The following is a 54,420-nucleotide window of genomic DNA, read 5'->3' on the forward strand; positions in this document are numbered from 1 at the left end:
CGTACGACTTCGGCAGCGGTGTGGCGCTGTACGGCGGCGTGCAGGGCGCCAACAAGAAGGACTTCTACGGCTTCGTGAACAAGGCGCGTGGCATCGTCACGCTCAGCAAGACGCTGTGAGGCTCGCCATCGAAGGTCCAACGGTCCCGAATTCGAGCCGAACGCGTCCCGGTTCCTAAGGCGACGCTCGGAGCTGGCAGATGGCGGCCATCAGCACGTGCGGCTGCACCGGCTTGCCAAGGTGGAAGTCGAAGCCTGCCTCCATCGCACGTTGGCGGTCCTGGGGGCGCGAAAACGCCGTCAGCGCGATGGCCAGGATCCGGGGCCGTTCGAAGGTGCTCGTCAACTCGCGCAAGGTGCGCATGAGTTCGTAGCCATCGCGACCCGGCAGGCCGATGTCGCTGATCAAGACCAGAGGCCATTGCTGCCGGGCGGCTTCGAGCGCCGCGTCGTAGTCGGCCGCCACGCGCACCTGCGCGCCGCCCTCCGTCAGCATCATGGCGAGCATCTCGCTGGCCTCGATGTGGTCCTCGACGATCAGCACGTCGGTCCCCGCGAGGGGGTGTCCGCCGTGCAGCGTGGCGTCGGCGAGCCTGCGTGCCGACAATGCGGCGGGGTCTGCGCGTGCATCGGAGGCGTCCAACGTGACCGTCAACGTCGCCCCGAGGTCGACACCAGGGCTCTGCGCGGTCGCGTCGCCCCCGTGGAGCTGCGCCAGATGCTTCACGATCGACAGCCCCAGCCCGAGGCCGCCGTGGACGCGGTTGTCCGGCGAATCGCTCTGGCTGAACCGGTCGAACAGGTGCTCGAGGAAGTCGGGCCGGATGCCCCGCCCGAAGTCCTGCACCGCGAGGGTGAGCACGTTGCCATCGCGTGCCAGCGACACGCGGATGACCCCGCCCTCTTTCGAGAACTTGATGGCGTTCGTCATCAGGTTCCAGACGATCTGCTGAAGGCGTGTCGGGTCCAGCCAGCTGGCCTGGCTCTGCACAGGAAGATCGAGCTCGGCGCTCAGCTGCTTGCGCTCGAGCGCGTCGCGCAGACCCTCGACGGACTCGCTCACGACCGCCGCTGCGTCGCACCACTGCTTGTCCAGCCGCAGCTTGCCGGAGCTGATGCGCGAGACGTCGAGGATGTCCGAGATGATGCGTGCCTGTGCGTGCACGCTGCGATCGATCGCCTCGAGCGCCCGCAGCGTCTCGGGCGCTTCGCTTCGCTTCTTGAGGATGTGGACCCAGCCGGAGATGGCGTTGAGCGGCGTGCGCAGCTCGTGCGAGAGCACGGCGACGAAGTCGTCCTTCGTCCGGCTGTGCCGCTCGGCGGTCGTCCTGGCAGCCTGTTCCCGCTCGAGCACATCCTGCCGGCGGCGATCGAGTTCCTGGCGCTCCGACACGTCGACCGCGATGCCGATCCGCAGCCCGGGCTCCAGGTGCGCCGAAATGCTCCATTGCAGGTACACCCAGCTGCCGTCGGAGCGCAGGAGCGGAAATTCGCCCTGCCATGCAGCGCCGGCCTCGAGGGCGCCGATCGTGCGTTCGCGGACGAAATCCGCCCATTCGGGCGGCGCCAGCTCGCTGATGGGCCGTTCGAGCAAGGCTTCGGCGGGCCGGCCCAGCATGGCCACCATGGCCGGATTGACGTCGGCGAAATGTCCGTTGGCATGGATCAATGCGATACCGCTCAGCGCCTGGCTGAAGACGGCGCGAAAGCGGGTGTCGCTGCGCCGCAGGCTGTCTTCGGCCATGCGCGCGCGGATCAGCGCCTGGAGCGTCGCCGTGAGGACCGCAGGTTCGACCGGATGCACCAGGTAGGCGTCGGCGCCCGCATTCAGGCCCGCCACCTTGTCGGCGTCCTGCACATAGGTCGCAGACAAATGGATGACGGGCAACAAGGCCGTCGCAATGTCCGCCCGCAACCGTCGGCAGACCTCGAAGCCGTCGATGTCCGGCAGATGGACGTCCAGGACCACCGCGGAGATGCTGCGTGTCGCCATGGCAACGGCGTCGATGCCGGTGGCCGCTTCCTGCGTGTGGAATCCCGCGGCGCGAACGAGGCGCGCCGTCGAGTAGCGTGTGGCCGGGTTGTCGTCGACCACCAGCACCGTGTGGCGCGCCCGGTCGATGGTGGTGTTGATGACCGCGCCGTCCGTCATGGTGTTCCCCCTGGCGGCGCAGATGCCACATGCAACGGCAGGATCACGGAGAACGTGGAACCCTGGCCCAGTTCGCTTTCGAGTTCGACGCGTCCGCCGAGGACTTCGGCCAGTTGCTTGCTCAGCGAGAGACCGAGCCCGGTGCCGCGCAGACGTTTCTGCACCGGCGAATCGACCTGCGAGAAGTCGTCGAACACCGCGGCGTGGTACTTGGGCTCGATCCCGATGCCGGTGTCGAGCACTGCGAAGCAGACCGTGTGGTCGTCCTGCCGGCGCGCCGACACGCGCACCTCGCCCTGCGTGGTGAACTTGAGCGCGTTCGAAATGAAGTTGCGCAATATTTGCGACAGTTTGCGGTCGTCGGTGTAGAGCTTCGGCAGGCCGACAGGCTCCTCGAACACGAGGGTCACGCCCGGATTGATCAGCACCGACTTGAACATGCCACGCAGCGCGGAGAAGAGGTCGACCATCTCGAACCATGCGGGCGAGATGTCGACGCGGCCCGCCTCGATCTTCGCCAGATCGAGCAGGTCGTCGACCATCTCTGCAAACTCGGTGGCGGTCGACTGGATGAAGTCCACCTGCCGGGCCTGCTCGCTCGTGAGCGGACCGTCGACCTCGTCGCTGAGCAGTCGCGCGATGCTGCGGATGGCGTTCACCGGCGTGCGGAACTCATGGCTCATGTACGCCAGGAAGCGGCTCTTGAGCTCGGTCGCGCGCTGCAGCTGTTCGGCCTGTGCGTCGAGCTCGGCATAGAGCGCCACCACACCGCGGTTGGTCTCCTCGAGCTCGGCGCGCAGCTCTTCGGTCTCGTGCCGGGCCGCGGCCAGCAACGCGCCGGCGGCATCTCCCGTGGCGGGCGCAGCGGGCTTCGACAAAGCTTCCGTCATGCCGCGGCCTCCTGCCGGACCACCACCACGGTGGCATCGTCGCGGCCGCGCGAGAAATTCCGGAAGAGGATGGCGGCCGCCAGCGTCGGATCGCGTTCCAGCACCGGGAGGATGCTGGCCGCGTCCCAGCGTGTGGCGAGTCCGTCGCTGTGGACGACCGCGACGCCGTGCTGCGGCATCTGCAGGCTGCTTTGCTCGGGCTTGCGAATCTGCACGCCGACCGTGCCGTGCTGCGTGACCATCGAGCGATCGAACACGCCCGAGACGATGCGCACGGCCACGTTGCCGGCGCCCGCGCACAGCGCGGTCTGCGCCTCGGCGTCGATGCGCAGGGCGCAGACGGCGGCTCCCCGCGTCGATTGAAGACGGGCGTGCGCGCGTTCGACCAGGCTGCGAAGCTCGCCGGCATGGCCGTCGACGAACACGTCGAGCGCGGCCTGCGAAGCCTCCGCCGCATGCACGCCGTGGCCCAGGCCATCGGCGACCCACACCGTCGCCCTGGCGCCGTCCCGCGACACGCCCCAGCCATCGCCGCAGACCGTCTCGCCCTTGATCGGGACGCAGATTGCACCGAAGACATGTGCCTCGGCGCCGTCGGCGGCGGGCGGCGTGGCTTCCGCGGCCGTGCGGGCGGCCCGGGGGACACGGGAAACCCGCGCAATGGAAACCGTGCCGTGCGGCACCGCCGAATGCACGTCGAAGCTCGTGGCCGTACGGCGAATGGCGCCCAGACCGGTGCCGGGCGAGCCGCTGCCGGTCGACACGCCGTCTGTCATGGCGCGAGCGACGTCCACGATGCCCGGGCCGTCGTCGATGCAGATCACCTCGATGTCGTCGCGGGCCGGACGGACGGCGATCAGCATCCGCCCGCCCGTGGCGTGCCGCACCAGATTCGTGCCAAGTTCGGTGACGATCAGCGCGAGCCGGCCCGTCGCCGTCTCGCTCCATCCCAACTCGGCGCAGAGAAGCGAGGCGTGCCGGCGCGCCTCGCCGATGCGGCTCGGCTCGTCGATCGGGAACGCGGTGTGCGTCCAGCCCCGCGTCACTTCCATCGGGTGATGCTCACGCGTGTCCCGAGCCCCGGCTCGGAGTGGATCTCGAAATCGTTGACCAGGCGCTTGCTGCCCGGCAGCCCGAGGCCCATGCCGCCGCCGCTGGTCCAGCCATCGGTCAGTGCCAGGTTCATGTCCTTGATGCCCGGGCCCTCGTCCTCGAAGTGCAACCGGAGCCCGCGCTTGCCGTTGCGCTCGAGGAACTCCCAGCGCATGCGGCCGCCGCCGCCGTGCACCAGCGTGTTGCGCGACAGTTCGCTCGCGGCGGTGATCATCTTGGTCTGGTCCACGAGCGAGAACTTCAACTGCACGCACAGCGCGCGCACCAGCTGTCGGCTCGCCACGATGTTCTGCTCCGATGCCAGAGGCAGCGTTCCCGAGGTCTCAGCGTCCAAGGGAAGCCTCCCGGCGCGAGCGCTCGAGAAGCTGGACGCCCCGTTCGACGTTCAATGCAGTGCGCACGCCTTCGAGCGACAGGCCGAGTTCGACCAGCGTGATGGCCACCGCCGGCTGCATGCCGACCACGACGGTCGTCGCCGAAAGGATGCGTGCGATGCCGGAGATGCTGGCCAGCATGCGCCCGACGAAGGAGTCGACGATCTCCAGCGCGGAGATGTCGATCAGCACGCCGCTGGCGCCGGTCTTCGCGATCTTGTCCGCAAGGTCTTCCTGCAGGGCCATCGCCGTCTGGTCCTGCATGTCGACCTGAATGGTGACCAGCAGCGTGCTACCCATGCGCAGAACTGGAATGCGTTCCATGCGGCTTCAGGCCTCGCGCGTGATGCGCCAGCCGCTCTTCTGCAGCGCCATCGACAGGGCGTCCGCCAAGGTGGCCTTGGTCGTGATGCCCTGCAGGTCGATGCCCAGGTGCACGATGGTCTGTGCGATCTGGGGCCGGATGCCGCTGATGATGCAGTCGGCCCCCATCAGGCGGATGGCGCTGACCGTCTTCAGCAGATGCTGCGCCACCAGCGTGTCAACGGTCGGTACACCGGTGATGTCGATGATGGCGAGCTCCGACTCGGTGTCCGCGATCGTCTGCAGCAGCGTCTCCATCACGATCTGCGTGCGGTTGCTGTCGAGTACCCCGATCATGGGGACGGCGAGCACGCCTTCCCAGAGTTTGATGACCGGCGTCGACAGCTCCAGCAGTTCCTCCTGCTGGCGCTTGATGATGTCTTCGCGTGCCTGCTGAAAGGTCGAGACCGTGTACTGCGCGACCTGGTCGATCAGCAGGGTCGTCGTCCAGATCGCAGCCATCAGCGCCGTGGGGTCCGCGGCCAACTGTTGCTGCAGTTCCGTGAAGAGGGGCTTCTTCAGCGCGAGGATGAACCGGCTGGTGTCGCCTGCCGATTGCCCGCGGGCCGCGCGCGAGGCCGACAGCGCCTCCAACGCATGGCGGAGCTCGCCCCACGCACTGTCCTGCAGCGACGTCGGGTCGGCCTGGGCCGTGAGGGCGTCGCCGAGGGCCTTGGCGATCTCCTTCGCTTCCACCGCCACCGAACGCCGGACCGCGGGTTCCTTGGCGCCGGTGTCGTCGATCCAGCGGTCGATGATGGTTCCTTCGCCGGCGCCGAGCGCTGAAAGGATGGCTGCGTATTCCCGATTCATGTGTGCCTGCGCGTCCTCGTTGGGATTGCCGAATGTGAAGAATAGTCAACTGATTCTAGGCAGTGCAGGCCAACACCGGACCGCTTTCTCAGCGCAACGCCGCAGCCAGCGCCGCGATCACCCCCGCCTTCGGCGAATCGCGCAGCCACGCCAGCCCCACCGGCGGCAGGTTCCACGGCAGCGGTCGCGGCATGACTTCGGCGGCGCCGGTGGCGGCCACGGCCTGCGCCACGTCGCGCGGCAGGATCGTCACGGCCCGCGGCAACTGATGCATGGCCGACGCGACCGTGCGCACCGCATAGGCCTCGAGCAGCGGCACGGGCACCGTGCGTCCGGCGGCCGCGAAAACGGTGTCGATCATCTGGCGGATCGGCGTGTCCGACGGCGGAAAGATCCAGTCCATGTCCGCGAGCAACGAGATATCGAGCGTGGCCTGGCGCGCGAGCCGCGGCGCGCTGGCGGTCGACACCACCACGCAAGCCTCCTGCCGGTACAGCAGTTCCTGCACCAGGTCGTCGTCCGTGCTGTCGTGCGAGAAGCGGCAGATGGCGCAGTCGAGCGTGCGCTGGCGCACCGCCAGCACGAGGTTGTGCGTGGTGTCCTCGTGCGCCAGCAACGCGATGCGCGGGCGCAGGCCGAAGAGGTGCTGCCAGGCGGCGTCGAGCGTCTGCGTGGCCGCGTACGGAATCACGCCGACGCGCAAGCGCCCCTGCAGCCCGGCACCGCTGACGGCGCGCAGCTCCTGCTGCAGCGCGTGGTTGTCCGCCACGGCGAGCTTGGCGCGCGCCAGCACCACCTCGCCGGCCACCGTCGGCTCCAGCCCGCGGCGGCTGCGGATGAAGAGCGGCGTCATGAAGATGTCCTCGATGTCGGCCAGCGCACGCGTCACGGTCGGCTGCGCGAGCGACAACTGCTCGGCCACCCGGGTGATGGAGCGGTGCCGGTCGACCGCCATCAGCAGCACGTAGTGCCGCATCTTCAGGCGGGTTTCCAGGCGCAGGGCGAGGGCGTCGGGGGCAAGGGGCGCGGGAGACATATGGTGTCCTGGAGCATAGCAATCGATGCATGCATCGATAGCAAACCATGTGCATTGGCCTATTTCATGCGACCAGAATCGGCGCATCCCTTCGATGCACCAGAACCATGAGCACCTTCACCACCCGCCCTGAAATCACCGGCACGCATGGCGTCGCCGCGGCCACGCACTGGCTCGCCGCGCAGACCGCCATGGGCGTGCTCGAGCGCGGCGGCAATGCCTTCGATGCGGCCGTGGCCGGCGGCTTCGTGCTGCAGGTGGTGGAGCCGCACCTCAACGGCGCGGGCGGCGAGGTGCCGATCCTGTTCTGGAGCGAGAAGGACCGGCGCATGCAGTCGGTCTGCGGCCAGGGCGCCGCGCCGGGCGAGGCGTCGGCCGCGGCGTTTCGTCGCCTGGGGCTCGAACAGGTGCCGGGCATCGGCCTGCTGCCGGCCACCGTGCCCGGTGCTTTCGGCGCGTGGCTGACGATGCTGCGCGACCACGGCAGCTGGTCGCTGGCCGACGTGCTGGCGCCGGCCATCGGCTATGCGCGCGACGGCTACCCGCTCATTCCGCGCGCGGTGCAGGCCATCGTCGCGGTGCAGTCGCTGTTCCGCGAGCACTGGACCTCGTCCGCCGAGGTCTGGCTGCCCGACGGCCAGGTGCCCCAGCCCGGCGCGCTGTTCTGCCAGCCGCGATTGGCCGCCACCTACGAACGCCTCCTGCGCACGGCCGACGACGAGGGCGACGGCACGCGCACCGGCACCATCGATGCCGCGCTGCGCTGCTGGTACCAGGGCTTCGTCGCCCGCGAGATCGACAGCTACTACCGCACGGCACAGGTGCGCGACACCACCGGCGAGCGGCATGCCGGCCTGCTGCGCTACGACGACATGGCGCAGTGGCAGCCGACCGTCGAGTCGCCGTTGACCGTCGACTTCGGCCGCTACACGCTGGCCAAGTGCGGCTTCTGGAGCCAGGGCCCGGCGTTCCTGCAGCAGATCGGCATGCTGCGCCACGCGGGCCTCGAGCAGCACTCGCCGCACACCGCAGGCTTCGTGCACCGCATCGCCGAAGCCGCCAAGCTGGCGCTGGCCGACCGCCTCGCCTGGTACGGCAGCGCACCGGGTGCGTCGCGCGAGGCGCAGATGGCGCTGCTGTCCGACGACTACCTGCGGCAGCGCTGGATGGCAGTGGGCGACAACGCATCGCAACGGCTGCAGCCTGGCGCACCGCTGGGCCAGGCACCGCGTCTGCCCGATCTCGACGTGGCGGCCCGCACGCTGCGCACGGCCGACACGCGCTTCGGCATCGGCGAGCCGACCTTCGCGGCGCTGCCGCCCGTTGCCGAATGGGCCGAGCGCGAAGTCTTCGTCGGCGATACCTGCCACATCGACGTGATCGACCGCCACGGCAACATGGTCGCGGCCACGCCCTCGGGCGGCTGGCTGTCGTCGAGCCCGGTGATCCCGGCGCTGGGCTTCGCGATCAACACGCGCCTGCAGATGACCTGGCTCGACGACGGCCTGCCCAACACCGTGACGCCCGGCGTGCCGCCCTGCACCACGCTGTCGCCTTCGCTCGCGCTGCGCGACGGCGAGCCCTACATGGTGTTCGGCACGCCCGGCGGCGACCAGCAGGACCAGTGGTCGCCCGCCTTCTTCCTGCGCCATGCGGTGCACGGCATGAACCTGCAGGAAGCCATCGACGCGCCGGCCTGGCATGTCGACCATTTCCCGGCGTCGTTCTGGCCGCGCGCCACCACGCTCAACCGGCTCACGGTCGAGTCGCGCTTCTCGCCCGAGGTGCTCGATGCGCTGCGCGCGCAGGGGCACGACGTGAAGGTGGGCGAGCCATGGTCCGAAAGCCGCCTGTCGGCCTGCACGCGCGAGCACGACGCACAGGGTCGCCTGCTGCTGCGCGCCGCGGCCAACCCGCGCGGCATGCAGGGCTACGCCGTCGGCCGCTAGCGCCCACCGTTTTCTTTTTCATTCAGGAGTTCACGCCATGCTTTCTCGCATCCGACGCAGCATCACGCTGCTTGCCCTTTGCGGCTTCGCCACCCTCGCCGCGGCCGAGTGGCCCGACAAGCCCATCACGCTGGTCGTGCCCTGGGCACCCGGCGGCTCGACCGACATCCTCGCGCGCTCGCTGGCCGAGCAGCTGACCAAGTCGCTGGGCCAGACGGTCATCGTCGACAACCGCGCCGGCGCCTCCGGCAACATCGGCTCGAACTTCGTGGCCAAGGCCAAGCCCGACGGCTACACGCTCTTGATCGGCTCGATGAGCACGCATGCGATGAACCCGGCCCTGATGCCCGCCATGCCCTTTCGCGGCGTCGAGGACTTCACGCCCATCGCGCAGATGGCCAACGTGATCAACACCATGGTCATCAACCCGGCGGTGCCGGTGACCACCGTGAAGGAGTTCATCGCCTACGCCAAGGCCAACCCCGGCAAGCTGGCCTATGCGTCCGCCGGCCCGGGCTCCACCAACCACCTGAGCGCGGTGCTGTTCGAGAAGGCCGCGGGCATCCAGATGCTGCACGTGCCCTACAAGGGCGGCGCGCCGGCCGTGGTCGACACGGTGTCGAACCAGACGCAGGTGCTGTTCTCGGCCGGCACGCAGACGCTGCCACACGTGAAGGCCGGCAAGCTGCGCCTGCTGGGCGTGACCGAAGCCAAGCGCTCGCCGCTGCTGCCCGACGCGCCCACCGTGGCCGAGACGCTGCCGGGCTTCGAGCTCGGCGTCTGGTACGGCGCCTTCGGCCCGGCCAACCTGCCCAAGGAGCTGGTGACCAAGCTCAACGACGAGATCAACAAGGCGCTGGCGCAACCCGAGGTGCGCGCGCGCATGGAATCGATGGGCGTCGAGATCGTCAAGGGCACGCCGCAGCAGTTCGCCGCCGTGCTGCGCAGCGACGCCGACCGCTACGGCAAGGTCATCCGCGAGCTCGGCATCAAGAATGAGTGACGTGCAGACCGGGGCGATGCTCTGCCTGCCGCTGGACGTCTGCCACACGCTCGCGCACGACCTGCCGCGCTCGCGCACGATGGACGCGGCCTTGCGTTGCATCGATGGCGTTCGCCGGCGCATGCTGGGTGACGGGCTACTGACGGTGAATGTCGATGCCTCGCCCGCGTACGACGAGAGCGACACCATCGACCTGCAGCGCGTGTGGACCTCCGATGCCGAGGCCTACCCGGTCGGCGGCCGCAAGCGCAAGACGCTGACGCCGTGGACGCGCCAGCTGTTGCGCCGTGCCCAGATGTTCGTGGGCGAAGGCGACGCTGCCTTGCGCGAAGTCTTCGACGACCACGCGCTCATCGCCGCGCTCGGCCTGCGTGCGGTCGTCAACGTGCCGCTGCTCGATGCGCAAGGCCGCTGCGCCGCCACCTTCAACCTGCTCGGCGTACGGCCGACCTGGCAACCGCAGGAGTTGGCGCTGGTGCAACTGCTGGCGCTGCTCGCCACACCCTGGGTGCTGGCCGACCGCGGCGCCTGATTCAGCCGCCTTCGCTCGTCTTCCAGCGCGCCATCAGCGTGTTCGACGGCAGCGTCTCGTCGATCAGCTTGTGCGCCTGCTCGGCCCCGGCCACCGGCAGGCCGGCCGGGTCGAGAACGCCGATCTGCACCAGCGCGCTGGCCTGGTCCCAGTAGATGTGCTCGTGGCACAGCTTGTCGCCACGGAAGCGCACCACGCCGAGCATCGGCAGCTCCACCTTGCGGCCGGTCGGCGCGATGCCGGGCAGCATCCAGTCGACCTCCGTCGTGTGCGTGAAGCGCATGATGAACTCGTCGACGATCTGGTTGGAGCCGACGGTGCGCGACAGCGGCCGCAGCCCCATGTCCGGCGGATTGCCGTGCACGAAGTGGTGCTTGTAGAAGCGGTAGAGCTGCTTGTAGCCTACGCCGCCGGTCATCGTCGGGATGTGGTTGACGTAGGGCTCGGCCACCATCGTCGCCATGGTGTCGTCGACGTTGCGCGTGCCGAACTCGTACTCGCAGTGCTTGTCCCACAGCGCGGACAGGTCGTAGTCGGGGCCAAGCTCTCGCTTGAGCGTGGCGATGGTGCGCTGCTGCGCCATCATCGAGGCCAGCTTGTCGAAGTGCATGCCGCCGATGCGCGCGAACGCGTGCTCGACGCCGGGGTAGGTGTAGATCTCGATGCGCTTGTTGGGTGCCAGCGCTTCGCTGATCGCCGCGCGCGCCGCGGCGTCGCAGTAGCCGTCGAGTTCGGCGAAGTGCAGCACCAGCCGGCCCTTGATCTTCGGCGCCTCGGCCAGCGCATGCTCGATGCCCATGCCGTAGTAGCCAACCGCCACCGCCACGTCGGTGCGGCAGGCCGCGAAGTACGCGAGCCGCCCGCCCAGGCAGAAACCCACCAGGCCCTGGCCGACCGACTTCTCCACCTCGGGCAGCGTGCGCAACAAGTTCAGCGTGGCCTGGATGTCGTCGATGCCCTTGTCCAGGTCGAAGCCCTGGAAGTAGCCGATGGCCTGCTCGAAATCGGCCGGCGTGTAGCCCAGCTCGATGCCCGGCTTCTGGCGCCAGAACAGGTCGGGCACGATCGCCACGTAGCCTTCCTCCGCGTAGAGGTCGGCGGTGGCGCGCATGTTGGCGTTCACGCCGAAGATTTCCTGCGCGATGACGATGCCGGGGCCATGGCCGCTGGCGGGCACGGCCACGTAGGCCGAGAAGCTGCCGCTGCCGTCCAGCGCCGGGACTGTGAGGGTTCTGCTCATGGGGTGCAACCTGCGCGGGGCAGGCCGGGGGAAGTTGCCGACCTGCGCATCACACCGCAAAAGCAGGCGCGCAGCTATCCGGAATCCGCAAGCGCGCGCCGGCCGGGCGCCCGCCCTCGCCGATAGCGGACAAAGCCGCCCGCCGGCGGCGGCTTCGGCACGGCTCTTGCTCGCCGCCCCGTGTGGATGCAGACTGCGAAGCATCCCCGCGCCGGGCCCCCGGCCGCAGGGCGCCACGCCCGATCCCCTGCGCATCCCCCGGCGCATCCAAGGAGCTTGAAGCACATGCCTCGGACCGAACCGACGTCGCCGTCTGGCCTTGCCCGCCCATGAGCCCCGCCGCACCTGCCATGGACCTGTCGCGGCTCTACCGCAACCGGGTCTTCGCGTCGAACCGCATCGACTCCTCGCGGGCCTACCTGCGCGATGCGCTGGTCGAGCACGACGTGCGCTGCGGCGCCGGCGCAGTCGACTCCGCGCTCTACAGCGCCGGCTCGCCGCGGCTGCAGATGTTCGTCCTGCGCTACGGGCCCGAGGTCGAGGTGCGCCCGCAGCCCTTCGACGGCTTCGCGCTGGTGCAGATGCCACTCAGCGGCAGCGCCGAGATCGAGAGCGACGGCCACCGCCTCTCGATCGCGCGTGGCCAGGTCGCGGTGATCGCACCGCGCCGCAGCGTGCGCCTGCGCTGGAGCCGTGATTGCGAGCAGTTGCTGCTGCGCATCCCGCTGACGCTGGTGCACGAGGCTGCGATGCGCAGCACCCAGGGCGCGGCCGCGACGGGCCTGCAGTCGGCGCTGCTGCTCGAAGGCGGCGCCTCGGCCCAGTGGTTCGGGCTGGTGCAGTCGCTGATGGAACTCGCCCTGCCGGCGGCCGCCGAGCAGCCGGCTGCCTGCCATCCGGCCTGGCTGGAGCATGTGGAGCGCAGCCTCGCGTATTTCCTCCTGACGCAGCAGCCGGACGGTGGCCGGCTCCCCACCGACGATGCCGCGCTGGGGTCGCACGTCGCCGCGTCGAGCGCCGACGCCGCGGCACCGCTCGCGCCGCCCCTGGCCGCCGCCGAGCACTACATGCAGAGCCGCCTGTGCGCACCGCTGTCGCTCGAAGACCTGGCACGCGCCGCCGGCGTCAGCCCGCGCACCCTGCACATGCACTGCAAGCGCCGCTTCGGCGTCGGCCCGATGGTGTGGTTGCGCCATGTGCGGCTCGAGGCCGCACGCCGCATGCTGGAAAGCGATGCCGACTGCCTGGTCACCGACGCCGCGATGGAGTTCGGCTTCGGCCACCTCGGCCGTTTCTCGGCCTACTACCGCGAGCGCTTCGGCGAGCTGCCGCGGCAGACGGCCAAGCGCTGACAGCGAAGGCCCTATTGCATCGGCCGATCGGTGTCGATCATCGACATCCGCTGGATGTGCGCGTCGTCCCAGAGGTCGCGCGGCTCGCGTCCCGCGATCTGCACGCTGCAGCCTGCCGAACTCAGGTCCAGCAACGTCGGGGTGGTCGGCGTTTCCTGCACGGTGGAGTAGAACGTCCGCACCAGCGGCGCGTAGATGCGCTCCTTGCGCTGCTCGACGACGACCGCCAGCATGCCGGAGCTCAGCCGGACCAGCGACCCCACGGGGTAGACGCCGACCAGCTTGATGAAGGCGGCCAGCAGGTCGCGGTCGAAGTGCCCCTTCCAGGCCGCCATGCGCACCAGCGCGTCGGCCGGGTCCCAGGCGCCCTTGTAGACGCGCACCGAGGTGACGGCGTCGAACACGTCGCAGATGGCCGCCATGCGGGCGTAGATCGAGATCTCCTCGTCGTCCAGGCCGTCGGGGTAGCCGCCGCCGCCGATCTTCTCGTGGTGATGCAGGCAGATGTCCAGTGCGATCGGCTCGTCGAAGCCGTTGTTCTGCATCATCTCCATGCCCAGCCGCGGGTGGCTCTTCATCGTCGCGAACTCCGCGTCGGTCAAGGCGCCCGGCTTGTTCAGGATGTCGACCGGCACCCGTGCCTTGCCCAGGTCGTGGAAGAGGCCGCCGATGGCCGCGTTCCGGCACTGGCCGTCGGTCATGCCGAGTTCGCGCGCGAAGGCGGCCATGAGCGCGCAGACCGCGACGCAGTGCATGTACGTGTACTCGTCGGCGGTCTTGAGCCGCGCCACGTTCAGCATGGCGCCGGGGTCGTGTTCGATGGTCGCGTAGATCTCGTCGACCACCTGGACCGCCTGCGCCACGTTGAGCGGGCGGTTGGCCTGCGCGTCGGCGAAGGCGCTCTTCATGGTGGTTGCGCCCAGGGCACGGGCGTTCGTGGCGGCTTCGTGGGCATCGATCGGCTGCGGTGCCCGCACCACCGGCGGCGCTTCGGTGACCTCGATCCACACCGAGATGTCGCCCCGGGCGCGCAGCGAGCGCAGCAACCGGCGGCCCAGCACGCGCGAGGTCGAACGCGCGTTCGGCACACCCGTCCAGATGCCATCGAGTCCCTTGAGGACCATGCCTTCTTCCAACTGCGTGGCCTTGATCTTCTTCAGCATGACGGTCTGTGCGCGTTCTCGAACCAAGCGCCGCGTGGTGGCAGGTGGGAAAATTTAACTATAGGACGAAAAGGTGTCCAAACCTGTTGGATGCGCACAGCGCACGTCAACCTTGGCACGTTCGCACGGCACGTTTTTGAGGGGCCGCCTGCGGCCTGTTGCCTTTCGCCTTACTACACTGACCCGATGCACCTTCCCCCCCCTCCACCGTCCGAGCGCGGCCCGTCGATCGTCCGCTTCGGCGACGCGTTGCGCAGCCGCAGCGTGGGCGATGTCGTGCGGGTCGGCGCCGTCGACGTGCCGATGCCCCCTGCGCGCCTGACGGCCGACTGGGAACGGGATGTGTCGCTTCGCCTGGGCCTGGAGCCCGGCGATGTCGAACCGCTGCCCTTGCCGCGGGCACGGGCGCGTTGGCCGGACTACCGGCAGTGCGTGCAGGCGATGGCCGACTGGACCCGCGCGCTCGGGCTGTCGGAGGTGCTGGCGTCCAGCGACGTGGCGCTGATGGCCTGCCGCGGCGCGAAGGTCCACCACGACGCCGCGCAGTACGGCGGCGCGGCCTTCTGCAATCTCTTCCTCAGCGAAGACAAGGGGCTGGACCTGCACTTCCCCCAGGCAGGCCTGCGCATTCCCCTGACCCGGGGCGTGGCGGTGGTCTTCGACACGGGGCAGCCGCACGCCGTCGTCCGGCGCGGCCGCGGCGGCTTCGACACGGCGGATTTCGCGGCGGACATGGATTGCACCCTGGTGTTCCTGAGCTGGGAATTGCCGATCGAGGACGCGCTTGTGGCGCGTGCGCTGGGCGTCGTCTTCGACCGCGATCCGCCCATCGCGCACGACTGAGCTTCAGCCCCGCCGGTACAGCCGCCCCAACGCGCTGGCCAGCGCCATCGACACGCGTCGGCGCGCCAACGTCATGGCCGAGAAGGGCCGCAGCGGGCCGCGCGCGAAACGGTAGAAGGCCTGGCTCGCGACCGATGGCGGCCGCCCGCGCAGCGCGCCCCGGAAATGCCGCCCCTGCCATGGCTTGGCGGTGCCGACCGCATGCGACAGGTGCCGCCCGCCGGGGGCGAAGTCCATCGCCTCGGGGCCTTGCGTGTGCAGCGGTGCCAGCGACAGGCTCAGCGCGAAGTTGAGCGCGTCTTCGTCGGTGGAGTGGAAGGGATGATCGGGCGCGCCGAGCTTGCGCTGGCGCAGTGCGCTGCCGGTCGCAGCCGCGACGCGCTCGCAGATGCGCTGCCAGTCGCCGAGGACATGGGCCAGCGCGCGCGGCACGCCCACGAAGCCGCTGTTGTAGTAGCGCTCCAGCGGGCGCTGCGGCTGTTCGCCGTGGGTGGCGAAGAACCGGTGCCACTGTTGCCGCTTGGGATGGTCCGAAGGCAGCGCGCCATCGACATCCTCGATCAGCGCGACCTCGCCATCCGCAAGCCAGGCCTCGATCTCCGGCCAGGCGCACTTCACCACCAGATCGGGGTCGAGGTAGACCACCGCATCGGCTTCCGGCGCGTGCCTGTGCAGCAGCGCGCGCATGAAGGCTGGCTTGTGGTAGTTCAGGCTCACCGGCGGGTCGAGGGCCACCGTTTGCAGCGCAAGCCGCGGCGTCACCTGCAGCCGTGCCCGACCGCGCTCGAAGCCGGCGCGGCCGGTCAGCCAGTCGGGCAGCGGCCCGCGGTGGCCGACCCACACCGTGCCTTCGTAGCCCGCAGCCGCCAGCGAATTCACCAGCACCGCCACGCCGTGGTGGTAGTGGCCTTCGAAGAGGGTGCAGACCGCAATTGCCATGGGTCCGATGATCGCGCATCCCTCGCGCCGCGTCGGGAATGCATGGGTCGAGCGTCTGTTCAGCGCCGCTCTCGATGATCCGTCTTTTGGATCAATCGATCTGAACTTTCGATTTTACGCATCGACGGGCCAGTCCTACATTGCGTGCCAAGAACGAGAGACATCACAACGACAGGAGACAAGCATGAAACAACGATCGAGCCCTCGGGCGCGCATCGTCGCCGCGTTCGCGGCGGCCTTCATTTCAGCCTGCGGCGGTGGCGGTGGCGGCGGATCATCTCCCCCACCACCGACACCGACACCGACACCGGCGCCGCCCAGCGCGTCGGCGCCGCAGTTGAAGCTGACCATCGGCACCACCACGGACTTTCCGGGCAGCTTCGGCAGCGTCGGCGCCTATGAGCAAGTCAGCGGCACCCTCAGCGGCGAGCTCGATCCGAAAGACCCGAAGAACGCCATCATCCAGGACCTCGAACTGGCGCCGGTGAATGCGCGCGGCATGGTCGAGTACAGCGCGGACTTCACGATGCTCAAGCCCAAGGACATGAGCAAGGCCAACGGCGTGCTGCGCTACGACGCGCCCAACCGCGGCAACATCCTGACGATGCCCAACCTCGCGGCCAACCCGAGCGATGCCGAGTTCTTCGAGCGCGGCTATGTCTGGATGTTCTCGGCCTGGCAGGGCGACGTGCCCAAGAGTTCGCCGCAGCGCCTCACGGTGACGGTGCCGGTGGCCCGGAACAAGGACGGTTCGTCGATCACCGGCCCCTATGCGACCGAGTTGCTGGTCAATGCGCCCACGCCATCGATCGCGCTGCCCGGCGGCGTCTTCAACGGCAGCATGATTCCCTACGCGCCGGCCGAGCTCGACAACACCCGGCCCGGCTACCTGCTGACCCAGCGGGTCAACGAAACCGACCCCCGCGTCGCCATCGCGCCGTCGGACTGGAAGTTCGCCGCCTGCGACGCCGCGGCCAACCCCTTCCCCGGCACCGCCGATCCGGCGCGCGTCTGCCTCAAGGGCGGCTTCCAGCCGAACCGGCTGTACGAACTGCAGTACGTCGCCAAGGACCCCAAGGTCATGGCGGTCGGCCTGGCCGCATTGCGCGACACCGTCAGCTTCTTCCGTTCCACGGCGGCGGATTCGGCCGGCTCGCCCAATCCGCTGGCCGGCAAGATCAAGGTCGCCATCGGCCAAGGCACCTCGCAGTCGGGCAACGCGATGAAGACCTTCCTGCACCTGGGCTTCAACCAGCGGCTCGACGGCGGCAAGGTCTTCGACGGCATGTACGCGCACGTCGCGGCCCGGCAGACCAACATCAACACGCGCTTCGCCGTGCCGGGTGGCGGCGGCGGCCTGCGCACCGACCATCGCGCCTTCGGCCAGACTGCGCCACGAGGGCTTGCGGCCGACTATGTCGATGCGGTGTCGGGGCGCAAGGGCGGCGTGATGAAGCGTTGCGAGGCGACCGCGACCTGTCCGAAGTTCTTCCTCGGCCTGTCGGGCACCGAGTTCTGGCAGTTGCAGGGTTCGCCGGTGCTCACCGATGCCTTCGGCTTCAGCGACCTCGCGCAGCCCGACAACGCGCGCGTCTACTACTACGGGAGTTCGCAGCATTCCACCGGCAGCGGCGGGCTCACGACCGGCATCGCCTTCAACCCGGCGTCGTCGGTCTACCCGACCGGCTCGATGGTCGACACCGCCGACACCTTCCGCGCCCTGTTCGTCGATCTCGAAGCGTGGGTGAGCCAGGGCGTGGCGCCGCCACCGAGCCAGGTGCCCCAGGTGGCCGACGGCACGCTCGTGCGGCCCAGCCAACTCGTCTTCCCGACCATCGCCGGACTCAGCTGGCCGCCGAGCGGCGGCACGCCGACCGCCGTCCCGGCCTTCAGCTACCTCGCCCGCTACAACGGCTTCCCGCTGCTCGACTACGGCCCGCAGTACCGGCCGGAGGACGAGTCGGGCGTGCCCACGCAGGTGCCGCCTTCCTATCTGGGCCGCGACTACGCCATCCTGGTGCCGCAGGTCGATCCGGTCACCGGCCTCACGAAGGCCGGCATCCGTGCGGTCGACGTCCAGGCGCCCCTGGGCACCAGCCTCGAGTTCAACTATGTGAGCACACCCGGCATCGTCGACCTGGTGAATCTCTCGGGCAGCTTCCTGCCGTTCCACAAGACCGAGTCGGCCCGCATCGCGGCGGGCGACACGCGGCCTTCGCTCGAATCGCTCTACACCAACCAGGCCGGCTACGTCGCGGCGGTCACGACGGCGGCCAACAGCCTGGTGTCGCAGCGCTTCCTGCTGCAGCGCGACGCGGACCGCCGGGTGCAACGGGCGCAGGCCAACCCGGTGCTTCCTTAGCGCGACGTCGCTTCGAACCACTCGCGCGGCGATCGTCCCTGGTCCGGCCCGAGGCAGGCGAAGCCGCCGTCCACCGGCAGGTCGGCGCCGGTGACCCAGGATGCGGCGCTCGAGCAGGCGAAGGCCACCACCGCGGCCACCTCCTCGCCGCGGCCGACGCGGCCGAGCGGATGCACCCGCGCGCCCACGGCATCGGCGCGCTCGAGCGACCCGTCGGCCATCGCCTGCAAGGCCGGTGACCAGGTCCAGGCCGGCGACACGCTGACGCAGCGGATGCCTTGCGGCGCCAGCGTCACCGCCAGGTTGCGGGTCAGCTGGAGCAGGCCGGCCTTCGACGCCGGATAGGTCGCGCGCGCGGCCGCGCCGAACTTGCCGCCCACACTGCCGAGATTGACGATCACGCCGCCGCGCGGCATCACGGCCGCGGCCTGCTGCGCGAAGATCGCGGCCGACACCAGGTTGACGTTGAGCGTGTGCAGCCACTGCGCACGCGTCGATGCGATGCCCGCGTCGTCGTACACGCAGGCGTTGTTCACCAGCAGGTCGAGTTGGCCGAAGTGCGCGAGCGTGGTCGCGATGCAACCGGCGATCTGCGCGTCGTCCTCGATGTCGGTGCCGACGTAGAGCGCCATGTCGCCGAGCGAAGCCGCCACAGCGCGTCCGGCGTCGTGGTCGATGCCGGCGATCACGACGCGCGCCCCCTGCGCGACCAGCCCGAGCGCCACGTCGCGCCCCAACCCTTGCGTGGCGCCGGTGACGACCGCGACCTTGCCGGCCAGCAGCGCGCTCATGCCGCCGCCTCCAGCGCGGCGAAGGCCGCGTGCACCGTCGTGACCGTCGCCACCAGCGCCATGCTCGCCAGCGATGCGTCGTGCACCGCGCGGTCGGCGGCGGCGCAGGCGTCGGCCGCCACGAACACGTCGAAGCCGCGGTCGGCCGCGTCGCGCACCGTACCCTCGACCACCGAATGCGTGGCCACGCCGGCGACCAGCAGCCGCTTCGCATCGACCAGGTGCAGCAGTTGCTCGACGGGCGTGCCGGCGAAGGCGCTGATGCGCGTGTGCGTGACGACGAATTCGCGCTCGCCCGGCTGCGGCGCGAGCGCTTCCAGAAACTCCGCGCCCCATTCGCCGTCGCGCACCGCGCCGAGTTCGACGGTGCGCCGGAAGATCGGTGTGTTGCGCGGGCAGTCCGCGTAGTCGGGCCGGAAAGCGATGCGCACATGCACGATCGGCCAGCCGCGTGCGCGGGCACCGGTCAGCAGCGTGGAGGCGGCGGCGATCACGGCGTAACGCACCCCGTCGCCCGCGGCCAGGCCGACGCGGATGCGCCCGTCGGGGTGCAGCGTCTCGTTCTGGTAGTGCAGCGCCAGCACCGCGGGCGTGAACGTGGGCGTGGATGTCACACGAACACCTCGAGGTTGCCGAACACGCTGTCGCAATTGACGAGGTTCACGCGCTTGAGCTGCAGGCGCAAGCCCCCGTCTTCGCCGCGCGCCAGCTTGTAGAAGACCTGGCCGGCCAGCACGCGCTGCTCGAGCCGGTATTCGACGTAGTGCAGCGTCGCGCACACGATGAGATGGCCCGCCGCATCGAGCCCGTCGAGCTGGAGGTTGCCGACCAGGCGGCTGCTGCGCGTCGGCGGTTGCTGTGACCAGTTGCGCGGGTGCAGCAGGCGGCGCACCCGGGTCTCGCGCAGCATGCGGTCTTCCCAGAACAGTGAGATCTGCGCGAAGGGGTCGGCCTGCGCATGGTGGCGCGGCATCCAGTAGCGGCCCTCGTCGGTCCACAGCGCGAGCCAGTCGTCGAAGCGGCGTTCGTCGAGCAGGCGCGACTCGCGGCCGATGAACTGCGCCGCCTCCAGTGCCAGCGCCGGGTCGGCCGGGGCCGGCGTCCGCGGTGTGGTCGAGACGTCGAAGGTGCGGTCAAGCAGCAGCATGCGCGGCCTCCGTGCCCAGCCTGTCGCCGAGCATGTACTGGCGCCACGCGGCGAACTGGTTGCGCATCGGCAGCTCGCTGGTGCCGTTGGTCGACACCGCGCCGTCGGGCAGCACGCGGTCGGTGCCGGCGTAGCGGTGCAGGCTCACCCATTCGCCGCCGCGCGTGTTGTTGCCCTGCTGGCAGCGGCGGTACAGCTCCACGTCGTCGGGCATCACGTTCGACGAGGGCGAGTTGATGAGGTTGGCATAGGTCAGCGCACGGTCGAACACCGCGTCGGGCGCGCCCTTGCAGCGGAACAGCTGGATCTCGATCAGCGTGCGGTCGACCGCCAGCGGGCGGATCACGCGGAACTGCTGGAACACGTTGTGCGGTGAGCCGCTGCCGTAGAGGATGGTGTTGTGGCGGTTCATGCCGAGCACTTCGTGGGCACGCTCCTCGCCCACCGCGTCGCTCAGGCACTCGAAGTGCGCCCGTGCCACCGGGTCGCGCGTGGCGGCGCCGGGGTCGAAGATGCCTTCCATGTAGCCGTGGCCGCCGTGGTAGGCCCGCAGCTCCAGCTTTTCCCAGAAGGTGTAGGGCTCGCCGTTGCCGTCCTGGATCAGCAGTTCGAAGGGCATCTCGCCGATCGCCGCCGCCTCGTCGCGTGCCGCGCGAAACGACGACTCGTGCGTCACGCGCGCATGCATCGTGTCGTGCAGGTTCTCGTAGAACACCTTCCAGTTCGACTCCTGCAGCACGCGGAACACGCCGCCGACCACCTCGACCTCGCCGATCGGCGAGCGGTCGCACAGGTTGTCGATGGAGCTCGCCACACCGCCGAGAAAGTCGCGAAGCCCTGGCCCTTCGGCGCTCTGGCTGGCGAAGACGAAGCCGCGGTAGCTGTCGACGCGCGCCACCGGCGCCATCGAGAACTGCGGGTTCGTCGGGTCGTAGGCCGTGCCCTCGAAGCCGTCGCGCATCGGCGCACTGAGGTGCGTGCCGTCGAGCTTGAAGGTCCACGCGTGGTACGGGCAGCGGAAGAACTTGCCGGCGCAGCCGTCGCCTTCGCTCACCAGCTTGGCGCCCTTGTGCGGGCAGCGGTTGTAGAGCACCTTCACCGCGCCGTCGGCGGCGCGCACCAGCACGACGTCCTGATCGCCCAGGCGGGTCGTGTGGTAGTCGCCGGTGTTCGGCACCTGGCTCTCGTGGCCGACGTAGATCCAGGCGCGGCCGTAGATGCGTTCCATCTCCAGCGCGAAGATGGCGGGGTCGGTGTAGACGCGCTTGTTCACGCTGTCGGGCCGCACCAGGGCGGCCAGCTCGTCATCGGCAATCATCGAATGGGGTCCTTGTCGGTCACGATGCAAGCCGCCAGTGTGGGCAGATCGACCGGCGCGAACTAGCCGCGATCGGCAAGGGCTTGTCCGGAATCGGCAAGGCAAGCCGGGCGCGCGGTGCGCTGCGTAAATCGGACAGCCCGCCGCCGCGCACTTGCCGTTTGCGGATAGCTGCGGACGTCGGTCGGCTCCTAGACTTTGCCGCACCCTTGCCCTCACCGCCCGATCCACTGGAGCCCCGCATGCCACGTCCCTCCCTGCACCGCCTCGCCCTGGCGGCCACCCTCGGCGGCGCCCTGCTCGCCGCCGCCACCGCGCAGGCGGCCGACGCGATCAAGATCGGCTTCCTCACGACGCTGTCGGGCCCCGGCGCAGTGATCGGCAACGAGGTGCGCGACGGCTTCAACCTCGGCATCAAGAACAGCGGCGACAAGCTCGGCGGCCTGCCGGTGCAGATGGAAATCATCGACGACCAGCAGAAGCCCGAGAGCGGGCTGCAGGCCGTCGACCGCTTCATCAAGCGCGACAAGGTCGACCTCGTGACCGGCGTCGTCTTCAGCAACGTGCTGCTGCCGCTGCTGCCCGGCATCCTGGCGAGCGACACCATCTACCTGAGCCCCAACACCGGCCCGAGCGACTACGCCGGCGCGAAGTGCAACCGCAACTTCTTCGCGGTGGCCTGGCACAACGAAGACATCCCGCAGGCCGTGGGCAAGTACGCGACAGACCGCAAGCTCGCGCGCGTGGCGCTCATCGCGCCCAACTACCCCGGCGGCCGCGAATCGCTGGCCGGCTTCAAGCGCCAGTACAAGGGCGAGATCGTCGAAGAGCTTTACACCAAGATGGGCCAGCTCGACTACGCGCCCGAACTCGCGACGATGCGCGCGGCCAAGCCCGACGCGGTGTTCTTCTTCCTGCCCGGCGGCATGGGCGTGAACTTCATCAAGCAGTTCGGCGCGTCGGGGTTGTCGAAGCAGGTCACGCTGCTGGCGCCCGGCTTCTCGGGCGACGAAGACACCATCGGCGCCATCGGCGAGCCGATCGTCGGGCTCTACAACGCGTCGCAGTGGGCGTCGGACCTGCCCAACCCCGCCAACCAGAAGTTCGTCGCCGACTTCCGCAAGGCCTACGGCCGCGCGCCCACGCTGTATGCGTCACAGGCCTACGACACCGCGATGCTGATCGACAGCGCCGTGCGCGCCGTCGGCGGCAAGGTGGAGGACAAGGACGCGCTGCGCAAGGCATTGCGCAAGGCCGACTTCGCATCGGTGCGCGGGCCGTTCAAGTTCAACACCAACCAGTTCCCGATTCACAACCTATACATGCGCGTCGTCGAGAAGGACGCGCAAGGCAAGTTCGCGAACAAGCTGGTCGGCACCACGATGACCGACCACGCCGACCCGTTCGTGGGCGAGTGCGCGATGAAGTGAGCGGCACGGCCTGCGCGCTGCGCGCAACGCCCGTGCGTCAGCCCTGCGCCGGCGCCAGCCCGCGCCGCAGCCGGCCGCTCGCCGTATCGACCGCCACCACCATCACGAACATCGCAAGGATGACCGTCGAGGCCTGCGCCTGCTGGAACAGCGAGAGGTGGAAGTACAGCATCTGTCCCAGGCCGCCGGCGCCGACGAAGCCCAGCACCGCGGCCATGCGGATGTTCATTTCCCAGCGGTAGAGCGTGTAGGCCAGCCACTGCGGTGCGACGCCCGGCAGCGTTCCGTAGGCGAAGGCCAGGGTGGCGCCGCTGCCGGCGTCGCGCAGCGCGCGCTCGGGCGCGGTGGGTGCGTTTTCCAGCGCCTCGCTGAAGAGCCGGCCGAACACGCCGCTGGTGTGCAGCGCCAGCGCCAGCACGCCGGCGAAGGGGCCAAGCCCGGCCGCCAACACCATCAGCGCGGCCCACACCAGCTCGGGCACGCTGCGCAGGCCGTTGAGCGCGAAGCGTGCCGCCTGCTTGGGGGCCGTGCCGAAGCGGCCCGACGCCGGCAGCGCCAGCACCGCACCGGCGAGCACCGCGAGCAGCGTGCCGAGCGCCGACACCGCCAGCGTCTGCAGCGCGCCCCACGCGGTCTTCGCGAGGAAGGCCGGCGAGAGGTCGGGTGGGAAGAACTCGGCGACGAAGCGGCCCATCGAGCGCAGCGACTCGCCGCTGAACAGGCCGCGCACATCGAGGGCCAGGTAGACGAAGCTGGCGGCCACGGCCAGCAGCACCAGCCCGAACACCACGAGGCCGCGCGCGCTCACGCCAGTACCTTGCGCAGCAGCGCGCTGATGGCGTCGGCCATCAGCACCAGCAGCAGGAAGACGATGAGGATGCTGCTGGCCTCGCCGCCGTTGAGCATCTTCATCGACTGGTCCATCAGCTGGCCCAGCCCGCCGGCGCCGACGAAGCCCATCACCACCGAGGCGCGCACCGCGCATTCCCAGCGGTAGACGGTGTACGACGCCAGCTCCTGCGCCGCGCCGGGCAGCAGGCCGTAGCCCAGCGCCGCCAGCCGGCCGCCGCCGGCTTCGAGCAGCGCGCGTGCCGGCCGGGTGTCGCCCGATTCGAGGATCTCCGCGTACACCTTGCCGAGCATGCCGCCGTAGGTGATGGCCAGCGCCAGCACGCCGGCCGCGGGCCCCAGGCCGAGCGCGCGCACCAGCACCAGCGCCCACACCACCTCGGGCACGCCGCGCAGCACGGTAAGGAGCCCGCGCGCCGCAGCGCGCAGCAGCTGCCCGCGCCAGCGTCCCGGCCCCGGGCCGATGCGCGACACCGAGAGCGACTGCGTCACGGCGAGCGCCAGCGGCACGGCGACGACGAAGGCCAGCGCGATGCCGGCCGTCGCCATCGCCAGCGTCTCGAGCGTGGCCTTCAGCAGCAGCGCGAGAAAGTCGGCGTCGACGGCCGGCGGCAGGAAGCCGGCGAGGAAGCCGCCCATCACCTTCAGGCTGTTGCCGTCGAACAGCGCCAGCGGCCGGAAGTCGGTGACGACCAGCACCGGCCACAGCAGCAGCAGCGCGACGATCAGGCCGCCCAGCCGGCCACGGGCCAACGGGTCGCGCAGCGGCGGCGGTGCGGCGGCGTGCATCGCGCGGGTCATCGGCTCACCGGCACATCAGCGCCGAGGCGTGGCTGTCGGGGTCGCCCACCGCCCTGGCCGTGGCGTCGTCGTGCGCATGCACCGGCACCACGCCGCCCTCGGCGGCATACAGCTCGCGCAGCATCTCGGTACTGACGTCGGCCGCGGCGGCGTCGAAGGCGACACGGCCTTCGCGCATGCCGACGATGCGGCCGAACCATTTCAGCGCCAGGTCGACGGCATGCAGCGAAGCGACCAGCGTGGCGCCGGTGGTCTCGCACTGCGCCACCAGCTCGCGCAGCGTGGCGTCGGCCAGCGTCGGGTCGAGCGCCGACACCGGCTCGTCGGCCAGGATGAGATCGGGCGCCTGGTACAGCACGCGCGCGATGCCCACGCGCTGCAGCTGCCCGCCGGAGAGCCGGTCGCAGCGGTCGAACACCCGGTCGCCCAGGCCGAGCCGTGCCAACGCGGCCTGCGCGCCGGTCGCGTCGGCCGGCCTCAGCAGCGACAGCAGCGCGCGCCGCGTCGACCACACGCCGAGCCGGCCGGCGAGCACCGCCGTCACCACCCGCAGCCGCGGCGGAATCGGCGGCGCTTGATGCACCAGCCCCACGCGCGCGCGCAGTGCCTTCAGCGCGCCGGCAGACAGCTGCCACGGCGCCTGCCCCAGCAGCTCGACCTGCCCGGCGCTGGGCCGCACCGAGGTGGCCGCGATGCGCAGCAGGCTGGTCTTGCCCGCGCCCGACGGCCCGATGACGGCCACGCGCTCGCCCTGCGCCACCTGCAGGCTGGCATCGGCAATGGCGGTGAAGCCGTTGGCATGGCGCAGGGCCACGCCGTGCAGCGAAAGCGTCACCCTCGGACTCCGATCGCGCGTTTGCTTACTTGATCAGCCCGGCCGACTTGCCGGCCGCTTCGATGCCGTCGTAGTTCGACGCCTTGGTCGGGATGAACTTCGACGCGCGCTGCAGCGCCAGGATGTCCTTGTGCGCCGGGTTGCTGGCGTCGAGCGCCAGGAAGGCGTCGGTCAGTTTCTTGGTCAGTGCCGCATCGAGGCCGGGGCGCACCGTCCAGTTGTAGTCGTAGTAGGTCGGCGTCGTCGCCAACACCCGCACCTTGAGCGCGTTCGGGTTCTTGGCTTCGACCAGCTTCTCCCACACCGAGGCGTTGAGCACGCCCGCGTCGGCACGGCCGGCCGCCACGAAGGCCACCGTGGCGTCGTGCGCGCCGGAATAGGCCACCGTCTTGAAGTCGCGCTCGGGCTCGATCTTGTCCTGCAGCAGGAAGTAGCGCGGCATCAGGCTGCCCGAGGTCGACGACGGCGCGCCGAAGGCGAAGGTGCCGCCCTTCAGGTCGGCCAGCGACTTGGCCTTGCTGTCGATCGGCACGATGAACTTGCTGGTGAACACCTCGTCCTCGGTGCGCTGGACGATCGGCAGCGCCTTGCCGTCGGTGCGCAGCTTGGCCTGCACGAAGGTGAAGCCGCCCAGCCAGGCCAGGTCGATCTTGTTGGTGGCCAGGCCTTCGACCACGGCGGCGTAGTCGGTCACGGGCGTGAACTGCACCGGCAGGCCGGTGGCCTGCGCGAGGTAGTCGCCCAGCGGTTTGAACTTGCGCTGCAGCTCGGTCGGCGCCTCGTCGGGAATGGCCGAGACGCGCAGCACGGTCGTTTGCGCCTGGGCCATGGAGCCCAGGCTGGCGGTGGCGAGAAGGGCGAGGGCGGATTGGAGGAAGAGGCGCTTCATGGGAATTTTCGGAAAGGGCGCGCGATGGCGCGGAACAGGCGATTGTCCTCGGTGCCGCGAATCGCAGGCATGGACGTTGCTTGGGTCGTACAACTACCGATTGTCGATTGTCCGACAATCGCTACGATCCGCCGACCCATGACCGACACATCGCCCATCCTCCAGATCCAGGCCCTGCACAAGCGCTTCGGCGACCACGCCGTACTGAAGGGCATCGACCTCGACGTGCAGCCGGGCGACCGCATCGCCATCATCGGGTCGAGCGGCTCGGGCAAGAGCACGCTGCTGCGCTGCCTCAACTTCATGGAAATGCCCTCGGCCGGCCGCGTGGTGCTCAAGGGCCGCGCCGTCGGCATGCCGCCGCGCGACGGCGGCGAGGTGCGCTACGGCCAGGCCGAGCTGAGCGAGGTGCGCAAGCAGGTCGGCATGGTGTTCCAGCAGTTCAACCTGTTCCCGCACATGACGGTGCTGCAGAACGTCATGGAGGGGCTGGTTACCGTCAAGGGCGTGTCGAAGAACGATGCACGTGAGCGCGCACTGCGTGAATTGACCAAGGTGGGCCTCGCCGAGAAAGCCGACGCCTACCCCGGCCACCTCTCGGGCGGGCAGCAGCAGCGCGTGGCCATCGCCCGCGCGCTGGCCATGGAGCCGGAGGTGCTGCTGTTCGACGAGCCCACGTCCTCGCTCGACCCGGAGCTGGTCGGCGAGGTGCTGTCGACCATCCTCGCGCTCGCCAAGGAAGGCCGGACCATGCTGCTGGTGACGCACGAACTGGGCTTCGCCTATCACTTCGCCACCAAGGTCGTCTTCCTCGCCGACGGCCAACTGCACGAGACCGGCACGCCCGACGAGGTGCTCAAGCACCCGAAGCAGGAACGCACGCAGCGCTTTCTCGAGCGCTTCACCGCCTTCCATTTCTGAACGAACCGACCACACGACCATGTCCGCCGACAGCGCCTCCTCCAAGATTTCCAAGACCAGTTCCCAGGCCTACACCCCCGACGACCGCAACGACGGCGTGCTCGTCTACGTCAACGGCAACTTCGTGCCGCGCCATCAGGCGACGGTGTCGGTGTTCGACGCGGGCTACGTCTGCGGCGACGGCGTGTGGGAAGGCGTGCGGCTGGTCGACGGCCGCATCGTGTCCTTCGACGCGCACATCGACCGCCTGTGGGAAGGCGCCAAGTCCATCTCGCTCGACATCGGCATGAGCAAGGACCAGATCAAGAAGGTCGTGACCGACACGTTCCTGCGCAACGGCATGCGCGACGGCGCGCACGCGCGGCTGATGGTCACCCGCGGCGTGAAGAAGACGCCCAACCAGGACCCGCGCTTCATCATCGGCAGCGCCACCATCGTGTGCGTGGCCGAGCACAAGGTCGTCACGCCCGAGGCCAAGCAGAAGGGGCTGAAGCTCTTCACCTCCACCTTCCGCTGCAGTGGGCCCGACGTGTTCGACCTGCGGCTCAACTCGCACAGCCGGCTCAACTTCATCCAGGCGCTGATCCAGGCGATCCAGGCCGGTGCCGACGAGGCGCTGATGCTCGACCCGCAGGGTTTCGTCGCCAGCTGCAACTCCACCAACTTCTTCATCGTGCGCAACGGCGCGCTGTGGACGTCGTCGGGGCGCTACTGCTTCAACGGCATCACGCGCGCCACCATTGCGCGGCTGGCGCGCGAAGCGGGCATCCCGGTGGTCGAAGGCGACTTCACGCTGGCCGAGGTGTACGCCGCCGACGAGGCCTTCGTCACCGGCACGCTGGCCGGCATCACGCCGGTGCAGTCGGTCGACGGCCGCGCGCTGGTGCCGGGCGGCCCGGTCACGCAGCGGCTCGATGCGCTCTACCGCGCCTACATCGCGAGCGCCACCGAAGCGCACGGCACGCTGCCGGCCGCCGCTTGATTTCCCTTTCTCCCCACGTCCATCACCCCACGTCCCTCAACCTGCCACCGGAAACACCATGAACGCCCACACCTCGTTCCTGCGCCGTGCCCTCACCGTCACGCTCGCCACCGCCCTCTCGCTCGGCAGCCTTGCCGTGTCCGCACAGACCCTGCAGAAGATCAAGTCGGCCGGCGAACTGCGCATCGGCGTCGCGCCGGGCGACCCGTGGTACTTCCGCGATCCGGCCGCCGACAAGTGGACCGGCCTGGGCGTGCTGCTCGGCGAGCAGGTCGCCAAGGAGATGGGCGTGAAGATGACGCCGGTCGAAACCACCTGGGGCAACAGCGTGGCCGCGTTGCAGTCGGGCCAGATCGACGCGATGTTCGTGCTCGACGCCACCGAGGAGCGCAAGAAGGCGCTCGACTTCCCGGCGAATCCGCTGCTCTGGTACGCACAGGGCGTGCTCACCAAGGACGGCCTGGTCGCCAAGAACTGGGCCGACCTCGACAAGCCTGAAGTGCGCATCGGCGTGGCGCTGGGCACCGCCACCGACCGCGACCTGACGGTGCGCCTGCCCAAGGCCAAGATCGAGCGCTTCACCAACACCGACGAAACCGTGGCCGCCTTCATGTCGGGCCGCGTCGACGCCATCGGCTTCTATCACCCGGCCCTGGTCATCGCGTACTCGAAGATCCGCAAGGGCAAGGTGGTGGTGCCGCAACCGGTCGTCGCGCTGCCGACCAGCGTGGGCATCCGCCGCGAGGCCGACACCGCCTTCCGCGACCAGCTCGACACCATCATCGGCAAGCTCTACACCTCGGGCCAGACGCAGGCGTTGTACGCGCAGTACCTCAAGACCAAGAACATCGACGCCGCCACCGTGCCCGGCGTGATGAAGGAAACGCTGGGCCAGTAAAGCGAATCGATCGGTAGAGCGATGAACTACGAGTGGGACTTCAGCGGCGTCTGGGCGCACCGCGACATGCTGCTGGCCGGCTTCGTCGGCACGATGAAGATCGCGGCCGTCGCCATCGCGGTGGGCGTGGTGGTCGGCATCGTGCTGGCCACGCTGCGGCTGTCGGGCAAGCGGTGGCTCGCGTTGCCGGCCTTGTGGTTCATCGAGTTCTATCGCAACACGCCGCCGCTGGTGCACTTCTTCTGGGCCTTCTATGCCCTGCCGGTGCTCATCGGCGTGAGCCTCGACCCGTACGTGGCGGCCGTCATCGCGCTGTCGACGCAGTCGGGCGCCTTCTTCGCCGAGGTGTTCCGCGGCGGCGTGGTGTCGGTCGAGCGCGGCCAGTGGGAAGGCGCCCGCGCCATCGGCATGAAGCCGCACCAGGCGCTGCGCCGCGTGGTGCTGCCGCAGGCCATGGCGCGCATGGTGCCACCCTTCATCGAACGGTCTTTCGAACTCATCAAGACCACCGCGCTGGCGTCGACGCTGGCCTATTCCGACCTGCTGTACCAGGCGATGCAGGTCAACTCCATCACCTTCCGCCCGCTCGAGGTCTACACCGTGGTCGCGGCCATCTTCTTCTGCACGCTGCTGGTGCTGAGCATCGGCGCCCGTGCGCTCGAACACCGGCTGGGCGTGTCGACCCGCCCGCAGGGAGCCTAAAGCCATGGACTTCACCTGGGACTTCTCGGCCATCCTGCAGAACTGGCGCGTGCTGCTGCGGGGCGTGGGCGTCACGGCCGGGCTGTGGGCGGTGGCGTTTCCGGCGGCAATGCTCGTCGGTGTGCTGATCGCACTCGGCGCGCGTTCCGGCAGCCGCTGGATCGGTGCGATGGCGCGCGGCTACATGGAGCTGTTCCGCAACATCCCCATCCTCATCCAGCTGGTGTGGTTCTTCTATGCGTTCCCCATCGTCACCGGCATCCAGCTGAGCCCGTATGTGGCGGCCCTGCTGGCGCTCACGCTCAATGCGTCGGCGTACTGCTCGGAGATCTTCCGCGGCGGCATCGCGTCGCTGCCCAAGGGCCAGTGGGAAGGCGCCCTCGCCATCGGCATGCAGCGCACGCAGGTGCTGCGCCGCGTGGTGCTGCCGCAAGTGCTCAAGCGCATGCTGCCGGCCTTTACCAACCGCGGCATCGAGCTGGCGAAGAACACCTCGGTCGCCTCGGTGATCGCCGTGCACGAGTTGATGTACCAAGGCCGCGCACTCAGCGCCGTGTCGTACCGGCCGCTTGAAATGCTCACCGCCGTGGCCGTGATTTACTTCGTGCTCATCTACCCCGGCGCCTGGGCTGCGGGCCGACTTGAAAAGCGATTGGCCCTGCGCAGCGCTTGAGCGCCCGAAGCGCTACAGAACGAGAACCTCACAGCGATGGCGACCCACACCCTTCTCCCCGACTTCGCGCCCGCGCCGTCTGCCACCCGCCGCGACTACGTCGCCCAGACGCTGCGCACTGCCATCCTCACCGGCAAGATCGCGCCCGGCACGCAGTTGGTCGAAAGCCACTTCGCCACCCAGTTCGGCGTGAGCCGCGGCCTGCTGCGCGAAGCCATCCGCGAGCTCATCGAAACCGGCCTGGTCGTGAACCGCCCCTACGCCGGCACCTACGTCGCCGACATCGACGAAGAGACGATGAGCGACGTGTACGAGGTGCGCCGCATCATGGAAAAGCAGGCCTTCATCCGCCTCTGGCCACAACGCGACGCCGCCTTCCGCACCGAGATGACCGCCCGCTACGAAGCCCTGGCCGAAGCCGCCGCCAACCGCGACCTCAACCGCGAAAGCGCCGCCGAAGCGCACTTCCACGGGCTGGTCTACGAGCGCTGCGGCAACCACCTGCTGCTCGACGTGTGGCAGCAGATGACCCAGAAGATCCAGCTCGGCTTCGCCGTGTGCCGGCTGACGCACACGCCCAAGCCGGACTATGCGGAGAACCACCAACTGTTCCTGAAGCTGGCGATCGGGGATGACCTGAACGCGATGCTGGAGGAGTTGGATGCGCATTTGCTGCGCGGGTTGTCGACGATAAGGGCGGCGTTGCGGAGGGCGGGGGCGACCAATGGCTTCTAGTTATGTGCCAGACGGCAGGGTTAGATTCATTTCTCCGGTCATGAAGTGCGCTTCCCAAGACAAGTGACGCCCGAGGTTTCAGCTGTGTAGGGGCCAGTTGAGCAATTTGTTAACAGCATTGCGGACTACCACTCCATGTTTGCCGCTCGATCAACCTGGCGGGTAAATTCATTGATGAAGGACTTCATATCGGCAGTGGACTGCATCGCATTTATGTATGTTCCGTCGACCGCATAAGTCAAGATGCTCGGAAGTCCGCTGGACAAATAGTGTTGCGCTGGCGCGTAGGGACCCGACCATAAAAACTGCAAGAACAACTCGACTTGGTCGATGGCAGTTCGTTCCTCAAACGGTGGACGTCCACTCAGGTTGAATTTTTGGTGCTGGTCGCTGGTAAGCAGCACGGGTACAGCGCCGGCCCCAGTATGAAATTTAAAGGCTTCGCCGCGCTTTCCAAAGGCGCCGTGGGCTACAAAATTTCGCACCTGAGCGCGAAGATCCAGGAGCGTGTCGTAGTGCAGCTTTGTTTGAGCTTCCTCAACATCTAGTGCCGCTTTGAACTTTCTCTTCCAGTCTGCTTCGGCGAGACGAGCAACGTCAGTACCAGTTTTCAGCCTACCCTGAAGAACTGCCAAGTGAATGAAGGCGTGCTCGGTCCAGCTAAAAAAAGCCTCGATTGCCGCTTGAGCGTTCCATTTGGCTTCCCTGCGTAAGGCCTGCGAAGGATAAAACACACTAGTGAACGTCACGTCGGCTCTTGGGCTGCTTTCTTCGATGACCTTCTCGTCCTGTCTTCGGTTCGCGTCTTCAAGGAGTTTTCGAAAAGAGTCCCGAAAGTAGACATAGCGATCAAAAAGTACTTCGCTCTTGTTCGCAACATTCAGGTCTGAGGTCAAAACAGCCTGCTCAGCTCTCCACTGGAAATAGGGTTCGGCTGCTACGACGGCGGTTTTTATCTGATCTGCGATGGCTATCGCGTCTTCTTCTGCTTGAGTGGTAGGTGTTCCGCTATTTCTAGCCCCTGGTTCAAGATTCGGGGCGAAAATTCCGAGGCCCATTTTTCGGTGTTCGATTCCAAACAGTCTTCCGCGGTAACGGATGGGGACGGTCCAGGCAGACTTCTCCCACTGCCCGAGGCTTGGATAGCTGAGCGCATCAACAAAAAGGAAATAGACGAGGTAGTAGGCTGGCAACTCGTAGCTAGCTCTAGTCCTCGAAGACAGAACCAAACCCATTCCTTCGGTTTTCGAACGCGGTTGGCCAGCTGGTTCAATATCGACCAGCGCTCGCTTGGCCGCGTCTAACGCACGGACAACCTGGGGCGGGAATTCTGAATCCAATGTGCTTAGTGCGAATACTTTTGGTAAAGATATTGCATCGTTGGGTTTGTGATGCGGAACGTTCGAGTCAAGCAGACGACAACGGTAGGCCCCCAAAACCCTGGCCGGTGGAAATTAGCGGCGTACCGGCCCGGGCTTGGCGTCCTTCTGTTGGCGCTCCGCTTGAGCGAGGGGTTAGCCGTCACTGGAGGTATTGACCGATTCTTCTGAGCCAGACTCGAACCTCTCCTGCCGGATCGGAAGCGTTTAGGCGATCAACAGTCATTCGATCGGTAGCTCCTCTATTGAGACGGCGCTTGGCCCTGCTGATCTTCTTTCCGCGCTTGTCCTCCTCAAGTGTTCCCCACGGGTTTGGTGAACCAGATGCCGCGTGAACGAGTTCTGCCACCAATGCAGGCACATCATCAAAGGGAAGAATGACAGCGGGCGCGCAACCAAACTCTTCGTGGATTGCGTCGCGGTGAATCAAGTTCTCCATCTCTCTGCATGAAGTGGTGAATGCGAATGCTCCGTCCCCTCGAGCATTCACAAGAGTCGCTGAAGCCTCGTACTTTGGTGGCAGAGGGGGCTGGTTGTCGCGGTCCATTATGTGAATTTCAGGAATCGCCAAGCCTTGAAGGCGATTCGTCCAGAGCTCAAGCGTAGAGCCGCCCATAGGAATGTAGACGAGCGTGCCCGACTGTTCTGCAACGTGAAGGTTAGGAATATCACCTTCCGTTGCCGAGAGTAATGCCGAGACTCTGCTCATAAACTCAATATCGTTTGGCCCTTCAACTCCAACAAAAACACGTACATTGTGATTGGGGAGAATTCCCAAAGTATCGCGTAGACGCACGGAGGCGGCCTCATCGTTCGGAGCGACTGCGCGGACTCGATCTTGCCCAACCTCTATGAAGCGAATTTGCGTTTGATCGATTTTTCGCGCAAGGAGCGGGTTGTGCGTTGTGAGTAAAACCTGGGTGGAGGGCGACTGAGAGAGATCGAGAAGTGCCTCTAGCAGCAGCAACTGATTGTTCGGATGCTGAGAGGTTTCGGGCTCCTCGATTGCAAGGATGACGTCGGGTGCGCCTCGGTCTCCAGCGAGCTGCTCGGCCTTGGCTCGGAAGAAGTTGATAAGGAATAGACGCCTGACGCCGCTTCCGCGCTTATTCAAAGGAACTTGGTCCTCTGCGGTTAGGGAAACTGAGAATACCTTCGACCAGTTAAGTGTTGAAAAGACCGGATTGAGCTCACTTGCAAGGGCGGGGTCCATCTCACGTATCTTCTCGATGGTTGCTCGGGTGACCGCTTCGACTTGCTGCCTGACGTGACTACCTATCGCATCAAGCTCCACTTGCTGACTTGCCAAGGCCTCCTTGATCGCGTACTTCAGCGGATCCTGAGCTTCAGCGTCTTGATCTGAGCTGGGCCTATCTGCACGAAAGAGTTGATACAGCGGCAGGGCGTTTTGCAAGGGTTTCCAAATCGAAGTCTTAACTTCGAGCTGAACCTCCGTCAAAGCGAGGCTAGCTACGGGGACAGAGTTCCAGATGGCATGACGGATGGCAGACTTGATCGCCTGGTTGACCCCGTCGAGGTTTACACCCAGGTCTTGCGCTCGTCTCCGCAACTGTGCAATGGTCAGTGAGAAGAGATCATTGAATTGGTCCGCAGACGGGTGCATTGCCTTCACAAAGACCTGTTCGCACTTCGGCGAGGCGCCAGAGAATCTTTTTGTTATCTCAAGCAAGCCATCGGCATTTAAAAGGTGCTCGTTCTGCGGAGAGATTGTTGCATCCGAATCGACGACCAAACGTGCCTGAACATCGCGAAAAACACAAGTGATCTCGATTGGGGATGCGTTCGCAACGCCAATTGATCGGTCCTCAGCATCAACCTTTTCCAGATTGAAGAAGGCTTCGAGTGCCTCGAGTACAGTTGACTTCCCTGCATCGTTTTTGGCGATGATGCAAGTTAGCTCATCGAAATTCATTGAAAATTCAGCGCGATAACAGCGGAAGTTCCGTATGCGGACCTGGGCAAGCTTCATGGTGGAGGACGCTGAGCGTGTTGTTTTTGATAGTTCATGGATGCAGCGTTTAGATCTCATGATCTGTGTTGCACACAGCAATAATTTCTTTTAGGGCGCCGCTAGATTTGACTTTGGCTTGGCGATGTCTTTGCAATTAGGAGTTTCTGCGTGGCTCGCGTAGCGGCGACATAGAGCAACCGCGCTTCCGCTTCCACCTCTTCCTGCTTGGCAGACGATTCGCTGAGCCCCATGACAGCCACGATCGGAAACTCCAACCCCTTGCTGACATGCATCGTCATTACCTTGATGCTGTCCTCCAACGGCTTGAAATCCCCCGACCCCTTGCGCATCTGATGCGGCAACTTGCGGCGCGTCAGCGCTCGGGCGCATTCCTCCATCCCCTCGTAGTGCCGACACAGCACCGCCATGTCGCCCCACGCATGCCCTTCCTGATGCGCCGCACTCAGCAACTCGGCAACCTTCGCGGCTTCTTCATGCAGCGTGGGCAGGTTGATCACCATCGGCTCCGGCCCTTCGCGGCCGCAGCTCACGGGTAGCAGCAGCGGAATGCCGTCGTCGCCCTGTTCGGAGTTCTCGGCCGTGAGCAGCCCGCCCGCGATCTGACTGGCCGTCTGCAGGATCTGCCGCGTGTTGCGGTAGTTGATCTTCAGCACCGTGGTGCGCCCCTGCGCCTGGATGCCGACGCTCTTGAAGCTGAACTGCTTGCTGCGCTGCCGCTCGTAGATGCTCTGCGCGTCGTCGTACAGGAGCAGCAGGCTGTTGGTGCTGGGGTCGACCATCTGCGTCACCAGCTTCAGCCATTCAGGGCGGAAGTCGTGGCCTTCGTCGATGAGCACGGCGAGGTACTGGCCCGACGGGATGTGCTTGCGGTCGACGGCGCGAATCACGCGGTCGACCATGTCGTCCATCTTGGCGCTCACCGCCATCTTGTGCGGCGGCAGTTCCTGGCCGAAGGCGACGAGCTGGTCGCGGCACCACTTGTGGAAGTGGCGCACATGCACGCGCTCGGTCAGGCCCTTGGCTTCCATGACCGAGGCGAGCTTCACGGCCAGCGGCTCGTTGTAGCAAAGCACCAGTACGGGCTTGGCCGCGTTCGCGGCCTGGGCCAGGAATTCGGCGCGGTAGCCGAGGATCATGGTCTTGCCCGAACCGGCCACGCCGTGGATCACGCGGTGGCCGTCGCCCAGGCTGCGTGCCAGTTGCTCCTGCTGGAGGTCCATGACGCTGAGGATGCTGGGCAGCGCGCGTTCGGCCGCTTCGTCCTGGCCGGGGTCAGAGCCGTCGAACAGGCTGCGTTGCGAGTTGACGCGCACCTCGGGGAACAGCAGCCATCGCACGCGGTCGATCTGCGGCAAGGTGAGCGCGCCGCGCATGAGCGTGGGGAACATGCCCCACAGCTGGCTCTGCAGGTCTTCGGGGTCGGCGTTCTCCTGCATCTCGTCGGCGCACAGCACCCGATGCCCGTCAATGGCGTGGTTCAGTCCGCTGGCCTCGAACTGCCGGCGCGTGATGTGGCTGAAGACAACGCCGTAGCTCCACGGAAAGGTCAGCATGCCCTGCCACTTGCCGCTGGGCTGCACCAGTTGCGGGTCGCGCTTGAGCGCGTCGACCACTTCCTCGGCGTAGTGCCGCGCCTGCTCGAAGGGGTTGTTGACCGACTTCAGCTCGCCGCCGGGCACGATCTCCCACATGCCGCGGGTGGCCTTCTGGATGGTCTCGAGCCGCCAGTCCTTCACCTCGAGGATGAGCAGGCCACGCAGCGGGTGCAGCACGATGAAGTCGGGGTGTGATCGTTTGGGCCCGACGGGCACGTCGTACCAGAGCAGGTAGTCGCTATCGAGCTTCTGTTCCAGCCGCTCGGCCAGACGACGCTCGCCCGTCGTCATGCGGGACGCGCTGGCGCTGAGCGAGGGGATGAGGACAGCCATGGAGAGTTGCCGGTTGGGAATAACAATTATTTACAACCATCATGCCAAGCTGAACGTTGTCTGACTAGTCCTACAAAGAGGTGCCGCGCATGGCGGGGCGTGACTTTGTGCGCTATCTGAGCCGTCGGCGCGTCGAGCCAACCGTGCGCGGCAAAAATGAACCCATGCCCCGCATCGCCCTCATCTCCGACACCCATGGCCTCCTGCGCCCCGAGGCCCTGGCCTTCCTCATCGGCTGCGACCACATCGTCCACGGCGGCGACATCGGCGGCCCGGAGATCCTGGTGCGGCTGGCGGCCATCGCGCCGTTGAGCGTGGTGCGCGGCAACAACGACACCGCGCCGTGGGCGGCGGACATTCCGGTGTCGCTCACGGTCCGGCTGGGCGGCGTGGCGGTGCATGTGGTGCACGACATCGCCGATCTGCACCTCGGCCCGGACGATGCCGATGTGCGGGTGGTCGTCTCGGGCCATTCGCACAAGCCGTCGATGGTCGAGCGCGACGGGGTGCTGTTCATCAACCCCGGCAGCGCGGGGCCGCGCCGGTTCAACCTGCCGATTTCGGTGGCGGACCTGCAGATCGACGATGGCCGGGTGACGCCGCGCCTCGTGACGCTGGCGGTGCCGCCTGCGCCCCGGGGCGGCTAGCCATCGTTGGTGAGCCAGGGCGCGCGGCGGGCATCGCGTCGAATGCAGGCTGTGCGTGCTCTCCGACGAGCATCTCCGTGCAATCCCCGCGATGGCGACCACCGCCCGGCGCAGCATGGGCCATGACCTCGGCACGTGCCACTGCATGCCGGTCGCTCTCACCTTCAGAAAGAACCCATGCCAACACGAAATGCGAATCAGAAGGACGCCAAGCGGATCGGCATGTGGCTGGCCGTCGTCATCGGGCTTCTCGTCATCGGCGCGACGATCTTCAATGTCTATTGGTACAAGAAGCCGCCCGCCAACATCGACAACCAGCCGGCTGCGGCGCAACCTGCGACGGCACCCGAAAAGCCTCCCGGCAGCTGATGCGGGCGAGCGACCCGCTCAGTTGCTGCGAAACGTCTGCGTCACCATCAACCCATGCCGCCCGCCATCGACGATGCCGATGCCCACGCGACCGAAGGCCGGGTTCAGGATGTTGGCGCGGTGGCCGGGTGAATTCATCAGGCCCGTGTGCGCCATGTCGAGCGTGCGCGCGAGCGCCAGGTTTTCGCCCGCCGCGCGGGAGCTGAGCCGGGCGGTGCGCAGACGGTCGAAGGGGGTGCGGCCCTCGGGCGTGACGTGGGCGAAGTAGCTGCGCTCGAACATGTCGCGTGAATGCGCGCGCGAGAGGTCGACGGTCTCGGTGTCGGCTGCCAGCGGGCGCAGGCTGGCCTTGGTGCGTTCGGCATTCACCAGCGTGAGCATGGCGGCTTCGAGTTCGGGCCGGGGTGGTGCGTCTTTCACCACGAAGGGCAGCGCGACGCGCTCCTGCGATTGCGGCTGCACCGTGAGCGCTTGCATGGTGCGCTCCACGGCGGGGTCGAAGATGGGGCCCAGCCGATGCGCCAGCCAGTCGGCCGGCACGCCCAGCCGCGCCACCAGGGCGCTGTCTTGCGCCGCGCGCGTGATGCCGTCGGTCAGTGGCAGGGCGGTGAGCAGCACGGCCACCACCATGGCGTTGATGGCGCCATTGGCCGCGCCCGGCAGCAGGCCCAGCGCGCGGTTCACCGAGCGCGCTGCCGCCCCGGCCGAACCAGCCGGCAACGGCCGTGCGAGCCGGCGCGAGAACGAACCCAGCACCACCTGCACGACCAGGAAGATCACCAGGAACGCGGCCGGCGACGCCCACGGCTCGGGCAGCAGCGCGTAACGCTCGAGCAGGGCGGCGAGCCAGGGGCTGGCGAAGAAGGCGACGACGAGGCCGGCGGCGAGGCACGCGAGTTCGACCACGCCCGCCACGAAGCCGACGCGCCATCCGCGCCAGAGGCCCAGCAGCAGCACGGCCACGAGGAGCAGGTCAACGGCGCCGAAGCTGCGCGGGTCCAGGCTTGAAAGATCCATGGTGCATCCTGCCCGTCCAGCCGCGTCATCGCTGTCGGACGACGGCGGCCGGGCGCCCCAGCGTCGTCCTCAACGGACGCCCGGTCGACCGCTTGCGCCTACAGCGGGCGAGCGACCCGAGGGCTAACTTGTGCCCTGTCGAACGAATCCGGAGAACACACCATGGCAGACACCGCACGATCCATCGCCCCGCAGGGCTCCGACCCCGACCGCATCGACCTGATGTCGGACGCTTCGCTGGCCGAATGGGCCGACAAGCTGGACGTGAGCGAAGCGCAGCTGAAGGACGCGGTGTCGAGGGTCGGCGACCGCGCCACTGACGTCGAGATGCACCTCAAGGGCAGCCGCAGCACCACCAACAAGGATCGGGTGCAGGAAGCCGGCGGCGCGTGATGCGCGCGAGCGGCCGCCCGTAACTGCATAACTAGTTCGTGAAGTTGCGCCGCGCCTCGTCGCGTCGGCGCTGTTCGCGCACGATGGTGCAGCGCGGGTGGCGGGTGTAGGCCGCCTCTTCGCAGTGGCTCGCCTCGCATCGCGCTGCCAGCACGAAGAATAGGTGTTCGCAGCCGGCCCGTGGGTCGGATGCACCGCGTGGGGCGGCGCGGGCGGTGTTGATCGATGCGACCCGCTCGGAGGCCGGGCTGGGTGGGGCGGGTGCAGCCACGCGCGGTGCTGTGGCCGCCGGCACCATCGACTCGCCCGGTGACAGCGTGGCGTCGGCCGGCACGGGCGTCGACGGTCGCGCATCGCCCGCACGAGCGGCCGCGGTATCGCCGCGGGCATTCGGCATCGCAGAAGCGACCGAGGGGGTGGATGCCGCAGCCGACACGGCGGGCGGTGCCGCCACCGGCGTGGCGGGCAGGGTCTGCAGCGGTGGTGCCGCGGCCGATGCCATGCCCGGCGTGGCCGCCCGCTCCGGGCCGAAGCTGATCCATGTCGCGAGCGCCAGCACCGTGGCGCCGAGCAGCAGCACCGCGAGCATCAGGCCGCGCGTCATATGGGGCGTGGGCGCATCGCCGCGGCCTTCGCCGGTGGTGGCGGGCGCACGCGGCGGGGCCGTGGCGGCGGCAGTGGCGGGCGCCGCGCCCACGGTTTCGAGCGCTGACGGCCCCGTGGCTGCGAAGGCCGGCAGCTTGCCGGCGCAGCCGATGCAGAACATCGCGCGGTCGCGGTTCGCGGTGTGGCAGTTGGCGCAGAGGACGGTCATCGGCGTTTCCGAAAGCGGCTCAGGGGGACGAGGTGAAGGCGAGCAGGGAGCGGCCGGTGACGGTGTAGCCGTGGCCTGGCGCGAAGTCGGCATCTTCCTGGCTCTCCAACGCCGTGTCGACCACGCGCTTCCACGGCTTGCCATCGGCACGCGGCGGCAGCACGAAGTCGATGGCGCCTTCCCACGCATTGAAGACGAGCAGCACGCTGTCGTCGGCCGCGGGCTGCGGCAGCGACGATGCGGGCGCGGTGCCTTCGAGCAGCAGGCCGAAGCAGCGCGTCTGCGGGTCGGTCCAGTGGGCCTCGTCCATCTCGGCGCCGTCGGGCGCGAGCCAGGTCGAGTCCTTCACCTTCGCGGCGTCGCTGAACTGGCCGGTGAGGAAGCGGTTGCGGCGCAGCACCGGCAGGGTCTGGCGCAGCTGCGTGAGATGCTGGGTGAACACCGTCAGGCTGCGGCCAGCCGGCGCGCTGGCGGCTTCCCAGTCGAACCACGAGATGTCGCTGTCCTGGCAGTAGGCATTGTTGTTGCCCTGCTGCGTGCGCGCGAACTCGTCGCCGGCCAGCAGCATGGGCGTGCCCTGCGACAGCATCAGCGTGGCGAGCATGTTGCGCTGCTGGCGGGCGCGCAGCGCGAGCACGGCCTCGTCGTCGGTCGGGCCCTCGACGCCGCAGTTCCAGCTGCGGTTGTCGCCGTGGCCGTCGCGGTTGCCTTCGTTGTTGGCGTCGTTGTGCTTCTCGTTGTAGCTGGTGGTGTCGGCCAGCGTGAAGCCGTCGTGCGCAGTGATGAAGTTGACGCTGGCCCAGGGCCGGCGGCCGCGCTTGTTGAAGCGGTCGCCGCTGGCCGTGAGGCACTGCGCCAGTGCCGATGCCATCGCCTCGTCGCCCTTCCAGAAGGCCCGCACGGTGTCGCGGAAGTCGTCGTTCCATTCGGCCCAGCCGGGCGGGAAGCCGCCGACCTGGTAGCCGCCGGGGCCGATGTCCCAGGGCTCGGCGATCAGCTTGACGCTGGAGAGCACCGGGTCTTGCCGGCAGCTGTCGAGGAAGCCGCCGCCTTCGTCGAAGCCGTGCGGCTCGCGCGCCAGGATGGTCGCCAGGTCGAAGCGGAAGCCGTCGACGTGCATCTCCGTCACCCAGTAGCGCAGGCTGTCGGTCACCATCTGCAGCACGCGCGGATGGCTCAGGTTCACCGTGTTGCCGGTGCCCGTGTCGTTGATGTAGTAGCGCGGCTGGTCGGGCAACAGGCGGTAGTAGCTGGCGTTGTCGATGCCCTTGAACGAGATCGTCGGGCCGAGTTCGTTGCCTTCGGGCGTGTGGTTGTAGACCACGTCCATGATCACTTCCAGCCCATGCGCGTGGAAGCGATCGACCATGTTCTTGAACTCGTCGATGTTCGGGCCGTCCATGTAGCGCTGGTCGAGCGCGAAGAAGCCGATGGTGTCGTAGCCCCAGTAGTTGGTCAGGCCCTTCTCGGTGAGGAAGGGCTGGTTGAGGAACATCTGCACCGGCAGCAGCTCGACGCTGGTCACGCCCAGCTCCTTGATCGGGCCGATGACGTCGTCGAGCGCCAGGCCGGCGAAGGTACCGCGGAACAGCTCCGGCACCTTGGGGTGCTTCATGGTGAAGCCGCGCACATGCGTCTCGTAGAAGATGGTCTGGTTCCAGGGCACGCGCACCGCGTCGGTCTGCGTCCACTGGAAGCGCGAATCGACCACCACGCACTTGGGCACGAAGGGCGCGCTGTCGCGCTCGTCGAAGCTCAGGTCGCCGTCGGGGTGGCCGACGGTGTAGCCGAACACCTCGGGCCCCCACTTCAACTCACCCATGTGCGCCTTGGCGTAGGGGTCGAGCAGCAGCTTGTGGTGGTTGAAGCGGTGGCCCTTCTCGGGCTCGTAGGGGCCGTGCACCCGCAGGCCGTAGCGGGTGCCGGGCTCCAGGCCGGGCACGAAGCCGTGCCAGACCTCGTCGGTGTACTCGGGCAGCGTGATGCAGGCCGTCTCGGTGGTGCCGGCGTCGTCGTACAGGCAGACCTGCACCTTCGTGGCATGGGCCGAGAACACGGCGAAATTGACGCCGCGGCCGGTGTAGGTGGCACCCAGCGGGTGGGGGGCGCCTTCTTCGAGCACATACGCGGGGGGCGAGCGGGTGGGGTCTGACATGGCGGTCCGGGGGAAAGACCGCAACTGTCGTCTGCCGTCGCCCCGGCCGCCACGGGAACTCGCCGGGAGTTGACGTAGGCCGGCGCCCTTGGACACCGGTGCACCGGCCGGTCAGGCCGCGAAAGCCGTGTCGACCAGCGACTGCACGAAGGCCTTGTCGAGCCCCTTCAGGCCGAACTGGAAGCGGTAGAAGATCGTCCCGTAGATCTGGTCGTACAGCGCCTCGGCGGGGCGCTGCGACGCGATGCTGCCGTCGCGCTGGCCGCGGCGGATCACGCGCACGCCCAGGGTGCGGCGCACGCTGAGGTAGCGCGCCACGAAGACTTCCGAATTCCCCGTCTCGGCCATGCACTCGGCCAGCACCGCCAACTGCATCCGGCCCAGGTCGCCGCGCAGCGCGACCAAATACTGCTGCACGTGGGCGCGGATCGCTTCGGGCGGCGGCAGCGTTTCCGACAGCGGCAGCATCACCGTCGCCTGGCGCATGTAGGCGTCGATCAGCAGCTGCAGCCGGCCTTCCCACCACTTGTAGATGGTCATCTTCGACACGCCGGATTCGGCGGCAATTGCCTGGATGGTGGCGCCGCGCAGGCCTTCGGTGGCGCTCAGGCGGTAGGCGGCGTCGAGCACGGCCGTGGCGGCGATCTCCGAGCGAGGGCGGCCGCGGCGCCTGGGCGTGTCGTCATCGGGTGGCGGGGTGGCATGCATGTTGCATCGGCTTTGCTGTACGCGGAGTATAGTTATTCCGCGACACGATCGAAGCACCAAAAGAGGACGATGACGATGACCCCCACGCCCGTTGCCGATGCGCGCGCCGACTTCGGCACGTTCCAGGCCGGCGTCTTTCAGGCCGGAGATGTCGTGCTCCAGTCCGGCCGCACCTTCCGCAACATGTCCCTGGTCTACAAGACCTTCGGCACGCTGAACGCCGCGCGCTCCAACGTCATCCTCTACCCGACCTCGTACAGCGCGCAGCACACCGACATCGAACACATGGTGGCCGAGGGCGGTGCGCTCGACCCGTCGAAGTATTTCATCGTCATCGCCAACCTGTTCGGCAACGGGCTGTCGAGTTCGCCGTCGAACACGCCCTGGCCCGATGTCGGCACCCGCTACCCCGACGTCACCTACTACGACGCGGTGCATGTGCAGCGCCGCATGCTGGCCGAGCTGTGGGGCATCGAGCGCGTGGCGCTGGTCTACGGCTGGTCGATGGGCGCCATGCAGGCCTACCACTGGGCGGCGCTGTTCCCCGACGCGGTCGACCGCATCGCCGTGGTGTGCGGCGCCGCGCGCTGCGCGCCGCACAACCGCGTGTTCGTCGAAGGCGCGGCGCATGCGCTGATGGCCGACCCGGCGTATCGCGACGGCGCGTTCACCGAGCGGCCGGTGCGCGGCCTGCGCGCCATGGGCCGCGTCTATGCCGGCTGGGCGCTGTCTCAGACCTTCTACCGCGAGGAGATGTGGCGCCGGCTCGGCGCCTCGTCGCTGGAGGACTATCTCGTCAGCCACTGGGAAACCACCTTCGCCCGCCGCGACCCGGCCGACCTGCTGGCGCAGTTCCGCACCTGGCAGATGGGCGACATCAGCGCCAACGACCTGTACGGCGGCGACCTGACGAAGGCGCTGGGCGCCATCCGTGCCCGCGTGCTGCTGATGCCTGGCGACCACGACCTGTACTTCCAGGTCGACGACAACCGGCTCGAACTGCCGCACCTGCGGCATGGCGACCTGCAGCCCATCCCCTCCGTGTGGGGCCACCGCGCGGGCAACCCGAGTTCCGTCCACCAGCCCGAAGACCGGGCCTTCATCGAGACGCGCGTGAAAGCGCTGCTGGCCGAATGACCCAAGTCACCGATACCGCCGATACCGTGGCACCGCGTACCGTGCGCAAGCCCGCCGCCTTCCGCGTCAGCGCGCAGGACCTGAAGGCGCTGGCCGTGCGTTCCGACGCGGCCGGCGCGCGCCGTGCCATCGGCCACCTGGGCGCGATCGCGCTCGGTGGCGTCGCGCTGTGGCACGCGCTCGGCACCGTGTGGGCGGTGCCGCTCACGCTGCTGCAGGGCTACTTCATCGCCTTCCTCTTCAACGTGGTGCACGAGACCGCGCACCAGACGGCCTTTCGCACCCGCGCCTTCAACCATGCGCTGGGCCACTTCGCCGGCTTTGCGGTCTGCCTGCCCTACGAGTACTACCGTGCCTACCACTGGGTGCACCACCGCCACACGCAGGACCCGGAAAAAGACCCGGAGCTCGCCAGCCCGCTGCCGCGCACCCGCGCCGCCATCGCCTGGTACTGGACCGGCATGCCGATCTGGATCGGCCGCGCCAGGCTGCTGTGGCGCCACGGCGTGCTCGGCCGCGTGACCGTGCCCTGGGTGCCGGAAGACAAGCGCGGCCTGATCGTGCGCGAGGCGCGCGCCTACCTGGCCGGCTATGGCCTGATCGCCGCCGTGTCGGTCGCCACCGGTTCGCTCGCCGCGCTGTGGCTGTGGGTCGTGCCGCTGATGGCCGGCCAGATCTTCCTGCGCCCCTACCTGCTGGCCGAGCACACCGGCTGCGCCCACAGCAACGACATGCTGGCCAACACGCGCACCACCTACACCAACCGCTTCGTCCATTTCTTCGCGTGGAACATGCCCTTCCACGTGGAGCACCACGCCTACCCGGCCGTGCCCTTCCACGCGCTGCCGAAGCTCAATGCGATGCTGGCGCCGCACATCGTCAACACGTCGCCCGGCTACCCCGCGGCAACGGCGGCGGTGCTGCGCCATCTGCTGCCCACCGACACCCCCTTGCCTCACACGGAGAAGAACTGACATGACTGCCATCTCGATCAACGGCGACCGCCTCTGGGCCAGCCTGATGTCCCTCGCTGAAATCGGCGGCACGCCCGCCGGCGGCGTGGCTCGCCTGGCGCTGACCGACCTCGACCGCCAGGGCCGCGAGCGCGTCATCGGCTGGGCCCAGGAAGCCGGCTGCACGATTCGCGTCGACCAGATCGGCAACATCTTCGCGCGCCGCCCCGGCCGCGAGAACGACGCGCTCGCCGTGGCCTCGGGCAGCCACATCGACACGCAACCGACGGGCGGCAAGTTCGACGGCAACTACGGCGTGCTGGCAGTGCTGGAAGTGTTCCGCACGCTGAACGACCACGACATCCAGACGCGCCTGCCGCTCGAGATGGCGATCTGGACCAACGAGGAAGGCTCGCGCTTCGTGCCGGTGATGATGGGCTCGGGCGTGTACGCCGGCGCCTTCACGCTCGAGACCGCACTGGCGGCGGTCGACCGCGAAGGCATCAGCGTCGAGAGCGCATTGAAGGCCATCGGCTACGCCGGCGATACACCCGCCGCCGTTTCGGCCGGCGCGCCGCTGTTCGCGGCCTATTTCGAGGCCCACATCGAGCAGGGCCCGGTGCTGGAAGACGCCGACGTCGTGATCGGCGCCGTGACCGGCGCGCTCGGCCAGCGCTGGTACGACATCACCGTGACGGGCCAGGAAGCGCACGCCGGCCCGACGCCGATGGCGCTGCGCCGCGACGCGCTGCAGGCCGCCACGAAGCTCATGCAGGAGACGGTCGCCGTCGCGCTGCGCCACGCACCGCACGGCCGCGGCACGGTGGGCACGGTCGACGTGTTCCCCAGCTCGCGCAACGTGATCCCCGGCCGCGTGAAGTTCACCGCCGACCTGCGCAACATCGACGACGAAACGCTGTCGAAGATGGATGCCGAGATCCGCGCGGCCTGCGCGGAAGTGGCTGCGGCCACGAAGACGAAGGTCGACATCGAACAGGTCGTGTACTTCCCGCCGACCGCCTTCGCACCCGAACTGGTCGATGGCGTACGCCAAGGCGCGAAGGCCCGTGGCTACAGTTGCATGGACGTGGTGAGCGGCGCCGGCCACGACGCGGTGTACGTCGCGAGCCAGCTGCCGGTCGGGATGATCTTCGTGCCCTGCAAGGACGGCATCTCGCACAACGAGGTGGAAGACGCCAAGCCCGAGCACCTGACGGCCGGCTGCAACGTGCTGCTCGACGCGATGCTTCTCGCCGCGGCCTGACGCCCATGCCCGCGACCGGGAGCGCCGCCGAGCGCATCGTGCACGGCACCTGCCCGCACGACTGCCCTGACACCTGCGCGATGCTGATCACGGTGAAGGACGGCGTGGCGACCCAGGTGCGCGGCGACCCGGCACACCCGACCACGCAGGGCGTGCTGTGCACCAAGGTGTCGCGCTATCTCGAGCGCACCTACAGCCCCGACCGCGTGCTGTACCCGATGCGCCGCGTTGGCCCCAAGGGCCCAGGCCAGGGCACGTGGGAGCGCATCGGATGGGACGAGGCGCTCGACATCGTCGCCGGGCGGCTGAGAGCCATCGCCGAGGTCGATCCGCAGGGCATCTTTCCCTATGCCTACTCCGGCACGCTCGGGTTGGTGCACAACTACGGCATGCCGCGCCGCTTCTTCCACAAGCTGGGCGCCTCGCAGCCCGAGCGGGTGCTGTGCGCCACGGCCGGGCGCACCGGCTACAACACGGTGATCGGCGCGCAGATCGGCACCGACATCACGCACTTCGCGCAAGCGCGGCTGATCCTGCTGTGGGGCACCAACCCCATCACCTCCAACCTGCACCTGTGGACGCGCATCGCCGAAGCCAAGCGCCAGGGCGCGCAGGTGATCGCGATCGACCCGTTCCGTTCGCAGTCGGCCGAGAAGGCCGACTGGCACCTCGCGCCGCGCCCCGGCACCGACGGCGCGCTGGCCTTCGGCCTGATGCATGTGCTGATCGAAGAAGACCGGCTCGACCACGACTACATCGCCCGGCACACGCGGGGCTTCGACGCGCTGGCCGCACGCGCCAAGACCTTCACGCCCGCGCACGTGGCCGAGATCACCGGCCTGGCCGCCGACGACGTGGTGAAGCTCGCGCGCCTCTACGGCGGCGAGCGCGCCAGCGCCATCCGCATGAACTTCGGCATGCAGCGCCATGCCGGCGGTGGCAACGCGGTGCGCGCCATCGCCTGCCTGCCGGCGCTCACCGGCGCCTGGCGCGAGGCCGCGGGCGGCGTGCTGCTCGACAACATCGGCGCGCACGCCATCGACCTGCCGGCACTCGACGGTCGCGCGCTGCTGCCCGACCCGGCCCGGCCGCCGCGCACCATCAACATGGCGCAGATCGGCCGCGCGCTGAACACGTTGACCGACCCGCCGATCCAGGCGCTGTTCGTCTACGCGTCGAACCCGGTGGCGGTGGCGCCGAACAACGGCCTGCTGCGCCAGGGCCTGCTGCGGCCCGACCTGTTCACTGTCGTGCACGAGATCTTCCTGACCGACACCTGCGACTACGCCGACATCGTGCTGCCGGCCACCACGCAGCTGGAGCAGTTCGACGTGCACCGGCCCTACGGCACGCTCTACACCATGCTCAACCAGCAGGCCATCGAACCGCTGGGCGAAGCCTGCTCCAACGCCGAGCTCTTTCGCCGCCTGGCCGCGCGCATGGGCTTCGACGACCCGGCGCTGCGCGACAGCGACGAAGCCATCGCACGCGTCGCGCACGACCTGCAGGCCCCCGTCAACGCCACGCTCGACTTCGACCGGCTGCAGCGCGAAGGCTGGCGTCGGCTCGACCTGCCGGAGCGTCACGCGCCCTTTGCCGACGGCAACTTCCCCACACCCTCCGGAAAATGCGAGTTCGAAAGCGCCAGTGCTGCGGCGCAGGGCTGGAGCGCCGTGCCGGAGTTCATTCCCCCGCGCGAATCGGCACTGGCCGACCCCGAGCTCGCGGCGCGCTATCCGCTGATGCTGCTCACGCCGCCGGCGCGGCACTACCTGAATTCCAGCTTCTCGGCGATCCCGTCGCTGGCGGCCGAGGTCGGCCAACCCTGGGTCGACCTGCACACCGATGACGCGCTCGCGCGTGGCATCGCCGACGGCGTGCAGGTGCGCGTGTTCAATGCGCGCGGCGCGTTCGAGGCCGTGGCGCGCGTGGGCACCAAGGCGCGCCCCGGCGTGCTGGTGGCGCCGTCGATCTGGTGGCTGAAGAAATCGGCCGACGGCGAGAACGCCAATGCCGTCACCTCCGATGCCCTGACCGACATCGGCCGCGGCGCGACGTACTACGACACGGCCGTCGAGGTAATCCGCTGCTGATTCAGCCGGCGACGGGGGCGCTGTCGTCGCCTTCGTCCAGCTGCGGCGTCTGCCAGCCCAGCAGCTCGGCCAGCCGCAGTACCACCCAGCGCGCCTCGTCCGGCGAGACGCCCGAGCCCGCCGAGCGCAGTCCGGCATGGATGCGCTGCAGCACCTCGTCTTCCGACGGCACCTCGACATGCGCCAGGATGCGCGCCTGCTCGACCAGCGCGGTCGCCAGGTCCTCGCACACCTCGTAGCGCTCGCGCACCGCCCCGATCGGTTCGCGCAGCCGCTGGCGCGCCGGGTCGGTGAAGACGGCGAAGAAGGAGGGCGGGATATCGATCTGGTACTCGTCGGACATGGCGCCATCATGCCCGGCCCTTCGGCTCAGGGGCGCTTGGCCGTCAGCATGCCGCCTGCGCGCACGAAATTCCCGGCACCGAGGTGATGGATGGTCTGCAGCGCGGCGTTGTCCTCGCGGAAGGCCCAATGGCCGTCCGAGAAGATGCGCGCATCGGCCGCGGCGGCCACCACCTCCGCGAAGCAGGTGTCGTAGGCGTCTTCGGTGTGGCGTTCGGGGATCAGGCGGCATTCGAGCCAGCCCGCGCAGCCGGTCTCGATCACCGGCACGCCCAGCACCGGGCCGCGCGTGGCCTCGATGCCGTGCAGTGCGAACTTGTCGACCGTGCGGCCGCTCGCGTTGCCGATGGCATAAGTCAGGTCGACCAGTCCTGCGCCCGGCAGGCACAGGCCGAAGCGGCCGCTGGCCGAAACGAGTTCGCGGGTGAAGGTGCTCTTGTCGATCACGACGGCGATGCGCGGCGGCGTGAACTCGACCGGCATCGACCAGGCTGCCGCCATCACGTTGCGGCGGTCGCCGTGCGCGCTGGTCACCAGCACTGTCGGGCCGTGGTTGATCAGGCGGCTGGCGTGTTCGAGGGCGACGGGGCGGAAATGGGTCATGTGAAATCTTTCGGAACAAGGGCCGGGCCGCGGCCCGCATCGGACGTGCGACGATGCCATGAGTCCACCGTTCTTGCAGAGAGATACCCATGGAAATCGAATTCAAGTTCCACGTTCCCGCCGAGCGACTGAAGACGCTCGAAGCCGCCGTGCGCCGCGCGCCGGTGCAGCGCACCCGCCTGCGGGCACGCTATTTCGACACCGCCGATGGCACGCTGGCCGCGCAGGGCGCCGTGCTGCGGCTGCGCCAGGAAGGCCGGCGCTGGGTGCAGACGGCCAAGGCGCTGGGCGACGGCCCGCTGCACCGGCTGGAGCACAACGTCGACCTCGGCCTGGCGCGCGCCGGCGCGGCGCCGATGCCCGACGTGCAGCGCCACGCCGGCACGCCGGTGGGCGACACGCTGACGCGGCTGCTGGCCGACGCGGGCCAGCCGCTCGTCGAGACCTACGGCACCGACATCTGGCGCCTCACGCGCGAGCTGCGCACCCCCGGCACGGTGGTCGAGCTGGCGCTGGACACCGGCACCATCACCGCCCACCCGGCCGACGGCAGCGCGCCGCGCATGGCGGCCGTCTGCGAGCTGGAACTGGAGCTGGTGCGCGGCAAGGTGGAGGGGCTGGTTGCGCTGGCCTATCGCTGGTCGCAGCAGCACCGGCTGTGGTTCGACACGGTGTCGAAGGCCGAGCGGGGCGAACGGCTGCTGGCCGGCATCGTGCGCGGGCCGGCGGTCAAGGCGGCGCCGCCGCGCTTTGCGGCGGGCGATGGCTTTCCGTCCGGGTCCGCCGTGCAGCGCGCGGTGGTCGCGGCCTGCCTGGCGCAGATCCTGCCGAATGCCAGCGAGGTGGCGGCGGGCAGCGAAGACGCGGAGCACATCCACCAGCTGCGCGTCGGCATCCGCCGCCTGCGCACCGCGCTGCGCGAGCTCGACGCGCTCGGCACGGGCTTCGATCCGGCCTGGGAGGCGCCGTTGGTGGCGGCCTTTCGCGCACTCGGGGCACACCGCGACGCGGACATCGCGACGGAGATCGTCGCCTCCGGGCTGCGTGGGGCCGACGCGCCGGACATCACACTCCCGCCCGACGCAACCGAGGCGCCGTCGCCCGGCACGGTGGTGCGCAGCCCCGGCTTCCAGTCTGCGCTGGTCGGTCTCATCGGCTTCGTGGCACAAGCGGCACCCGACCCCGGCGCCGCACCGGCCGATGCCCGCCGGCACCTGCGCAGCCGGCTGCGTGCGCTGCACGGCCGCACGCTGGACGATGCCGAACGCTTCGACACGCTGGACGTCGAGGCGCGCCACGGCGTGCGCAAGCGGCTCAAGCGCCTGCGCTACCTGGCCGAGTTCGTGGCGCCCTTGTTCGACGCCAAGCGGGCCCAGCGCTATCTGAAGCGGCTGGCCCCCGCGCAGGATGCCCTGGGCCGCGCCAACGACGAAGAGGTGGCGCTCGGCGTCTACCGCGCCGCGGCAGCGAGCGACCCGCGGGCCTGGTTCGCGGTCGGATGGCTCAGCGCAAGGCAGTCGGATGGCGTACAGACGAGCCGGCGCGCCCTGCGCAAGATGGCCGATGCACCCCGCTTCTGGAAAAAGAAATAGCCGGGTGTCCGAGCCCCGGCCCACCGTGGCAAATGCGCATCGATAGAGAGGAAACGCGGAGTGCGAAACAGCATCGGCGGCCTACGATCGGTCGCAGCTGTCGGGGTGCCGGGTACCGAGCAGGCGCTTCGCAGCGGGCCGCAGGCGTCTCCGCATTCCGTCAACAGCCGCATGATTTCCACACCGCGTTTCTGGAAAACAAAGATATCGCCGCCAACGAGCACTGTCGGGTCGGAGCGTGCGGACATGGCCATCGATACGGTGACGGTGCAGGCCGAGGCGCTGCGCTGGGTCACGCTGCTGAACAGCAGCGCCACGCCGCAATGGCAGGCCGGCTGCCAGCGGTGGTGCGAGCGCCATCCGGCGCACGCCGCCGCCTTCGAGGAAGCGCAGGCCTGGTGGATCGATGTCGGCGAGGCCGCGGCCATGCGCGGGCGGGCGCCGGAATGGCCCCCGATGCCGTTGGCGCCGCCGCAGTCCTACACCTATGACTACCAGCCGCCCATGGCGGCGTGTGTCGGCGCGCCGGGGCTGGAGGAAATCAATGCGGTGGTCCATGCGGGCAGCGGGCGCCCGGCGGTCGCCGCCGTGATGGTGCTGGCCCTGACGGCGGCCCTGTGGTGGTCGCTCGATCGCTTCGACGAAGTCACCGGCTTCGGCGAGAGCCGAACGGTGCGCCTGGCCGACGGCAGCAAGCTGCAGCTGGACACCGACACCGCGGTCGACATCAATCTGCGCGGGAGCGAGCGACGGCTGGATCTGGCGCACGGCGAGGTCTTCGTCGAGCCGGCGGGGACGGGCCGCCCGCTGCGGATCGATGCCGGCATCGGCCAGGTCCGGCTGCAAGACGGCACGGTGTCGGTGCGGCGCGACCGCGACGGGACCGTTGCCGTGGCGGTCGAGCGCGGCGAGGCCGAGGTGACCGGTGGCGCGCTGACCGAGCCGACCGTGCTCCGGGCCGGCGAGCGCATCCGCTTCGACGCGCGCTCGAGCTCGGGCGTGCAGCCCGGCGCCGCCGCGCGCGCACTGGCCTGGCGCAAGGGCGAGCTGCAGTTCGAAGACCAGGCGCTGGCCCAGGTCATGGACGAGGTGCGGCGCTACGACCGCCGCTTCTGGTACCTGCCCGACGGTGCGGCGGCCCAAACACGGCTGAGCACGGTGGTGTCCTTCGAGCAGATCGACGGCTGGCTCGATGCGCTGCCGCAGGCCGCGCCGGTCGAAATCGTGCGCATCGGCCCGCTCGTGTGGGCGCGCGATCGCAGCGTGCGGATGTCGGCCAAGCCGACGCACTGACCCATGCGCTGCGTGATGGCGTAGGCACCGGCTGCGGGTCTGGCAGCACGGCGTGCCCGCCGGTGGCGTCGTTGCCGGGGATTCAGACCTGGCCGGCGTCGCCGTGGCCGAGGTCGCCGCCATCGGCCCGCGCCAGCAGCCGCGCAGCGGTGCTGGCCGCGATCTCCAGGCGCTTCACGTCGCGCGCCTCGAGCTTGTTGCTGCCGCCGAGGTTGAATCCGCAGAGCATGCCGTAGAGGCGCCCGTCAGGCAGCCGCACCGGCACGCCGATGTGCGTGCCGACGACCTTGAAGTGCGCGGGCAGGTCTTGCGCATGCACCACGGCACGCACGTCGGGAATGAGCGGCGGCAGACGGCAGTCCAGGATGCGTTGGCAGATCGTGTTCTGGAGCCGGTCGAAGCCGCCGACCTCGATCTGCGGGTCGTCCAGCAAGGTCTCGATGTAGCGGAAGACGCGGCGCCCCTTGACGATCTCGCCGATGAACACGACGTCCAGTTGGAGCAGTTCGCGCACCACCTGAAGCAGTTCGCCGATGGCGCGCGGGACCGACACCTCCGCGGCCGAGAAGGAGGCTTCGGCAGTGACCACGCAGAGTTCGTCCGGCCCCCCGGACAGGTAGGGCTCGGGCCAGAGCAGGGTGGGGGTGTTCATGGGTTGTCTCGCTTCATTCTTCATTTCGATCGTAAGGGCCATGACATCGTCATGTCTGTGTACTAGGCCGCAGAAGACCGGCCCTGCGACAAGCGGGTTCGGTCTTCGTGACTTCCTTCGTCAGCCATTAGTTCGCCGCTGCCCACGGGTGTCGATGCGCCAGTCGACGCGTGACCTGCGGTGCCGGCCTACTTCAGCTTTCGCGCTTGGCGCATCGGCAAGGTCGGTGCGGCGGTCAGAGTCGGTCTTCCTCCGTCGTCCAGGGTCGCCCCCCATGAAACCCGCCAAGCTCTTTTCCCTCTGCAAGAAGGCCGTCATCGCCTGGATCGACGACTTCGCGCCCAGCATGGGCGCCTCGATCTCCTACTACACCGTGTTCTCGCTGGCGCCGCTGCTGGTGATCGTCATCGCCATCGCCGGTGCAATCTTCGGCCGCGACGCGGTGCAGGGCGAGATCGTGGCGCAGCTGCAGGGCCTGATCGGTCGCGAGGGCGCCGAGGCGGTGCAGGGCATGATCAAGAGTGCGGACGCGCCCGGCAAGGGGCTGATCGCCGGCGGCATCAGCATCGTGGTGCTGCTGATCGGCGCCACCACCGTGTTCGCCGAGCTGCAGAGCGCGCTCGACCGCATCTGGCATGTGCCCGAAGCGGACAAGCCCAGCGGCGTGTGGGCGGTGCTGCGCGCCCGCGTGCTGTCTTTCGGCCTGATCCTCGGGCTGGTGTTCCTGCTGATGGTGTCGCTGCTGGTGAGCGCCGGCGTGGCCGCGTTCGGCAGTTGGGCCGGCGGGCTCATGCCGGGCTCGGAAATCCTTCTGATGGTGCTGAACACGGCGGTGTCGCTGGGCATCATGGCGCTGCTCTTCGCGATGATCTTCAAGCTGATGCCGACGGCCGACATCGCCTGGCGCGACGTCTGGATCGGCGCTGCCGTCACGGCCGTGCTGTTCGAAGTGGGCAAGACGCTCATCGGCCTGTACATCGGCAAAAGTGGCGTGGCCGAGACCTTCGCGGCGGCCGGTTCGCTGGTGGTGCTGCTGGCCTGGGTCTACTACGCCGCGCAGATCTTCCTGCTGGGCGCCGAGTTCACCAAGGTCTATGCGGAGGAACACGGCTCGGTGGCCGGCAGGAAGGCGGTGGCGAGCACGAAGGCGACCGCGGCCGCGGCCGCAGCCGGCACCGATGCCGCGCCCGCCCAGGTGGCCGCCGGCGCGGTGCCGCACGCCGGTGCTGCGCTGCGACCCGCGGCCGCGAAGCTGGCCCGGACGCACTCGGTGCAGCAGGACATCGAACACCGCATGCACAGCGCCTCGGCGCGGCTGGTGCGCCAGACGCTGCTGCTGGTCGCGGCGACGCTGGCCACCGCGGCGGCCAAGCGATGGGAGAAGCGGCACCGCCAGGAGGCCCGGCAGGCGCGCAAGAACGCGCGGGCCTGAGGCCCGATTCGGCGCTATCGTGGCCCGACCTCATCCTGGAGAACCCATGCAACTCGTCGGAATGCTCGACTCCCCCTACGTGCGGCGCGCCGCGATCTCGCTGCGGCTGCTGGCTCTGCCCTTCGAGCACCGGCCGGTCTCGGTTTTCAGCACCTTCGACCAGTTCCGCGCGATCAACCCGGTGGTGAAGGCCCCGACGCTGGTCTGCGACGACGGCACGGTGCTGATGGATTCCACGCTGATCATCGACCACGCCGAGACGATGGCCGGGCGGCGCCTGACGCCCGGCGGTGCCGCCGAGCGCCTGCGCGACCTGCGCATCACGGGCCTGGCGCTGGCTGCGTGCGAGAAGACGGTGCAGATCGTCTACGAACGGAATCTGCGGCCGGCCGAGAAGCAGCATCAGCCCTGGCTCGACCGGGTGCAAGGCCAGCTCGACGCGGCCTATGCGGCGCTGGAGCACGAGGTGGCCCGTGCGCCGCTGTCGGCCGATCCGCAGGCCATGACGCAGGCCGGCGTCTCGGCCGCCGTGGCCTGGGCCTTCACGCAGATGATCCTGCCC

52 protein-coding genes (1 of these 52 only partly in view) are annotated in these 54,420 nt (G+C 68.5%); 24 read left to right on the forward strand and 28 right to left on the reverse strand.

Annotated features, from left to right (window positions below; translation table 11 throughout):
- Positions 1 to 174: 174 nt before the first annotated feature.
- The 7 genes from ACSFBE_RS10815 to ACSFBE_RS10845 form a co-directional block, all read right to left on the reverse strand.
- Positions 175 to 2,151 (reverse strand): hybrid sensor histidine kinase/response regulator, encoded by a 1,977-nt coding sequence (locus ACSFBE_RS10815; RefSeq protein ID WP_435490393.1) that lies wholly within the window; start codon positions 2,149 to 2,151, stop codon positions 175 to 177.
- A complete protein-coding gene (locus ACSFBE_RS10820; RefSeq protein WP_435490394.1) occupies positions 2,148 to 3,041 on the reverse strand; it encodes a sensor histidine kinase in 894 nt (297 codons plus the stop codon). Before ACSFBE_RS10820 ends, ACSFBE_RS10815 begins: the two co-directional genes overlap by 4 nt.
- Complete coding sequence (locus tag ACSFBE_RS10825) at positions 3,038 to 4,093, reverse strand: ATP-binding protein (RefSeq protein WP_435490395.1); 1,056 nt, start codon at positions 4,091 to 4,093, stop codon at positions 3,038 to 3,040. The genes ACSFBE_RS10820 and ACSFBE_RS10825 overlap by 4 nt, the downstream gene beginning before the upstream one ends.
- Positions 4,084 to 4,488, reverse strand: a complete 405-nt coding sequence (locus ACSFBE_RS10830; RefSeq protein WP_435490396.1) for an anti-sigma regulatory factor — start codon at positions 4,486 to 4,488, stop codon at positions 4,084 to 4,086. Before ACSFBE_RS10830 ends, ACSFBE_RS10825 begins: the two co-directional genes overlap by 10 nt.
- Complete coding sequence (locus ACSFBE_RS10835) at positions 4,478 to 4,852, reverse strand: STAS domain-containing protein (RefSeq protein ID WP_435490397.1); 375 nt, start codon at positions 4,850 to 4,852, stop codon at positions 4,478 to 4,480. The genes ACSFBE_RS10830 and ACSFBE_RS10835 overlap by 11 nt, the downstream gene beginning before the upstream one ends.
- A gap of 6 nt (positions 4,853 to 4,858) precedes the next feature.
- Positions 4,859 to 5,704 carry an STAS domain-containing protein gene (locus ACSFBE_RS10840; protein ID WP_435490398.1) on the reverse strand — a complete coding sequence of 282 codons (846 nt, stop codon included), beginning with the start codon at positions 5,702 to 5,704 and terminating at the stop codon, positions 4,859 to 4,861.
- An 88-nt stretch (positions 5,705 to 5,792) separates the two neighbouring features.
- A complete protein-coding gene (locus ACSFBE_RS10845) occupies positions 5,793 to 6,740 on the reverse strand; it encodes a LysR family transcriptional regulator (RefSeq protein WP_435490399.1) in 948 nt (315 codons plus the stop codon).
- A gap of 107 nt (positions 6,741 to 6,847) precedes the next feature.
- Between ACSFBE_RS10845 and ACSFBE_RS10850 the strand changes: the two genes are divergently transcribed.
- The 3 genes from ACSFBE_RS10850 to ACSFBE_RS10860 are packed head-to-tail and all read left to right on the forward strand — an operon-like array spanning position 6,848 to position 10,224.
- Positions 6,848 to 8,689 carry a gamma-glutamyltransferase family protein gene (locus ACSFBE_RS10850; RefSeq protein WP_435490400.1) on the forward strand — a complete coding sequence of 614 codons (1,842 nt, stop codon included), beginning with the start codon at positions 6,848 to 6,850 and terminating at the stop codon, positions 8,687 to 8,689.
- A 37-nt stretch (positions 8,690 to 8,726) separates the two neighbouring features.
- A complete protein-coding gene (locus ACSFBE_RS10855) occupies positions 8,727 to 9,692 on the forward strand; it encodes a Bug family tripartite tricarboxylate transporter substrate binding protein (RefSeq protein ID WP_435490401.1) in 966 nt (321 codons plus the stop codon).
- Positions 9,685 to 10,224, forward strand: a complete 540-nt coding sequence (locus ACSFBE_RS10860; RefSeq protein WP_435490402.1) for a GAF domain-containing protein — start codon at positions 9,685 to 9,687, stop codon at positions 10,222 to 10,224. Before ACSFBE_RS10855 ends, ACSFBE_RS10860 begins: the two co-directional genes overlap by 8 nt.
- A gap of 1 nt (position 10,225) precedes the next feature.
- Here the strand turns inward: ACSFBE_RS10860 and ACSFBE_RS10865 are convergent, their stop codons facing one another.
- On the reverse strand, positions 10,226 to 11,464 hold the full coding sequence (locus tag ACSFBE_RS10865; protein WP_435490403.1) for a dienelactone hydrolase family protein: 1,239 nt from the start codon (positions 11,462 to 11,464) through the stop codon (positions 10,226 to 10,228).
- A 329-nt stretch (positions 11,465 to 11,793) separates the two neighbouring features.
- Between ACSFBE_RS10865 and ACSFBE_RS10870 the strand changes: the two genes are divergently transcribed.
- A complete protein-coding gene (locus ACSFBE_RS10870) occupies positions 11,794 to 12,816 on the forward strand; it encodes an AraC family transcriptional regulator (RefSeq protein WP_435490404.1) in 1,023 nt (340 codons plus the stop codon).
- 11 nt (positions 12,817 to 12,827) lie between these two features.
- Here ACSFBE_RS10870 and ACSFBE_RS10875 read toward each other — a convergent pair whose 3' ends face one another.
- On the reverse strand, positions 12,828 to 13,979 hold the full coding sequence (locus tag ACSFBE_RS10875; RefSeq protein ID WP_435490405.1) for an HD-GYP domain-containing protein: 1,152 nt from the start codon (positions 13,977 to 13,979) through the stop codon (positions 12,828 to 12,830).
- Positions 13,980 to 14,165: 186 nt separating this feature from the next.
- Between ACSFBE_RS10875 and ACSFBE_RS10880 the strand changes: the two genes are divergently transcribed.
- Complete coding sequence (locus ACSFBE_RS10880; RefSeq protein ID WP_435490406.1) at positions 14,166 to 14,822, forward strand: hypothetical protein; 657 nt, start codon at positions 14,166 to 14,168, stop codon at positions 14,820 to 14,822.
- A gap of 3 nt (positions 14,823 to 14,825) precedes the next feature.
- On the opposite strand, the gene ACSFBE_RS10885 is transcribed toward ACSFBE_RS10880, so the two are convergent.
- Positions 14,826 to 15,761, reverse strand: a complete 936-nt coding sequence (locus tag ACSFBE_RS10885) for a hypothetical protein (RefSeq protein WP_435490407.1) — start codon at positions 15,759 to 15,761, stop codon at positions 14,826 to 14,828.
- Between the two features lie 184 nt (positions 15,762 to 15,945).
- Here ACSFBE_RS10885 and ACSFBE_RS10890 point away from each other — a divergent pair, with 184 nt between their 5' ends.
- Entirely contained in the window at positions 15,946 to 18,123 is a 2,178-nt protein-coding gene (locus ACSFBE_RS10890) for an alpha/beta hydrolase domain-containing protein (protein WP_435490408.1), read from the forward strand.
- On the opposite strand, the gene ACSFBE_RS10895 is transcribed toward ACSFBE_RS10890, so the two are convergent.
- The 4 genes from ACSFBE_RS10895 to ACSFBE_RS10910 are packed head-to-tail and all read right to left on the reverse strand — an operon-like array spanning position 18,120 to position 21,379.
- Entirely contained in the window at positions 18,120 to 18,914 is a 795-nt protein-coding gene (locus ACSFBE_RS10895) for an SDR family oxidoreductase (RefSeq protein ID WP_435490409.1), read from the reverse strand. The genes ACSFBE_RS10890 and ACSFBE_RS10895 overlap by 4 nt on opposite strands.
- The gene (locus ACSFBE_RS10900) at positions 18,911 to 19,528 is read right to left on the reverse strand and encodes a cysteine hydrolase family protein (protein WP_435490410.1); all 618 of its coding nucleotides are present in this window, start codon (positions 19,526 to 19,528) and stop codon (positions 18,911 to 18,913) included. Before ACSFBE_RS10900 ends, ACSFBE_RS10895 begins: the two co-directional genes overlap by 4 nt.
- Positions 19,525 to 20,061: an aromatic-ring-hydroxylating dioxygenase subunit beta gene (locus tag ACSFBE_RS10905; protein WP_435490411.1), complete on the reverse strand. Its 537-nt coding sequence runs from the start codon at positions 20,059 to 20,061 to the stop codon at positions 19,525 to 19,527. Before ACSFBE_RS10905 ends, ACSFBE_RS10900 begins: the two co-directional genes overlap by 4 nt.
- On the reverse strand, positions 20,048 to 21,379 hold the full coding sequence (locus ACSFBE_RS10910) for an aromatic ring-hydroxylating dioxygenase subunit alpha (protein ID WP_435490412.1): 1,332 nt from the start codon (positions 21,377 to 21,379) through the stop codon (positions 20,048 to 20,050). Before ACSFBE_RS10910 ends, ACSFBE_RS10905 begins: the two co-directional genes overlap by 14 nt.
- A gap of 242 nt (positions 21,380 to 21,621) precedes the next feature.
- On the opposite strand from ACSFBE_RS10910, the gene ACSFBE_RS10915 reads away from it, so the two are divergent.
- Positions 21,622 to 22,809, forward strand: a complete 1,188-nt coding sequence (locus ACSFBE_RS10915; protein ID WP_435490413.1) for an ABC transporter substrate-binding protein — start codon at positions 21,622 to 21,624, stop codon at positions 22,807 to 22,809.
- Between the two features lie 37 nt (positions 22,810 to 22,846).
- Here the strand turns inward: ACSFBE_RS10915 and phnE are convergent, their stop codons facing one another.
- Genes phnE through ACSFBE_RS10935 form a run of 4 tightly spaced genes read right to left on the reverse strand, consistent with a single transcriptional unit; the run spans position 22,847 to position 26,183 of the window.
- The gene (phnE, locus tag ACSFBE_RS10920; RefSeq protein WP_435490414.1) at positions 22,847 to 23,617 is read right to left on the reverse strand and encodes a phosphonate ABC transporter, permease protein PhnE; all 771 of its coding nucleotides are present in this window, start codon (positions 23,615 to 23,617) and stop codon (positions 22,847 to 22,849) included.
- Entirely contained in the window at positions 23,614 to 24,447 is an 834-nt protein-coding gene (locus ACSFBE_RS10925) for a PhnE/PtxC family ABC transporter permease (protein ID WP_435490415.1), read from the reverse strand. The genes phnE and ACSFBE_RS10925 overlap by 4 nt, the downstream gene beginning before the upstream one ends.
- A 16-nt stretch (positions 24,448 to 24,463) precedes the next feature.
- A complete protein-coding gene (locus ACSFBE_RS10930) occupies positions 24,464 to 25,294 on the reverse strand; it encodes a phosphonate ABC transporter ATP-binding protein (protein ID WP_435490416.1) in 831 nt (276 codons plus the stop codon).
- Between the two features lie 25 nt (positions 25,295 to 25,319).
- The gene (locus tag ACSFBE_RS10935) at positions 25,320 to 26,183 is read right to left on the reverse strand and encodes a putative selenate ABC transporter substrate-binding protein (protein ID WP_435490417.1); all 864 of its coding nucleotides are present in this window, start codon (positions 26,181 to 26,183) and stop codon (positions 25,320 to 25,322) included.
- A 138-nt stretch (positions 26,184 to 26,321) separates the two neighbouring features.
- On the opposite strand from ACSFBE_RS10935, the gene ACSFBE_RS10940 reads away from it, so the two are divergent.
- The 6 genes from ACSFBE_RS10940 to ACSFBE_RS10965 are packed head-to-tail and all read left to right on the forward strand — an operon-like array spanning position 26,322 to position 31,094.
- Positions 26,322 to 27,104, forward strand: a complete 783-nt coding sequence (locus ACSFBE_RS10940) for an amino acid ABC transporter ATP-binding protein (RefSeq protein WP_435490418.1) — start codon at positions 26,322 to 26,324, stop codon at positions 27,102 to 27,104.
- 19 nt (positions 27,105 to 27,123) lie between these two features.
- Positions 27,124 to 28,086 carry an aminotransferase class IV gene (locus ACSFBE_RS10945; RefSeq protein WP_435490419.1) on the forward strand — a complete coding sequence of 321 codons (963 nt, stop codon included), beginning with the start codon at positions 27,124 to 27,126 and terminating at the stop codon, positions 28,084 to 28,086.
- Between the two features lie 58 nt (positions 28,087 to 28,144).
- On the forward strand, positions 28,145 to 28,984 hold the full coding sequence (locus tag ACSFBE_RS10950; protein WP_435490420.1) for a transporter substrate-binding domain-containing protein: 840 nt from the start codon (positions 28,145 to 28,147) through the stop codon (positions 28,982 to 28,984).
- 21 nt (positions 28,985 to 29,005) lie between these two features.
- Positions 29,006 to 29,686 (forward strand): amino acid ABC transporter permease, encoded by a 681-nt coding sequence (locus ACSFBE_RS10955; protein ID WP_435490421.1) that lies wholly within the window; start codon positions 29,006 to 29,008, stop codon positions 29,684 to 29,686.
- A gap of 4 nt (positions 29,687 to 29,690) precedes the next feature.
- Positions 29,691 to 30,359 (forward strand): amino acid ABC transporter permease, encoded by a 669-nt coding sequence (locus ACSFBE_RS10960; RefSeq protein ID WP_435490422.1) that lies wholly within the window; start codon positions 29,691 to 29,693, stop codon positions 30,357 to 30,359.
- A 36-nt stretch (positions 30,360 to 30,395) separates the two neighbouring features.
- On the forward strand, positions 30,396 to 31,094 hold the full coding sequence (locus tag ACSFBE_RS10965) for a GntR family transcriptional regulator (protein ID WP_435490423.1): 699 nt from the start codon (positions 30,396 to 30,398) through the stop codon (positions 31,092 to 31,094).
- A 125-nt stretch (positions 31,095 to 31,219) separates the two neighbouring features.
- Here ACSFBE_RS10965 and ACSFBE_RS10970 read toward each other — a convergent pair whose 3' ends face one another.
- From ACSFBE_RS10970 to ACSFBE_RS10980, 3 genes are all read right to left on the reverse strand, one after another.
- A complete protein-coding gene (locus ACSFBE_RS10970) occupies positions 31,220 to 32,434 on the reverse strand; it encodes a hypothetical protein (protein WP_435490424.1) in 1,215 nt (404 codons plus the stop codon).
- A 181-nt stretch (positions 32,435 to 32,615) separates the two neighbouring features.
- Positions 32,616 to 34,463 (reverse strand): ATP-binding protein, encoded by a 1,848-nt coding sequence (locus ACSFBE_RS10975; protein ID WP_435490425.1) that lies wholly within the window; start codon positions 34,461 to 34,463, stop codon positions 32,616 to 32,618.
- A gap of 101 nt (positions 34,464 to 34,564) precedes the next feature.
- Positions 34,565 to 36,394 (reverse strand): DEAD/DEAH box helicase, encoded by a 1,830-nt coding sequence (locus ACSFBE_RS10980; protein ID WP_435490426.1) that lies wholly within the window; start codon positions 36,392 to 36,394, stop codon positions 34,565 to 34,567.
- A gap of 164 nt (positions 36,395 to 36,558) precedes the next feature.
- On the opposite strand from ACSFBE_RS10980, the gene ACSFBE_RS10985 reads away from it, so the two are divergent.
- Positions 36,559 to 37,041: a metallophosphoesterase family protein gene (locus ACSFBE_RS10985; RefSeq protein WP_435490427.1), complete on the forward strand. Its 483-nt coding sequence runs from the start codon at positions 36,559 to 36,561 to the stop codon at positions 37,039 to 37,041.
- A gap of 177 nt (positions 37,042 to 37,218) precedes the next feature.
- Positions 37,219 to 37,410, forward strand: a complete 192-nt coding sequence (locus ACSFBE_RS10990) for a hypothetical protein (RefSeq protein ID WP_435490428.1) — start codon at positions 37,219 to 37,221, stop codon at positions 37,408 to 37,410.
- Positions 37,411 to 37,428: 18 nt separating this feature from the next.
- Here the strand turns inward: ACSFBE_RS10990 and ACSFBE_RS10995 are convergent, their stop codons facing one another.
- Complete coding sequence (locus ACSFBE_RS10995) at positions 37,429 to 38,427, reverse strand: CvpA family protein (protein WP_435490429.1); 999 nt, start codon at positions 38,425 to 38,427, stop codon at positions 37,429 to 37,431.
- 162 nt (positions 38,428 to 38,589) lie between these two features.
- Here ACSFBE_RS10995 and ACSFBE_RS11000 point away from each other — a divergent pair, with 162 nt between their 5' ends.
- Entirely contained in the window at positions 38,590 to 38,820 is a 231-nt protein-coding gene (locus tag ACSFBE_RS11000) for a DUF3606 domain-containing protein (protein WP_435490430.1), read from the forward strand.
- 31 nt (positions 38,821 to 38,851) lie between these two features.
- On the opposite strand, the gene ACSFBE_RS11005 is transcribed toward ACSFBE_RS11000, so the two are convergent.
- From ACSFBE_RS11005 to ACSFBE_RS11015, 3 genes are all read right to left on the reverse strand, one after another.
- Positions 38,852 to 39,634 (reverse strand): hypothetical protein, encoded by a 783-nt coding sequence (locus tag ACSFBE_RS11005; protein WP_435490431.1) that lies wholly within the window; start codon positions 39,632 to 39,634, stop codon positions 38,852 to 38,854.
- Between the two features lie 19 nt (positions 39,635 to 39,653).
- Positions 39,654 to 41,789 carry a glycogen debranching protein GlgX gene (gene glgX / locus ACSFBE_RS11010; protein ID WP_435490432.1) on the reverse strand — a complete coding sequence of 712 codons (2,136 nt, stop codon included), beginning with the start codon at positions 41,787 to 41,789 and terminating at the stop codon, positions 39,654 to 39,656.
- 111 nt (positions 41,790 to 41,900) lie between these two features.
- Positions 41,901 to 42,497: a TetR/AcrR family transcriptional regulator gene (locus tag ACSFBE_RS11015; RefSeq protein WP_435490433.1), complete on the reverse strand. Its 597-nt coding sequence runs from the start codon at positions 42,495 to 42,497 to the stop codon at positions 41,901 to 41,903.
- Positions 42,498 to 42,572: 75 nt separating this feature from the next.
- Between ACSFBE_RS11015 and ACSFBE_RS11020 the strand changes: the two genes are divergently transcribed.
- Genes ACSFBE_RS11020 through ACSFBE_RS11035 form a run of 4 tightly spaced genes read left to right on the forward strand, consistent with a single transcriptional unit; the run spans position 42,573 to position 47,944 of the window.
- Complete coding sequence (locus ACSFBE_RS11020) at positions 42,573 to 43,634, forward strand: alpha/beta fold hydrolase (RefSeq protein ID WP_435490434.1); 1,062 nt, start codon at positions 42,573 to 42,575, stop codon at positions 43,632 to 43,634.
- Positions 43,631 to 44,608, forward strand: coding sequence for a fatty acid desaturase (locus ACSFBE_RS11025; RefSeq protein ID WP_435490435.1), 978 nt, complete (start codon positions 43,631 to 43,633; stop codon positions 44,606 to 44,608). The genes ACSFBE_RS11020 and ACSFBE_RS11025 overlap by 4 nt, the downstream gene beginning before the upstream one ends.
- Before the next feature lies 1 nt (position 44,609).
- A complete protein-coding gene (locus tag ACSFBE_RS11030) occupies positions 44,610 to 45,851 on the forward strand; it encodes a Zn-dependent hydrolase (RefSeq protein WP_435490436.1) in 1,242 nt (413 codons plus the stop codon).
- A 5-nt stretch (positions 45,852 to 45,856) separates the two neighbouring features.
- On the forward strand, positions 45,857 to 47,944 hold the full coding sequence (locus tag ACSFBE_RS11035; protein ID WP_435490437.1) for a molybdopterin-containing oxidoreductase family protein: 2,088 nt from the start codon (positions 45,857 to 45,859) through the stop codon (positions 47,942 to 47,944).
- A gap of 1 nt (position 47,945) precedes the next feature.
- Here ACSFBE_RS11035 and ACSFBE_RS11040 read toward each other — a convergent pair whose 3' ends face one another.
- Positions 47,946 to 48,287: a hypothetical protein gene (locus ACSFBE_RS11040; RefSeq protein ID WP_435490438.1), complete on the reverse strand. Its 342-nt coding sequence runs from the start codon at positions 48,285 to 48,287 to the stop codon at positions 47,946 to 47,948.
- Positions 48,288 to 48,313: 26 nt separating this feature from the next.
- Entirely contained in the window at positions 48,314 to 48,889 is a 576-nt protein-coding gene (locus ACSFBE_RS11045) for a flavin reductase family protein (RefSeq protein WP_435490439.1), read from the reverse strand.
- An 89-nt stretch (positions 48,890 to 48,978) separates the two neighbouring features.
- Here ACSFBE_RS11045 and ACSFBE_RS11050 point away from each other — a divergent pair, with 89 nt between their 5' ends.
- Both ACSFBE_RS11050 and ACSFBE_RS11055 read left to right on the forward strand, forming a co-directional pair.
- Entirely contained in the window at positions 48,979 to 50,481 is a 1,503-nt protein-coding gene (locus ACSFBE_RS11050) for a CYTH and CHAD domain-containing protein (protein WP_435490440.1), read from the forward strand.
- 246 nt (positions 50,482 to 50,727) lie between these two features.
- A complete protein-coding gene (locus ACSFBE_RS11055) occupies positions 50,728 to 51,774 on the forward strand; it encodes a FecR family protein (protein ID WP_435490441.1) in 1,047 nt (348 codons plus the stop codon).
- Positions 51,775 to 51,856: 82 nt separating this feature from the next.
- On the opposite strand, the gene ACSFBE_RS11060 is transcribed toward ACSFBE_RS11055, so the two are convergent.
- Positions 51,857 to 52,426: a GAF domain-containing protein gene (locus ACSFBE_RS11060; protein WP_435490442.1), complete on the reverse strand. Its 570-nt coding sequence runs from the start codon at positions 52,424 to 52,426 to the stop codon at positions 51,857 to 51,859.
- 274 nt (positions 52,427 to 52,700) lie between these two features.
- Between ACSFBE_RS11060 and ACSFBE_RS11065 the strand changes: the two genes are divergently transcribed.
- Together ACSFBE_RS11065 and ACSFBE_RS11070 are read left to right on the forward strand one after the other, a co-directional pair.
- A complete protein-coding gene (locus ACSFBE_RS11065; RefSeq protein ID WP_435490443.1) occupies positions 52,701 to 53,858 on the forward strand; it encodes a YihY/virulence factor BrkB family protein in 1,158 nt (385 codons plus the stop codon).
- A 46-nt stretch (positions 53,859 to 53,904) separates the two neighbouring features.
- A protein-coding gene (locus ACSFBE_RS11070) for a glutathione S-transferase (protein WP_435490444.1) crosses the window boundary here: on the forward strand, positions 53,905 to 54,420 show its 5' portion. Its footprint extends 93 nt past the window's final position; the window shows 516 of its 609 coding nt (coding positions 1-516); its start codon is at positions 53,905 to 53,907; its stop codon lies off the right edge, out of view.

Origin of the sequence: Variovorax sucrosi, assembly GCF_051216635.1 — a bacterium.
Classification (GTDB): domain Bacteria; phylum Pseudomonadota; class Gammaproteobacteria; order Burkholderiales; family Burkholderiaceae_C; genus Variovorax.

What these genes read in the sequence shown, in the direction of transcription:
- ACSFBE_RS10980 (WP_435490426.1), bottom strand. Translation starts at nt 36,394, where the DNA reads ATGGCTGTCCTCATCCCCTCGCTCAGCGCCAGCGCGTCCCGCATGACG.
- ACSFBE_RS10835 (WP_435490397.1), bottom strand. Translation starts at nt 4,852, where the DNA reads ATGGAACGCATTCCAGTTCTGCGCATGGGTAGCACGCTGCTGGTCACC.
- ACSFBE_RS10940 (WP_435490418.1), top strand. Translation starts at nt 26,322, where the DNA reads ATGACCGACACATCGCCCATCCTCCAGATCCAGGCCCTGCACAAGCGC.
- ACSFBE_RS11030 (WP_435490436.1), top strand. Translation starts at nt 44,610, where the DNA reads ATGACTGCCATCTCGATCAACGGCGACCGCCTCTGGGCCAGCCTGATG.
- ACSFBE_RS10840 (WP_435490398.1), bottom strand. Translation starts at nt 5,704, where the DNA reads ATGAATCGGGAATACGCAGCCATCCTTTCAGCGCTCGGCGCCGGCGAA.
- ACSFBE_RS10935 (WP_435490417.1), bottom strand. Translation starts at nt 26,183, where the DNA reads ATGAAGCGCCTCTTCCTCCAATCCGCCCTCGCCCTTCTCGCCACCGCC.
- ACSFBE_RS10985 (WP_435490427.1), top strand. Translation starts at nt 36,559, where the DNA reads ATGCCCCGCATCGCCCTCATCTCCGACACCCATGGCCTCCTGCGCCCC.
- ACSFBE_RS10825 (WP_435490395.1), bottom strand. Translation starts at nt 4,093, where the DNA reads ATGGAAGTGACGCGGGGCTGGACGCACACCGCGTTCCCGATCGACGAG.
- ACSFBE_RS10820 (WP_435490394.1), bottom strand. Translation starts at nt 3,041, where the DNA reads ATGACGGAAGCTTTGTCGAAGCCCGCTGCGCCCGCCACGGGAGATGCC.
- ACSFBE_RS10995 (WP_435490429.1), bottom strand. Translation starts at nt 38,427, where the DNA reads ATGGATCTTTCAAGCCTGGACCCGCGCAGCTTCGGCGCCGTTGACCTG.
- ACSFBE_RS11040 (WP_435490438.1), bottom strand. Translation starts at nt 48,287, where the DNA reads ATGTCCGACGAGTACCAGATCGATATCCCGCCCTCCTTCTTCGCCGTC.
- ACSFBE_RS10960 (WP_435490422.1), top strand. Translation starts at nt 29,691, where the DNA reads ATGGACTTCACCTGGGACTTCTCGGCCATCCTGCAGAACTGGCGCGTG.
- ACSFBE_RS11060 (WP_435490442.1), bottom strand. Translation starts at nt 52,426, where the DNA reads ATGAACACCCCCACCCTGCTCTGGCCCGAGCCCTACCTGTCCGGGGGG.
- ACSFBE_RS11000 (WP_435490430.1), top strand. Translation starts at nt 38,590, where the DNA reads ATGGCAGACACCGCACGATCCATCGCCCCGCAGGGCTCCGACCCCGAC.
- glgX (WP_435490432.1), bottom strand. Translation starts at nt 41,789, where the DNA reads ATGTCAGACCCCACCCGCTCGCCCCCCGCGTATGTGCTCGAAGAAGGC.
- ACSFBE_RS10945 (WP_435490419.1), top strand. Translation starts at nt 27,124, where the DNA reads ATGTCCGCCGACAGCGCCTCCTCCAAGATTTCCAAGACCAGTTCCCAG.
- ACSFBE_RS11065 (WP_435490443.1), top strand. Translation starts at nt 52,701, where the DNA reads ATGAAACCCGCCAAGCTCTTTTCCCTCTGCAAGAAGGCCGTCATCGCC.
- ACSFBE_RS10915 (WP_435490413.1), top strand. Translation starts at nt 21,622, where the DNA reads ATGCCACGTCCCTCCCTGCACCGCCTCGCCCTGGCGGCCACCCTCGGC.
- ACSFBE_RS10880 (WP_435490406.1), top strand. Translation starts at nt 14,166, where the DNA reads ATGCACCTTCCCCCCCCTCCACCGTCCGAGCGCGGCCCGTCGATCGTC.
- ACSFBE_RS11035 (WP_435490437.1), top strand. Translation starts at nt 45,857, where the DNA reads ATGCCCGCGACCGGGAGCGCCGCCGAGCGCATCGTGCACGGCACCTGC.
- ACSFBE_RS10965 (WP_435490423.1), top strand. Translation starts at nt 30,396, where the DNA reads ATGGCGACCCACACCCTTCTCCCCGACTTCGCGCCCGCGCCGTCTGCC.
- ACSFBE_RS10890 (WP_435490408.1), top strand. Translation starts at nt 15,946, where the DNA reads ATGAAACAACGATCGAGCCCTCGGGCGCGCATCGTCGCCGCGTTCGCG.
- ACSFBE_RS10865 (WP_435490403.1), bottom strand. Translation starts at nt 11,464, where the DNA reads ATGAGCAGAACCCTCACAGTCCCGGCGCTGGACGGCAGCGGCAGCTTC.
- ACSFBE_RS11015 (WP_435490433.1), bottom strand. Translation starts at nt 42,497, where the DNA reads ATGCATGCCACCCCGCCACCCGATGACGACACGCCCAGGCGCCGCGGC.
- ACSFBE_RS10910 (WP_435490412.1), bottom strand. Translation starts at nt 21,379, where the DNA reads ATGATTGCCGATGACGAGCTGGCCGCCCTGGTGCGGCCCGACAGCGTG.
- ACSFBE_RS10905 (WP_435490411.1), bottom strand. Translation starts at nt 20,061, where the DNA reads ATGCTGCTGCTTGACCGCACCTTCGACGTCTCGACCACACCGCGGACG.
- ACSFBE_RS10895 (WP_435490409.1), bottom strand. Translation starts at nt 18,914, where the DNA reads ATGAGCGCGCTGCTGGCCGGCAAGGTCGCGGTCGTCACCGGCGCCACG.
- ACSFBE_RS10860 (WP_435490402.1), top strand. Translation starts at nt 9,685, where the DNA reads ATGAGTGACGTGCAGACCGGGGCGATGCTCTGCCTGCCGCTGGACGTC.
- ACSFBE_RS11055 (WP_435490441.1), top strand. Translation starts at nt 50,728, where the DNA reads ATGGCCATCGATACGGTGACGGTGCAGGCCGAGGCGCTGCGCTGGGTC.
- ACSFBE_RS11020 (WP_435490434.1), top strand. Translation starts at nt 42,573, where the DNA reads ATGACCCCCACGCCCGTTGCCGATGCGCGCGCCGACTTCGGCACGTTC.
- ACSFBE_RS10815 (WP_435490393.1), bottom strand. Translation starts at nt 2,151, where the DNA reads ATGACGGACGGCGCGGTCATCAACACCACCATCGACCGGGCGCGCCAC.
- ACSFBE_RS11025 (WP_435490435.1), top strand. Translation starts at nt 43,631, where the DNA reads ATGACCCAAGTCACCGATACCGCCGATACCGTGGCACCGCGTACCGTG.
- ACSFBE_RS10950 (WP_435490420.1), top strand. Translation starts at nt 28,145, where the DNA reads ATGAACGCCCACACCTCGTTCCTGCGCCGTGCCCTCACCGTCACGCTC.
- ACSFBE_RS10850 (WP_435490400.1), top strand. Translation starts at nt 6,848, where the DNA reads ATGAGCACCTTCACCACCCGCCCTGAAATCACCGGCACGCATGGCGTC.
- ACSFBE_RS10845 (WP_435490399.1), bottom strand. Translation starts at nt 6,740, where the DNA reads ATGTCTCCCGCGCCCCTTGCCCCCGACGCCCTCGCCCTGCGCCTGGAA.
- ACSFBE_RS11005 (WP_435490431.1), bottom strand. Translation starts at nt 39,634, where the DNA reads ATGACCGTCCTCTGCGCCAACTGCCACACCGCGAACCGCGACCGCGCG.
- ACSFBE_RS10875 (WP_435490405.1), bottom strand. Translation starts at nt 13,979, where the DNA reads ATGCTGAAGAAGATCAAGGCCACGCAGTTGGAAGAAGGCATGGTCCTC.
- ACSFBE_RS10955 (WP_435490421.1), top strand. Translation starts at nt 29,006, where the DNA reads ATGAACTACGAGTGGGACTTCAGCGGCGTCTGGGCGCACCGCGACATG.
- ACSFBE_RS10925 (WP_435490415.1), bottom strand. Translation starts at nt 24,447, where the DNA reads ATGCACGCCGCCGCACCGCCGCCGCTGCGCGACCCGTTGGCCCGTGGC.
- ACSFBE_RS10990 (WP_435490428.1), top strand. Translation starts at nt 37,219, where the DNA reads ATGCCAACACGAAATGCGAATCAGAAGGACGCCAAGCGGATCGGCATG.
- ACSFBE_RS11050 (WP_435490440.1), top strand. Translation starts at nt 48,979, where the DNA reads ATGGAAATCGAATTCAAGTTCCACGTTCCCGCCGAGCGACTGAAGACG.
- ACSFBE_RS10975 (WP_435490425.1), bottom strand. Translation starts at nt 34,463, where the DNA reads ATGAAGCTTGCCCAGGTCCGCATACGGAACTTCCGCTGTTATCGCGCT.
- ACSFBE_RS10885 (WP_435490407.1), bottom strand. Translation starts at nt 15,761, where the DNA reads ATGGCAATTGCGGTCTGCACCCTCTTCGAAGGCCACTACCACCACGGC.
- ACSFBE_RS10855 (WP_435490401.1), top strand. Translation starts at nt 8,727, where the DNA reads ATGCTTTCTCGCATCCGACGCAGCATCACGCTGCTTGCCCTTTGCGGC.
- ACSFBE_RS11045 (WP_435490439.1), bottom strand. Translation starts at nt 48,889, where the DNA reads ATGACCCATTTCCGCCCCGTCGCCCTCGAACACGCCAGCCGCCTGATC.
- ACSFBE_RS10870 (WP_435490404.1), top strand. Translation starts at nt 11,794, where the DNA reads ATGAGCCCCGCCGCACCTGCCATGGACCTGTCGCGGCTCTACCGCAAC.